The 57,671-nt window shown below is 41.3% G+C and carries 70 protein-coding genes (2 of these 70 cut by a window edge); 4 read left to right on the top strand and 66 right to left on the bottom strand.

Going from position 1 to position 57,671, the window contains the following annotated elements; genetic code table 11:
• Together V6C17_RS15215 and V6C17_RS15220 are read left to right on the top strand one after the other, a co-directional pair.
• Positions 1-182, top strand: partial view of an NAD(P)-dependent malic enzyme gene (locus V6C17_RS15215; protein ID WP_333523437.1) — the 3' portion only. It extends 1,066 nt beyond the left edge of the window; 182 of the gene's 1,248 nt are visible here — the last part of the coding sequence; the start codon falls outside the window, past its left edge; the stop codon is at positions 180-182.
• Positions 183-497: 315 nt separating this feature from the next.
• The gene (locus tag V6C17_RS15220) at positions 498-848 is read left to right on the top strand and encodes a CGGC domain-containing protein (protein WP_333523438.1); all 351 of its coding nucleotides are present in this window, start codon (positions 498-500) and stop codon (positions 846-848) included.
• A 144-nt stretch (positions 849-992) separates the two neighbouring features.
• Here the strand turns inward: V6C17_RS15220 and V6C17_RS15225 are convergent, their stop codons facing one another.
• The 15 genes from V6C17_RS15225 to argC all read right to left on the bottom strand — a co-directional run bounded on the left by V6C17_RS15225 (position 993) and on the right by argC (position 19,986).
• Entirely contained in the window at positions 993-1,184 is a 192-nt protein-coding gene (locus V6C17_RS15225) for a YwbE family protein (protein ID WP_333523439.1), read from the bottom strand.
• 45 nt (positions 1,185-1,229) lie between these two features.
• The gene (locus V6C17_RS15230) at positions 1,230-2,789 is read right to left on the bottom strand and encodes a DUF4127 family protein (RefSeq protein WP_333523440.1); all 1,560 of its coding nucleotides are present in this window, start codon (positions 2,787-2,789) and stop codon (positions 1,230-1,232) included.
• A gap of 542 nt (positions 2,790-3,331) precedes the next feature.
• Positions 3,332-5,161, bottom strand: coding sequence for a glutamine--fructose-6-phosphate transaminase (isomerizing) (gene glmS, locus V6C17_RS15235; protein ID WP_333523441.1), 1,830 nt, complete (start codon positions 5,159-5,161; stop codon positions 3,332-3,334).
• 479 nt (positions 5,162-5,640) lie between these two features.
• Positions 5,641-6,984: a phosphoglucosamine mutase gene (gene glmM / locus V6C17_RS15240; protein ID WP_333523442.1), complete on the bottom strand. Its 1,344-nt coding sequence runs from the start codon at positions 6,982-6,984 to the stop codon at positions 5,641-5,643.
• A gap of 37 nt (positions 6,985-7,021) precedes the next feature.
• Positions 7,022-8,617 carry an NAD(P)/FAD-dependent oxidoreductase gene (locus V6C17_RS15245; RefSeq protein WP_333523443.1) on the bottom strand — a complete coding sequence of 532 codons (1,596 nt, stop codon included), beginning with the start codon at positions 8,615-8,617 and terminating at the stop codon, positions 7,022-7,024.
• 24 nt (positions 8,618-8,641) lie between these two features.
• Positions 8,642-9,562 carry a CdaR family protein gene (locus tag V6C17_RS15250; protein ID WP_333523444.1) on the bottom strand — a complete coding sequence of 307 codons (921 nt, stop codon included), beginning with the start codon at positions 9,560-9,562 and terminating at the stop codon, positions 8,642-8,644.
• Entirely contained in the window at positions 9,562-10,380 is an 819-nt protein-coding gene (cdaA, locus tag V6C17_RS15255; RefSeq protein WP_333523445.1) for a diadenylate cyclase CdaA, read from the bottom strand. The genes V6C17_RS15250 and cdaA overlap by 1 nt, the downstream gene beginning before the upstream one ends.
• 221 nt (positions 10,381-10,601) lie before the next feature.
• The gene (locus tag V6C17_RS15260; RefSeq protein WP_333523446.1) at positions 10,602-11,675 is read right to left on the bottom strand and encodes a branched-chain amino acid aminotransferase; all 1,074 of its coding nucleotides are present in this window, start codon (positions 11,673-11,675) and stop codon (positions 10,602-10,604) included.
• A gap of 100 nt (positions 11,676-11,775) precedes the next feature.
• A complete protein-coding gene (gene argH / locus V6C17_RS15265) occupies positions 11,776-13,191 on the bottom strand; it encodes an argininosuccinate lyase (protein ID WP_333523447.1) in 1,416 nt (471 codons plus the stop codon).
• Complete coding sequence (locus tag V6C17_RS15270) at positions 13,184-14,404, bottom strand: argininosuccinate synthase (RefSeq protein ID WP_333523448.1); 1,221 nt, start codon at positions 14,402-14,404, stop codon at positions 13,184-13,186. The genes argH and V6C17_RS15270 overlap by 8 nt, the downstream gene beginning before the upstream one ends.
• Before the next feature lie 66 nt (positions 14,405-14,470).
• Entirely contained in the window at positions 14,471-15,403 is a 933-nt protein-coding gene (argF, locus tag V6C17_RS15275; protein ID WP_333523449.1) for an ornithine carbamoyltransferase, read from the bottom strand.
• An 88-nt stretch (positions 15,404-15,491) separates the two neighbouring features.
• Complete coding sequence (locus V6C17_RS15280) at positions 15,492-16,682, bottom strand: acetylornithine transaminase (RefSeq protein ID WP_333523450.1); 1,191 nt, start codon at positions 16,680-16,682, stop codon at positions 15,492-15,494.
• Positions 16,683-16,695: 13 nt separating this feature from the next.
• The gene (gene argB, locus V6C17_RS15285) at positions 16,696-17,583 is read right to left on the bottom strand and encodes an acetylglutamate kinase (RefSeq protein WP_442891514.1); all 888 of its coding nucleotides are present in this window, start codon (positions 17,581-17,583) and stop codon (positions 16,696-16,698) included.
• A gap of 114 nt (positions 17,584-17,697) precedes the next feature.
• Entirely contained in the window at positions 17,698-18,903 is a 1,206-nt protein-coding gene (gene argJ, locus V6C17_RS15290; protein ID WP_333523451.1) for a bifunctional glutamate N-acetyltransferase/amino-acid acetyltransferase ArgJ, read from the bottom strand.
• A 48-nt stretch (positions 18,904-18,951) separates the two neighbouring features.
• Positions 18,952-19,986 (bottom strand): N-acetyl-gamma-glutamyl-phosphate reductase, encoded by a 1,035-nt coding sequence (gene argC / locus V6C17_RS15295; protein WP_333523452.1) that lies wholly within the window; start codon positions 19,984-19,986, stop codon positions 18,952-18,954.
• Positions 19,987-20,091: 105 nt separating this feature from the next.
• On the opposite strand from argC, the gene V6C17_RS15300 reads away from it, so the two are divergent.
• Positions 20,092-20,697: a DedA family protein gene (locus V6C17_RS15300; protein ID WP_333523453.1), complete on the top strand. Its 606-nt coding sequence runs from the start codon at positions 20,092-20,094 to the stop codon at positions 20,695-20,697.
• A gap of 25 nt (positions 20,698-20,722) precedes the next feature.
• Here V6C17_RS15300 and amrS read toward each other — a convergent pair whose 3' ends face one another.
• The 4 genes from amrS to V6C17_RS15320 form a co-directional block, all read right to left on the bottom strand.
• A complete protein-coding gene (amrS, locus tag V6C17_RS15305; protein WP_333523454.1) occupies positions 20,723-21,712 on the bottom strand; it encodes an AmmeMemoRadiSam system radical SAM enzyme in 990 nt (329 codons plus the stop codon).
• Between the two features lie 27 nt (positions 21,713-21,739).
• Positions 21,740-22,255: an AmmeMemoRadiSam system protein A gene (gene amrA / locus V6C17_RS15310; protein ID WP_333523455.1), complete on the bottom strand. Its 516-nt coding sequence runs from the start codon at positions 22,253-22,255 to the stop codon at positions 21,740-21,742.
• Positions 22,245-23,102 carry an AmmeMemoRadiSam system protein B gene (gene amrB, locus V6C17_RS15315; protein ID WP_333523456.1) on the bottom strand — a complete coding sequence of 286 codons (858 nt, stop codon included), beginning with the start codon at positions 23,100-23,102 and terminating at the stop codon, positions 22,245-22,247. The genes amrA and amrB overlap by 11 nt, the downstream gene beginning before the upstream one ends.
• A gap of 164 nt (positions 23,103-23,266) precedes the next feature.
• Positions 23,267-23,983 carry an N-acetylmuramoyl-L-alanine amidase gene (locus V6C17_RS15320; protein WP_333523457.1) on the bottom strand — a complete coding sequence of 239 codons (717 nt, stop codon included), beginning with the start codon at positions 23,981-23,983 and terminating at the stop codon, positions 23,267-23,269.
• A gap of 134 nt (positions 23,984-24,117) precedes the next feature.
• On the opposite strand from V6C17_RS15320, the gene V6C17_RS15325 reads away from it, so the two are divergent.
• Entirely contained in the window at positions 24,118-24,882 is a 765-nt protein-coding gene (locus tag V6C17_RS15325) for a transglycosylase domain-containing protein (protein WP_333523458.1), read from the top strand.
• Positions 24,883-24,935: 53 nt separating this feature from the next.
• Here V6C17_RS15325 and V6C17_RS15330 read toward each other — a convergent pair whose 3' ends face one another.
• The 47 genes from V6C17_RS15330 to rpoB form a co-directional block, all read right to left on the bottom strand.
• Positions 24,936-25,316, bottom strand: coding sequence for a hypothetical protein (locus V6C17_RS15330; RefSeq protein WP_333523459.1), 381 nt, complete (start codon positions 25,314-25,316; stop codon positions 24,936-24,938).
• Between the two features lie 54 nt (positions 25,317-25,370).
• Positions 25,371-26,015 carry a hypothetical protein gene (locus V6C17_RS15335; protein ID WP_333523460.1) on the bottom strand — a complete coding sequence of 215 codons (645 nt, stop codon included), beginning with the start codon at positions 26,013-26,015 and terminating at the stop codon, positions 25,371-25,373.
• A gap of 279 nt (positions 26,016-26,294) precedes the next feature.
• Positions 26,295-26,687, bottom strand: a complete 393-nt coding sequence (rpsI, locus tag V6C17_RS15340) for a 30S ribosomal protein S9 (RefSeq protein WP_333523461.1) — start codon at positions 26,685-26,687, stop codon at positions 26,295-26,297.
• 21 nt (positions 26,688-26,708) lie between these two features.
• Positions 26,709-27,149, bottom strand: a complete 441-nt coding sequence (gene rplM / locus V6C17_RS15345) for a 50S ribosomal protein L13 (protein ID WP_333523462.1) — start codon at positions 27,147-27,149, stop codon at positions 26,709-26,711.
• A gap of 200 nt (positions 27,150-27,349) precedes the next feature.
• Positions 27,350-28,123 carry a tRNA pseudouridine(38-40) synthase TruA gene (gene truA / locus V6C17_RS15350; protein ID WP_333523463.1) on the bottom strand — a complete coding sequence of 258 codons (774 nt, stop codon included), beginning with the start codon at positions 28,121-28,123 and terminating at the stop codon, positions 27,350-27,352.
• A gap of 4 nt (positions 28,124-28,127) precedes the next feature.
• Positions 28,128-28,934: an energy-coupling factor transporter transmembrane component T family protein gene (locus V6C17_RS15355; protein WP_333523464.1), complete on the bottom strand. Its 807-nt coding sequence runs from the start codon at positions 28,932-28,934 to the stop codon at positions 28,128-28,130.
• Positions 28,927-29,787 carry an energy-coupling factor transporter ATPase gene (locus V6C17_RS15360; RefSeq protein ID WP_333523465.1) on the bottom strand — a complete coding sequence of 287 codons (861 nt, stop codon included), beginning with the start codon at positions 29,785-29,787 and terminating at the stop codon, positions 28,927-28,929. The genes V6C17_RS15355 and V6C17_RS15360 overlap by 8 nt, the downstream gene beginning before the upstream one ends.
• Positions 29,778-30,611, bottom strand: coding sequence for an energy-coupling factor transporter ATPase (locus V6C17_RS15365; RefSeq protein ID WP_333523466.1), 834 nt, complete (start codon positions 30,609-30,611; stop codon positions 29,778-29,780). The genes V6C17_RS15360 and V6C17_RS15365 overlap by 10 nt, the downstream gene beginning before the upstream one ends.
• Positions 30,612-30,808: 197 nt before the next feature.
• Complete coding sequence (gene rplQ, locus V6C17_RS15370; RefSeq protein WP_333523467.1) at positions 30,809-31,147, bottom strand: 50S ribosomal protein L17; 339 nt, start codon at positions 31,145-31,147, stop codon at positions 30,809-30,811.
• Positions 31,148-31,161: 14 nt separating this feature from the next.
• Positions 31,162-32,121: a DNA-directed RNA polymerase subunit alpha gene (locus V6C17_RS15375; RefSeq protein WP_333523468.1), complete on the bottom strand. Its 960-nt coding sequence runs from the start codon at positions 32,119-32,121 to the stop codon at positions 31,162-31,164.
• A gap of 66 nt (positions 32,122-32,187) precedes the next feature.
• A complete protein-coding gene (gene rpsD, locus V6C17_RS15380; RefSeq protein ID WP_333523469.1) occupies positions 32,188-32,814 on the bottom strand; it encodes a 30S ribosomal protein S4 in 627 nt (208 codons plus the stop codon).
• A 25-nt stretch (positions 32,815-32,839) separates the two neighbouring features.
• Complete coding sequence (rpsK, locus tag V6C17_RS15385) at positions 32,840-33,232, bottom strand: 30S ribosomal protein S11 (RefSeq protein WP_333523470.1); 393 nt, start codon at positions 33,230-33,232, stop codon at positions 32,840-32,842.
• Between the two features lie 14 nt (positions 33,233-33,246).
• On the bottom strand, positions 33,247-33,618 hold the full coding sequence (gene rpsM / locus V6C17_RS15390) for a 30S ribosomal protein S13 (RefSeq protein ID WP_333523471.1): 372 nt from the start codon (positions 33,616-33,618) through the stop codon (positions 33,247-33,249).
• A 14-nt stretch (positions 33,619-33,632) separates the two neighbouring features.
• Positions 33,633-33,746 carry a 50S ribosomal protein L36 gene (rpmJ, locus tag V6C17_RS15395; RefSeq protein WP_054259363.1) on the bottom strand — a complete coding sequence of 38 codons (114 nt, stop codon included), beginning with the start codon at positions 33,744-33,746 and terminating at the stop codon, positions 33,633-33,635.
• 75 nt (positions 33,747-33,821) lie between these two features.
• Positions 33,822-34,040: a translation initiation factor IF-1 gene (gene infA, locus V6C17_RS15400; protein ID WP_333523472.1), complete on the bottom strand. Its 219-nt coding sequence runs from the start codon at positions 34,038-34,040 to the stop codon at positions 33,822-33,824.
• Positions 34,041-34,065: 25 nt separating this feature from the next.
• Complete coding sequence (locus tag V6C17_RS15405) at positions 34,066-34,344, bottom strand: KOW domain-containing RNA-binding protein (protein ID WP_333523473.1); 279 nt, start codon at positions 34,342-34,344, stop codon at positions 34,066-34,068.
• 12 nt (positions 34,345-34,356) lie between these two features.
• A complete protein-coding gene (gene map / locus V6C17_RS15410) occupies positions 34,357-35,103 on the bottom strand; it encodes a type I methionyl aminopeptidase (RefSeq protein WP_333523474.1) in 747 nt (248 codons plus the stop codon).
• 1 nt (position 35,104) lies between these two features.
• On the bottom strand, positions 35,105-35,752 hold the full coding sequence (locus V6C17_RS15415) for an adenylate kinase (protein ID WP_333523475.1): 648 nt from the start codon (positions 35,750-35,752) through the stop codon (positions 35,105-35,107).
• Between the two features lie 13 nt (positions 35,753-35,765).
• Entirely contained in the window at positions 35,766-37,022 is a 1,257-nt protein-coding gene (secY, locus tag V6C17_RS15420; RefSeq protein WP_333523476.1) for a preprotein translocase subunit SecY, read from the bottom strand.
• 1 nt (position 37,023) lies between these two features.
• Positions 37,024-37,464, bottom strand: a complete 441-nt coding sequence (gene rplO, locus V6C17_RS15425; RefSeq protein ID WP_333523477.1) for a 50S ribosomal protein L15 — start codon at positions 37,462-37,464, stop codon at positions 37,024-37,026.
• A gap of 18 nt (positions 37,465-37,482) precedes the next feature.
• On the bottom strand, positions 37,483-37,668 hold the full coding sequence (gene rpmD, locus V6C17_RS15430; protein ID WP_333523478.1) for a 50S ribosomal protein L30: 186 nt from the start codon (positions 37,666-37,668) through the stop codon (positions 37,483-37,485).
• Between the two features lie 12 nt (positions 37,669-37,680).
• Positions 37,681-38,181 (bottom strand): 30S ribosomal protein S5, encoded by a 501-nt coding sequence (gene rpsE, locus V6C17_RS15435; RefSeq protein WP_333523479.1) that lies wholly within the window; start codon positions 38,179-38,181, stop codon positions 37,681-37,683.
• Between the two features lie 25 nt (positions 38,182-38,206).
• Positions 38,207-38,575: a 50S ribosomal protein L18 gene (gene rplR / locus V6C17_RS15440; protein ID WP_333523480.1), complete on the bottom strand. Its 369-nt coding sequence runs from the start codon at positions 38,573-38,575 to the stop codon at positions 38,207-38,209.
• Between the two features lie 27 nt (positions 38,576-38,602).
• Positions 38,603-39,151: a 50S ribosomal protein L6 gene (gene rplF, locus V6C17_RS15445; RefSeq protein WP_333523481.1), complete on the bottom strand. Its 549-nt coding sequence runs from the start codon at positions 39,149-39,151 to the stop codon at positions 38,603-38,605.
• Positions 39,152-39,181: 30 nt separating this feature from the next.
• On the bottom strand, positions 39,182-39,580 hold the full coding sequence (rpsH, locus tag V6C17_RS15450; protein WP_333523482.1) for a 30S ribosomal protein S8: 399 nt from the start codon (positions 39,578-39,580) through the stop codon (positions 39,182-39,184).
• A gap of 26 nt (positions 39,581-39,606) precedes the next feature.
• Complete coding sequence (locus V6C17_RS15455) at positions 39,607-39,792, bottom strand: type Z 30S ribosomal protein S14 (RefSeq protein WP_333523483.1); 186 nt, start codon at positions 39,790-39,792, stop codon at positions 39,607-39,609.
• 13 nt (positions 39,793-39,805) lie between these two features.
• Complete coding sequence (gene rplE, locus V6C17_RS15460) at positions 39,806-40,345, bottom strand: 50S ribosomal protein L5 (RefSeq protein ID WP_333523484.1); 540 nt, start codon at positions 40,343-40,345, stop codon at positions 39,806-39,808.
• Positions 40,346-40,370: 25 nt separating this feature from the next.
• Positions 40,371-40,706: a 50S ribosomal protein L24 gene (gene rplX / locus V6C17_RS15465; protein WP_333523485.1), complete on the bottom strand. Its 336-nt coding sequence runs from the start codon at positions 40,704-40,706 to the stop codon at positions 40,371-40,373.
• A 17-nt stretch (positions 40,707-40,723) separates the two neighbouring features.
• Positions 40,724-41,092 (bottom strand): 50S ribosomal protein L14, encoded by a 369-nt coding sequence (gene rplN, locus V6C17_RS15470; RefSeq protein WP_333523486.1) that lies wholly within the window; start codon positions 41,090-41,092, stop codon positions 40,724-40,726.
• Positions 41,093-41,156: 64 nt separating this feature from the next.
• Positions 41,157-41,414 carry a 30S ribosomal protein S17 gene (rpsQ, locus tag V6C17_RS15475; RefSeq protein WP_092073819.1) on the bottom strand — a complete coding sequence of 86 codons (258 nt, stop codon included), beginning with the start codon at positions 41,412-41,414 and terminating at the stop codon, positions 41,157-41,159.
• Between the two features lie 59 nt (positions 41,415-41,473).
• On the bottom strand, positions 41,474-41,677 hold the full coding sequence (gene rpmC, locus V6C17_RS15480; RefSeq protein ID WP_333523487.1) for a 50S ribosomal protein L29: 204 nt from the start codon (positions 41,675-41,677) through the stop codon (positions 41,474-41,476).
• On the bottom strand, positions 41,667-42,113 hold the full coding sequence (rplP, locus tag V6C17_RS15485; RefSeq protein ID WP_333523488.1) for a 50S ribosomal protein L16: 447 nt from the start codon (positions 42,111-42,113) through the stop codon (positions 41,667-41,669). Before rplP ends, rpmC begins: the two co-directional genes overlap by 11 nt.
• Positions 42,113-42,781: a 30S ribosomal protein S3 gene (gene rpsC, locus V6C17_RS15490; RefSeq protein ID WP_333523489.1), complete on the bottom strand. Its 669-nt coding sequence runs from the start codon at positions 42,779-42,781 to the stop codon at positions 42,113-42,115. Before rpsC ends, rplP begins: the two co-directional genes overlap by 1 nt.
• 20 nt (positions 42,782-42,801) lie before the next feature.
• Positions 42,802-43,134: a 50S ribosomal protein L22 gene (rplV, locus tag V6C17_RS15495; protein WP_333523490.1), complete on the bottom strand. Its 333-nt coding sequence runs from the start codon at positions 43,132-43,134 to the stop codon at positions 42,802-42,804.
• A gap of 22 nt (positions 43,135-43,156) precedes the next feature.
• Positions 43,157-43,438: a 30S ribosomal protein S19 gene (gene rpsS, locus V6C17_RS15500; protein WP_333523491.1), complete on the bottom strand. Its 282-nt coding sequence runs from the start codon at positions 43,436-43,438 to the stop codon at positions 43,157-43,159.
• An 81-nt stretch (positions 43,439-43,519) separates the two neighbouring features.
• Positions 43,520-44,347, bottom strand: coding sequence for a 50S ribosomal protein L2 (rplB, locus tag V6C17_RS15505; RefSeq protein WP_333523492.1), 828 nt, complete (start codon positions 44,345-44,347; stop codon positions 43,520-43,522).
• Positions 44,348-44,377: 30 nt separating this feature from the next.
• Positions 44,378-44,665: a 50S ribosomal protein L23 gene (rplW, locus tag V6C17_RS15510; RefSeq protein ID WP_333523493.1), complete on the bottom strand. Its 288-nt coding sequence runs from the start codon at positions 44,663-44,665 to the stop codon at positions 44,378-44,380.
• Positions 44,665-45,291 carry a 50S ribosomal protein L4 gene (gene rplD, locus V6C17_RS15515; RefSeq protein WP_333523494.1) on the bottom strand — a complete coding sequence of 209 codons (627 nt, stop codon included), beginning with the start codon at positions 45,289-45,291 and terminating at the stop codon, positions 44,665-44,667. Before rplD ends, rplW begins: the two co-directional genes overlap by 1 nt.
• Before the next feature lie 38 nt (positions 45,292-45,329).
• A complete protein-coding gene (gene rplC, locus V6C17_RS15520) occupies positions 45,330-45,971 on the bottom strand; it encodes a 50S ribosomal protein L3 (RefSeq protein WP_333523495.1) in 642 nt (213 codons plus the stop codon).
• Between the two features lie 15 nt (positions 45,972-45,986).
• Positions 45,987-46,298, bottom strand: coding sequence for a 30S ribosomal protein S10 (rpsJ, locus tag V6C17_RS15525; RefSeq protein ID WP_333523496.1), 312 nt, complete (start codon positions 46,296-46,298; stop codon positions 45,987-45,989).
• A 155-nt stretch (positions 46,299-46,453) separates the two neighbouring features.
• Complete coding sequence (gene tuf / locus V6C17_RS15530; protein ID WP_333523497.1) at positions 46,454-47,641, bottom strand: elongation factor Tu; 1,188 nt, start codon at positions 47,639-47,641, stop codon at positions 46,454-46,456.
• Positions 47,642-47,670: 29 nt separating this feature from the next.
• Complete coding sequence (gene fusA / locus V6C17_RS15535; protein ID WP_333523498.1) at positions 47,671-49,749, bottom strand: elongation factor G; 2,079 nt, start codon at positions 49,747-49,749, stop codon at positions 47,671-47,673.
• A 42-nt stretch (positions 49,750-49,791) separates the two neighbouring features.
• Complete coding sequence (gene rpsG, locus V6C17_RS15540; protein WP_333523499.1) at positions 49,792-50,262, bottom strand: 30S ribosomal protein S7; 471 nt, start codon at positions 50,260-50,262, stop codon at positions 49,792-49,794.
• 35 nt (positions 50,263-50,297) lie between these two features.
• Positions 50,298-50,678 carry a 30S ribosomal protein S12 gene (gene rpsL / locus V6C17_RS15545; protein ID WP_333523500.1) on the bottom strand — a complete coding sequence of 127 codons (381 nt, stop codon included), beginning with the start codon at positions 50,676-50,678 and terminating at the stop codon, positions 50,298-50,300.
• Positions 50,679-50,761: 83 nt separating this feature from the next.
• On the bottom strand, positions 50,762-51,013 hold the full coding sequence (locus tag V6C17_RS15550) for a L7Ae/L30e/S12e/Gadd45 family ribosomal protein (RefSeq protein WP_333523501.1): 252 nt from the start codon (positions 51,011-51,013) through the stop codon (positions 50,762-50,764).
• A 371-nt stretch (positions 51,014-51,384) separates the two neighbouring features.
• Positions 51,385-55,335 carry a DNA-directed RNA polymerase subunit beta' gene (gene rpoC / locus V6C17_RS15555; protein WP_333523502.1) on the bottom strand — a complete coding sequence of 1,317 codons (3,951 nt, stop codon included), beginning with the start codon at positions 55,333-55,335 and terminating at the stop codon, positions 51,385-51,387.
• Between the two features lie 20 nt (positions 55,336-55,355).
• Positions 55,356-57,671: the 3' portion of a DNA-directed RNA polymerase subunit beta gene (rpoB, locus tag V6C17_RS15560; RefSeq protein WP_333523503.1), read on the bottom strand. It continues 1,500 nt past the right edge of the window; the window shows 2,316 of its 3,816 coding nt (coding positions 1,501-3,816); the start codon falls outside the window, past its right edge; the stop codon is at positions 55,356-55,358.

Consider the following 57,671-nt stretch of genomic DNA (forward strand, 5'->3'; position numbering starts at 1 on the left):
ATTCCGAACTGCGCGAAGATTACATTGTTCCTAATGCCATGGATCAGAGGCTGGCCCCAAGTGTTGCCGCAGCAGTGGCAAAAGCGGCAATTGATACCGGAGTTGCAAGGGTTATCGTCGATCCTGAGCTTGTCAAGAAACGTTGTTTAGAACGAACTGAAGGTAGAAATTTCTTAAACTAAATACAATAACCTTCTGAAATATAGAAGAATTAAAAATACCCCTTATCTGATGATTTTCAGTATAAGGGATATTTTTGTGTTACTAGAAGAGCTTTCAAGCCAATAGTTCTCTTCTCTATACACTTAAAAGACTGCCATGTTTCATTGATGCAATAAGCCTTATATCTGTAATATAAATCACAGACATATTTTTTAATATGCTTTATAGTAATTACAAGTAAGTTCATGGTAATGATGATTAAACCATGATATATTATGCGAACTGGTATACAAGACATATATTAACAAAATATACTAAATAATCTGAGGTGAGTTATGAAAATTGCTATTATAGTTAGGGAAGAAACAATGCAGCGCTGTACATGCAAAGGATGTCTTAATGCATTTTTTCAGAAAAAGGATGCTTTCTCGAGATATGAAGACGATCTAACACTCGTAACTTTTACACATGATGGCGGAGATATTGATCGTAAAATTGAAATGATGATTAAAAACGGCGTGGATGCTGTGCATCTATCTTCATGTATGCGAGGAAAATCAGCTAATTATGAGCCTTTGGCAAAACAGCTAAGCGAATACTTCGATGTAGTTGGATATACCCATGGGCCAGAGGAAGGCAAAGAACCAAAAACATTAATCATTAATAAAGCCGATAAAATGTTCTAGATTATCGTCGAATGTAAAAAGGAATTTAACCTTAGTGCTATGGACACTGCGTTATTCTAAAAAGATATTCTTTACAAAAATACAAAGCCACAAATAAAAAGTAAAACAGCACATGATTTTTATGTGCTGTTTTACTTTTTATTTCTATAGAACTTCTTGAACCCTGCCAATAATCCCATTATCAAGCCGAACCTTGATACCTCTGTGATGAACTGCACTACTTGTTAGAATGTCTTTTACAATTCCTTCTGTAAGCTGCCCTGTTCGCTGATGCTGTTTCTGTACAATTTTGACTTTTACTCCAGGTCGTATATTCTTACGTTCTGTTCCGTTCATTGTTTTCCTCTACTTTCTAGCTTCCTTTTGCGCGACCTATGTATCTCAGCGTGCAATATTTACTCTGACTTCAAACATTCGGTTCCATGGAAATTCCACTGTAAGCTGTTCCGGTGGAAACCAGAGATGTTCGGCAACAAACTGCCTTGCTTTCTTTTCAGCTTCCACGGTTAGAACAGACCTTAGTTCGTTTAAATATACCAGGCTTCCCTTATTTGGATAAAGTATCTCTTTTTCTAGAGCCTGCCGGATATTAGCTTGGTAAGCCCAGTCATCCAGATAACGCACTGCTAATAAACGCTTACGTTCTTGCTCATCTGTGTGTTTGGCTAGCATTCCTTGACCAATTGTAAAGCCTATGGTATTGCCGGCAGTATTCCAGCCGGAATAAGAGTTCATTCTATCTAGTAAATTAAGACGTGATAATTCGGTAATCAACGCATTATCAGAACCATTTGCAAAAGAGATATCAGCCAAAGATACCGATTGCCCTGCTTCAACGCTTAATTTAATATCATCGACAAACTGTCTTAAAGTTGGAGTTAGCTTTGTTGTATTATTTGGAGATGCTGCTTCAAAAGTTTTCCCCGTAAATGAAGTATTTATATAAAGAAGCAAATCAGGCTTCCGGGGGTTATTCAATACAACGCCTCCAGCTGCTGTTACATGTCCAACAATTGACTTACCGACTTTTTGATCCTCGTAGCTTGGGATACTGTTTTCACCCGCTCCTGGTGCATATTGCACCTTTACAATAGGAATATAATAATTTAGATCATTATAGGCCCTAGCCAGCATAACCATTGCTAATTGATCGGCACCTGGAAAAGTTTGAAACCTAGCCTTTGGCAAGTCAACTGCCAAAGCACTAATTTCGCGACCTTCCTTGTGACTCTGAGAATATGGCGCAGTATCATCCCGCCCTAACAGAAAAAACCGAAATATCTCCTGTCTATTCAGATCAAGTAACCCAGCATTAATGGCAAAATTCTTTTGGCGGCGTTGTTGCCAATCCGCTAATGCGTCTGGAGGGATGGTCCCCAAGTTATAGTCAATTAACTTTTTTTCTTGTTTTGTTAACCCTTCAATCTCTGCTTTATCTCTTAACGCTGTTAGCTGAAAAATATTCCAACCATATTGCTCATAATAAGCAGGTTCAACCCCGCCGGCACTGCCTTGCGGCGTTCGCAAAATAGTCGAATACACATAAATTGGTATAGCAGGATTAGCTTCGTGCAATTCTTTAAAGCGGTTCAAACGCTTTTGTAAAATTACTTCACCAAAGTCATGAGTGCGTGAATCTACCAATCCACCATATATAAGTGAATCACCCGATAAGACTAAAGCATCAGCCTTATAAGCATTTTCCTTAACCCATTGCCACAGCTTCTCCGGATCACCTTTTTTATCACGACTAGCGATAATATCCATTGGCGGAACCAACACTGATATTTTAGCCGCTTCAGCCGTATCAACTATATTTTCTAAGCTCACCGGCCTGTCATCTTGCGGAACATACAAAATAGTTGCAGCCTGAACTGGTAAAATTGTAAATAAACATGCCATTACTAGAATAAAAGTAAAAAGCATTTTGTTAATATTCATTGCTACTGATACCCCCATATTAGCGTGCGCAAGGACAATATTGTAACTGTATGTTTGGTACATATTGGCATTTGCGTTATTCATATTGAGCTATTAGTAAAAGCATTCTATGTAAATAGTTCATATTCCTCCAAAACTTGCTATAGTGTTTCATTCGTAATATTGTTACAAAATAATACCAATTTTCAGCTAGCTCCCATAGAAGCATAAAAAAAGAAGTAAGCATCTTAATCGGCGCAATAATAGGAGCACGGTTTTGGGCTGAAGGTGACGCTAAGCTTCGTATCGTCGCCGCTATAGTTACTTTAGCCGGGCTAACATGTCTGGCACTTGGCTGATTTTGAGCTATTTTAAGCTCCGCTCAAAAATCAAAGAATACGTTGGTTAGACTGCAGACGCCTACCATATCTAAAAAAATCTTGAACTTGCCGATCCAATACAGAAAGTCCCTACCGCTCAGCAGCGGTAGGGACTATTAACCTTATTAAATCCATTTGTAACTTGATTTTGCAAAACACATCTAATAAGATGGTGGTTTTAGATTACTCTACAGTTACGCTCTTAGCGAGGTTACGCGGCTTATCAACATCGCAGCCGCGGGTTACTGCAGCGTAGTATGACAATAGCTGAAGTGGAATTACAGCCAAAATTGGTGCTAAAATTTTATCAGTGTGAGGTATAAAGATGGTGTGATCTACATATTTATCGATTTGGGTATCGCCTTTTAGGGCAACGCCGATAACTACAGCATCACGTGCTTTAACCTCTTTGATATTGCTTAGAGTTTTTTCGTATACATCGTTCTGAGTAGCAAGCGCTATCACTGGTACACCTTCAATAATAAGAGCTAGTGTGCCATGCTTTAGTTCGCCTGCTGCATATGCTTCAGCATGAATATAGGAAATCTCTTTAAGCTTGAGTGATCCTTCAAGCGCTACCGCATAGTCAAGTGAACGTCCAATAAAGAATACGTCTTCATTAAAGCCGTATTTTTGAGCAAATGTTTTAATCGGCTCAACATCTTCTAATAATTCATGAATTTGGCTTGGCACATTGCGCAATCCTTGAATAAGCTCTTTAATACGTTCTGGTGCAACAGTTTCCTTAATACCAGCCATATAGGCAGCAAGCAAGAACATTGTAACAAGCTGAGTTGTATAAGCCTTGGTAGACGCAACAGCAATTTCAGGGCCCGCCCAGGTATAGATAACCTGATCTGCCTCACGAGCTATAGATGAACCGACAACGTTTGTCACAGCTAACGTTCTAGCACCAAGACGTTTTGCTTCTTTTAGAGCAGCAAGTGTATCGCTGGTTTCACCTGATTGGCTTACAACGATTGTCAAAGTGTTTTCATCAACTAATGGGGAACGGTAGCGGAATTCAGAAGCTATGTCTACCTCAACTGGAATGCGGGCTAACTTTTCGATATAGTATTTACCTACAACACCAGCATGATAAGCTGTACCGCAAGCTACGATAAAGATCTTTTTAATTGCGGCAAGATCGTGTTTATTCCATTTCAATTCGTCGAGAATTACTGCACTATCATCTTTTGCAAGACGGGCAGACATTGTCTCTCTAACTGCTTTCGGCTGCTCGTAGATTTCTTTAATCATAAAGTGCTCGTAGCCGCCTTTTTCCGCAGCTTCGGCATCCCAATGAACTTCAAAAACCTTCTTAGTTACAGGTACACCTTGGCGGTTCATTACCCACACTGAATCTTTAGTAACTATCGCCATTTCGCCATCACTTAAGATATAGGTCTTACGAGTGCGGCTGATAATAGCAGGTATGTCTGACGCAATGAAGTTCTCGCCTTCGCCAAGACCGATTACCAGTGGATTATCTTGTTTAGTACAAATAATTTTATCTGGTTCATATTCGGACATGAACACGAGGGCATAAGATCCTTCAATAACATTTAAAACTTTCTTAACAGTTGATTCAAGATCACCGTCATAATAGTCCTCAACAAGATGCGCCACTACTTCAGTGTCGGTTTCGGATGTGAAAACATGCCCTTTAGCAATAAGCTGCTCTTTAAGATGCAAGTAGTTTTCAATTATGCCGTTGTGAACAACTACAAACTTGCCGCTGCAGTCTGTGTGAGGATGGGAATTTACATCAGATGGTCTTCCGTGGGTAGCCCACCGAGTATGACCTATACCAATATGACCTTGCGGACTTTTTCCTTCGACCTTTTTCTCTAAATTGCCGAGACGTCCTACGCTTTTTTCAACATTTATTCTATTACCATCAAATACTGCAATACCGGCTGAATCATAGCCGCGGTATTCCAGTTTGGTTAAGCCTTCGATTAGAAAAGGAGCCGCTTCATTGGGCCCAATATAACCAACAATACCACACATTGGGTAATCCTCCAAAAAGTAAGATTTGTTTCTGCTTAAGCCGCTTTGTTCCGAAAGTCGCCTTTCGGGTTTGTCGGCTGTTTTACGACCACAGTGGCCGAGAGGCATCCGCTGACAGTTTCGATAAACCTCTTCCTCGTCAACTTGCAAATTAGAAGCAAGTACCAGCGCTTTAATTATTTTTGGTAAAAATTCATATATCTATCCATATCTCACCGCCCTTCTTTAGTTTTATCCGAGGACTAACCCGCTCTAATACTCCCATACTCTATAAAGGGAGTAAAGCGGCTAAGTCCCTGGATAAATTCGACTATAAATTCAGATGGAGTACAAACTCCACATGAATTAAGTCTCATTTGATACATATATACGCAAAGGAGCACATTTGTGCTCCTTTACTCTAATATTTTAATACAATAATCATATTTGGTCAACTTATGTTTATTGTGCAGCTAACAAGGAAAGTACCTTATTTTTTACTATCCTTGCTGCTGTTTAATTGTGTCGGCAATGCCATGAACAATCTTTTCTAACTGAGGTAAAGTTGGACCTTCGGCCATCACGCGAATAAGCTGTTCTGTTCCAGAAGGCCGCACAAGAATACGCCCGCTGTCCCCTAGCTCATCTTCCCCAGCTTTAATAGCCTCACTTATGACGTTATTATCTTGCCAACCATCTTTAGTCATAACCCGGACATTTACCAATAGCTGCGGAAAACGTGTCATTAATGCTGCAAGCTCTGAAAGTTTTTTGCCGCTTTTTCGGATTGAACAAACCAGTTTAAGAGCGGTAATAAGACCGTCACCGGTTGTACTGAACTCATTAAATATTATATGGCCCGATTGTTCGCCGCCGAGTGAATAGCCGTTTTCTCGCATGTTTTCTAGCACATAACGATCACCCACTGGAGTGATTTCGACCTTACCGCCCGCTTTCTTGATCGCTTGATGCAAACCAATATTACTCATGACTGTAGCTACTAAAGTATTATCTTTCAGCTTATTCTGCTTCATTAGTTCAAGCGCACATATTACCATAATCTGATCGCCATCAACAAGCGCCCCTGTCTCATCAACTGCTAAACAGCGGTCAGCATCTCCATCGTGAGCTATTCCTAAGTCGGCTTTATGTTCAAGAACAGCTTTTTGCAGGGCCTCCATATGAGTAGAGCCACAATTCTTATTAATGTTAATGCCATTTGGGCTGTCATTTATGATTATAACGTCAGCTCCCAAACGTTTAAAAACTGCAGGCGCTACCTCGAATGCCGCTCCATTAGAGCAATCGACTACGATTTTTAATCCAGCAAAGTCGCCTTCAACAGCAGTTATCGCATAGTCGATATACTCATTAATTAAATCATGGCGACATTCGATAGTTCCCACACCGTCAGCCGTAGGGCGTGATAGCTCATCATTACTTGATAAGACTAAGTCTTCAAGTTTATCCTCTACAGCATCAGGAAGCTTGTAGCCTGTTCCAGCAAAGAATTTAATGCCATTATCCGGAAATGGATTGTGCGAAGCTGAAATAACTACTCCAGCCTGAGCATTTAGTTTACGTGTTAGATAAGCTACTGCTGGGGTTGGAACTACACCAGCTAAAATAGCCTTTCCACCAGCTGAGCAAATTCCGGCTGCTAAGGCCGCCTCAAGCATCTGCCCAGAAATACGAGTATCTCTTCCAATTACAACAATAGGCTGACAATGTGATTCCTCTCCAAAGAAAGCAGTTGCTGCTCTACCTAAACGAAAAGCCAATTCTGGCGTTAACTCTTTATTTGCTAAACCTCTTACTCCATCTGTCCCAAAAAGTCTACCCATACTATTAAGTAATCTCCCTTCTATTACGTTATGTTTTTTAATATCTATATTTTCCAATTAAAGCCAGAGCTGCATTAAGACCATCCAAAGCGGCGCTCATAATTCCGCCCGCATAACCTGCACCTTCACCTATCGGATAAAGGCCCTCAGTGTTTTCAGAAACAAAATCACTATTTCTGATAATTCTTACGGGTGCAGAGGTTCTTGTTTCCACACCAGTCATTACGGCATCATTATGATCAAAGCCTCGTATTTTACGGCCAAAGTCGGGAAGAGCTTCGGCTAATGTATCAGTAACAAATCTTGGCAGACACTGGCGAAGATCTACTGCCGCGATACCAGGATTGTAGCTAGGATTTACTAAAAATGACTCACTTCCAGATTTGCCGGCTAAAAAATCCCCTACTGTTTGTACTGGCGCAAAATAATTTCTCCCAGCAGCCTGATAAGCAAGTGACTCGTACTTGCGTTGGAATTCAATACCGTCAAGTATACTATTGCCGTAGTCAGAAGGATTAACATTAACAACTAATGCGCTATTGGCTATACCTGAAGCTCTATTATAATAACTCATACCGTTTGTAACTACTTGACCTTGTTCGGAGGCAGCAGCAACTACAATCCCACCCGGACACATACAGAAGGAATAGGCTGTACGTCCAGTATCTTTGGTATGATATACTAGCGCATAGTCTGCCGCTGATAAATTCGGATGACCAGCAGTTATCCCATATTGAGCCCTATCAATAAGCTCTTGAGGATGCTCAATTCTTACTCCAATAGCAAAAGGCTTTGCTTGCATAGCAACCTGATTTTTATGAAGCATATAATAAGTATCGCGCGCACTATGCCCAATGCCGAACAGCGCTGTTGTACAAGGAATATATCTTCCATCCTCTAGCATTAGGCCTTTGAGTTTGCCCTCTTTGACATCTATATCAGTAACCATTGTTTCAAATTCAACCTGGCCGCCAAATTCTATGATACTTTTGCGGATGTATTTTACTACCTCTCGCAGTTTATCTGTTCCTATATGCGGTTTATGCAAATATTTAATTTCTGGCGGGGCACCAGCCTCGACTAATAGATCTAAAACATCACGCATTCTTGGGTCATTCACCCTTGTTGTAAGCTTACCATCAGAAAAAGTTCCTGCTCCACCTTCACCAAATTGAACGTTTGAAACTTCATCAAACTTTCCTGTCCGCCAAAAATTAGTTATATCCTGAGTTCTTCTATCAACATCTCTACCACGTTCTAGTACCAGTGGCTTATAGCCATAGTTTGCTAAAGTTAGGCCAGCGAGCATTCCTGCAGGCCCTAGCCCTACAACAACTGGTCTATGCTCAAGCGGTCTATTACCATAAGCAACAGGCTGACCTACTGCTTGAGATACCATTGTTACTTCTTTATCGCCACGCAGTCGTGCAAGAGCTTGGCCTTCAGGTGATGCAATCTTAACATCAAGAGTATATACAAAGTTTATGTTGTTCTTGCGTCTGGCATCAAGTGCTTTACGTACAAGGACCACCTCAAGCACAGCCTGAGGTGGCAAATTTAGACGTTTAGCAGCTAACTTAGCCATTGCCGTATTATCATCAATTGGCACACGGAAGTTAGTTATCCTTAACAATTAATTCTCTCCTAACGTGATTCTTTACTTCTTCTTTTCAACACTAATATGTGCAGTTATTGTTTTTTTAGCAGTTGTTATACCATCTTTTATTTCAAGTTTTACTTCTTTTGTAATGTCTTTATCTATACCTATCATACTAATTGGTTCTGTATATAAAAATTCCACTTGATCTATTAGCTTCTTTTCACCATATATTTCAACTTTTGCTGGTTCAATTGCAATGTTTTTTAAGACCACTCCAGCAGGCAGCTCGCCTGCAATCAGCGCACGTATATCAACAGTTTTCTTGTTAGGTCCTGGCACTAAAGATGTTGTAATACTTATATGAGTCGGACTAACTTTTATCCCTTCCACTTCTTTCCCGTCATTATTAAGCGGAACTAGCGGAATATTTGCGCTAAAATCACCTGTTTTCCCTGTAAGATCTACATGAGCAACCACTCTTGCGACCGTGTCAATCAGAGTACGAGGACCCTCTATAACAACTGTGTTAGCTTCTGGAAAAACCTTACTGATATTTGCTCCATCAGTTGTGGTTCCTGAAAACGTAACATCAATAGGAAACGAACGAGAAACATTTTTATCAAGCTGTAATGTTATTCTGTCCGGATTTATGTCGACTATGTCTAGTCCGTTCGGTATAGCAGTACGAACTTTCACTGTTTGCCGTCCCTCACTGACCCCTGATAAATCTATATATGCTTTAACATCCTGATTATTCAATACCGCTATTACACTGCGCGGCCCACGGATTTTCACTCGTACTGAATCTGCAGCGTCACGCACAGTATGACCAGCAACTACATTCCTAACTTCCAAAGGAACCTGCATGCTAATATCAATTGGCGGATTTTGTTCGTTCATTACGTAAACCCATAATATTATTGCAAAAATAAGAGCCAGTATCTTAGCAGTAAGATTTTTCTGCGGGAAGTTATCCATTATTGAGACTGCCTCCAATTTAGAAAGTCACTTAGTGGTGATGGTCTATTAGTAAATAACGGACGCAGAGTTTGAATCAATTCTTCTGTATCAAGGTATCTTACTAGCCGTCCGCTCTTCGCTACCGAAATAATCCCAGTTTCTTCACTTACTACTATTACAATTGCATCCGTTTGTTCGGTAACCCCAATCGCTGCTCTATGTCTTGTCCCAAGTTCTTTGTTTAGGCTATGATCGTCAGTGAGCGGCAGCAGACATCCCGCAGCTAAAACTCGATTTCCGCGAATAATTGCAGCACCATCATGTAAGGGAGTATTAGGGATAAACATATTAATGAGAAACTCTTGAGACACTAAACCGTCTACCTGAATTCCTGAGTCACTATAATCATTCAGTCCAGTACCTCTTTCAAGTACAATAAGCGCCCCAATTTTATTTTTAGCAAGTACAGCTGCAGCATTTGCAATTTCAGTTATAAGAGATTCCGTCTCTTCCTGATTTAACAAGGCGTTCTTACCAAATAGCTTTCCACGCCCCAAATGTTCCAGCGTTCGCCGTAATTCTGGCTGAAATACGACCGGAAGCGCTACCAGTACAACTGTCATTGTCTTTTGCATTAGCCAATAGATAACATTAAGACCAAGCCATCTGCTTACTAGGGTGATAATTAAAAGGACAATCAGCCCTTTAAGCAACGCCAATGCTCTTGTATCTTTTATCATAACGTAAAGCTTATAAAGCACAACCGCTACGATGAGAATATCTAAAATATCCAACAAGCTAATTGTTGAAATTAATCCTTGGATCTGTGCAAGCATAGAAAAACTCCTCAAATATTCTTCATTATGCTATTCTCCCCAATATCAGGAAATACCTTTATTGTTATGCGCAATTTTTTCTATTTAAATACCTTCTTCTCCAATTAAGAAGGAGTAATTACTCTAATTAGTTATTATCCTATATCTTTACTCCGACATGAAAATGAAAGTCGATCATTACAAAAAGACCTCCCGCATTTTAGCGAGAGGTCGATTACTTTTTAGGCTTTTGTTACCGTTTCAACCCAATTGAACTTATCTTCAACTTCACCATATTGTAAACCTGTTACATAATCGTAAAGCTTTTGGGCAAATTCCCCGGTTTTGTTATCGTTGATTATTAATTTTTCGCCTTTCCAGGATAATTCGCCGACAGGAGAGATTACTGCAGCTGTGCCAGTACCAAAAACTTCTTCAAGCTGCCCTTTAGCGTGAGCTTCAAATACTTCATCAATTGATATTCTACGTTCAGTCGCTTTAAATCCCCACTCTTTTGCTATTTCAAGCACAGTTTTTCTAGTTATTCCGCCTAAAATACTGCCTGTAAGAGCAGGGGTAATAATTTCACCATTTATTTTGAAGAAGATATTCATAGCGCCTACTTCTTCAATATATTTTCTTTCAATACCATCCAGCCAAAGAGTTTGTGCATAGCCAACTTTTTTAGCATCCACGGCTGCTCTGAGGCTCGCAGCATAATTACCGAGTGTCTTAGCTTCACCTAAGCCACCGGGAACTGCACGAACATACTTATCTTCAACTCTGATTTTAACAGGATTAAAACCAGCGGCGTAATAAGCACCAACAGGAGATAGTATTATAGCCATTTTATAGTTCTCAGCTACTCTAAGTCCAAGGTATGGATCAGTTGCAAAGATAAAGGGCCGTATATAAAGACTCGTCCCCTGCTTCGCCGGAACCCAGTTTTTTTCTATTTCAATAAGTTTTAAGAGCGCCTTATGTACTAAGTCTACGTCTACTCTTGGAATGCACAGCACATCAGCCGACCTGTTCAGACGGTTTAAATATTCTAGTGGTCTAAATAATACCACACGATCGTCAACTGTTCTAAAGGCTTTCATACCCTCGAAAATTCCTTGACCATAATGAAGTGTGGTGTTAGCCGGGCTTACACTAAACTCATGATACGGAACTATTCGCGGATTATGCCAACCATCCTGAGGGTTATAATCCATTTCAAACAGGTGATCTGTAAAATAATTGCCAAAACCGAGTGAGTTTTCATCAGGTAAGGTTCCTGGATTATCAGTCTTAATGATAGTTATATCTGACATATACAAAGCCCCTCCTTGCCCTTAAAAGTATTGTTTCCAAAACCTGCTCAAAAAATTTAAAAGCAGGTTTTGGAAACTATCACGAGCTAAATTAAATTTATTATATCTTGGCTTTTGTATACATGTCAAGCACGGCTTGCTGTTTAGCAATAGTTTTATGAGCAGTTTCCACTGCTTGTCCTACTTGAGTGTACGATGTTCCACCAAATGAATTGCGGTTAGCTACACAAGTTTCAACCTTAATTGCTTCTAAGATGTCCTCTTCAAATAGATCGGAGAACTGTTTAAACTCAGTTAAGGATAAATCCATGAGCCATTTATCTTGTTCAATACAGTAGCGCACACTTTTGCCTACAACTTCATGTGCCTGACGGAAAGGCAGACCTTTCTTTACTAGGTAATCGGCCATATCGGTGGCATTTGAGAAGTCATTGCGCACAACTGAAAGCATGCGATCTTTATTGACACGCATTGCCCGAATCATTGAGGCATAGACAGTAAGGCTAAATTTGACTGTGTCAATAGTGTCAAATAAACCTTCCTTATCCTCTTGCAAGTCTTTATTATAAGCCAGCGGTAAGCCCTTAGCTACTGTAAGCATAGCCATTAGGTGACCAAAAACACGCCCAGTCTTCCCTCTTACCAATTCTGCTACATCAGGGTTCTTCTTTTGCGGCATAATGCTTGAGCCAGTACAATGAGCATCATCAAGCTCAATAAACGAAAACTCTGAGGAGCACCATAAAATAATCTCTTCACTAATTCTGCTCAGATGCATCATTAGAATTGAGGCAAATGATAAGAACTCCAGAATATAATCACGATCGCTTACTGCATCTAAACTATTTTGATAAATTTGGCTAAATTTTAACTGGTCTGCAACAAAATGACGATCAATTGGGAAAGTAGTACCAGCTAATGCTCCAGCACCAAGCGGCAGAATGTCAGTACGCTCATAAACACCTTGAAGGCGTGAGAAGTCACGAGAGAGCATAAAGAAGTATGCCATCATGTGATGGGAATATAATATCGGCTGAGCCCGTTGCAAGTGTGTATATCCAGGCATTATAACATCCGAATTTTTTTCTGCTGTTTCCACAAAAGCTTTTTGCAAATCCAAAAGTAATTCTGCGATTGCAGCAAGTTCTTTTCGAACATAAAGGTGGGTATCAACAGCTACTTGGTCATTACGGCTGCGAGCTGTATGAAGCTTGCCGCCAACCGCACCGATGCGCTCAGTCAAACGCTTTTCAATATTCATATGGATATCTTCAAGGGCAATTTCAAAACTGAAGTTACCAGCTTCTATGTCTGCTAGGATTTCTTCTAAGCCCTTAATGATTAATTCTGCTTCATCTCCTGAGATGATACCGCACTTAGCAAGCATTCGTGCATGTGCGATACTGCCGGCAACATCTTCCCGATACATCCGGCTGTCAAAAGAAATGGAGGAGGTAAACTCCTCCACCATTACATCGGTATTTTTGGCAAACCTGCCGCCCCAAAGCTTACTCATTAGTTTTCTTCGCCTCTTTCTGCATTAGAGCTCTAACCTTAAGCGGAAGACCGAACAGGTTGATGAAGCCTTCTGCATCAGCCTGATTATAAACTTCATCACGGCCGAAAGTAACAAAACCTTCATGATACAGCGAGTATGGTGATTTTGAGCCTGCGCTCATGATATTACCTTTATATAGTTTTAAACGTACAGACCCTGTTACATTTTGCTGTGTGGAATCAACAAAAGCATCTAAAGCTTCACGAAGCGGTGAGAACCACATTCCGTCATACACTAACTCAGCATAACGAACGGCAACTTGTTCTTTATAATGCATAGTTGCGCGGTCAAGCGTTAGATATTCTAACTCGCGGTGTGCATAATATAGAATTGATCCACCTGGGTTCTCGTATACACCGCGTGATTTCATGCCAACTAGGCGGTTTTCAACAATATCGGTAATTCCAATACCATTTTGTGCGCCTAATTCATTTAACCTAGTTAATAGAGCGACTGAATCCATACGCTCTCCGTCAACCGCTACTGGAATTCCTTTTTCAAATTCAACTTCAACATATGTAGCTTTATCTGGAGCCTTTTCCGGAGTGGTTGTAACCATATAAACGTCTTCTAGCGGTTCATTAGATGGAAACTCAAGATCTGCCCCTTCATGGCTTAAATGCCAGATATTGCGGTCCATACTATAAGGACGTTTTTTAGTTACAGGAACAGGTATGCCATGCTTTTCAGCGTAATCAATAGCATCTTCACGGGAGCGGATATCCCATAAGCGCCATGGAGCAATAATTTTAAGGTGTGGTGCTAAGGCTTTAACAGTAAGTTCAAAACGCACTTGGTCGTTTCCTTTACCAGTTGCACCGTGGGCAATAGCATCTGCACCTTCTTTTTCGGCAATTTCAACAAGTGCTTTAGCTATAATCGGACGAGCAAAGGAAGTACCTAAAAGATATTTTCCTTCATATACAGCGCCAGCTTTTAAAGTTGGCCATACATATTCTTCAAGAAATGGTTTAGTAAGATCTTCAATGTAGATTTTACTTGCACCAGATTTAAGTGCTTTTTCTCTAACTGGTTCTAATTCATCACCTTGACCTACATCGGCACACATCGCAATTACTTCACAATTATAGGTTTCTTTAAGCCAAGGAATAATTACTGAAGTATCAAGTCCTCCAGAGTAAGCAAGTACTACCTTTTTTATGTCGCTCATATCTCCAACAACTCCTTCGTAAAGTTCGGCTGATTCAGAAATCTGAATAGCTTAAATTTAACTAAATTAATTACCCATAAGTAAAGCCATGATAGCTTTTTGTACATGTAAGCGGTTTTCAGCTTCATCGAAAACTACTGATTGTGAGCACTCAATTACCTCATCGGTAATCTCTTCGCCACGATGAGCTGGCAAGCAGTGAAGTACAATAGCATCAGGTTTAGCTGCACTTAAAAGTTCTTTGTTAACTTGGAAACCATGGAAAACCTTCATTCGTTCTGCTAGTTCTTTTTCCTGCCCCATACTAGCCCAAACATCAGTATAAATAACGTCAGCATTTTTAACTGCCTCTGTCGGGTCATTACTAATAGTTATTTTACTGCCGGAAAGAGCAGCATCTTCTTGGGCCTCGGCAAGAGCTTGAGTATTAGGCGAGTATCCAACTGGTGTCGCTACTGCTATATCCATGCCGACTTTAGCACAAGCATGTAAAAGCGCATTCACCATATTGTTGCCATCACCAACATAGGCCATCTTAAGACCTTTCAGTTCACCTTTATGTTCCATAACAGTGAAGATATCTGTAAGGGCCTGACAGGGGTGTAGTAAGTCAGTTAAACCGTTAATTACAGGTATATCTGAATACTGCGCCAGTTCGATAACTTCATCATGAGAAAAGGTTCTGATCATGATCCCGTCAACATAGCGAGACAAAACCCTGGCTGTATCTTTAACAGGTTCTCCGCGTCCTATTTGCAAATCATTTGCTGATAAAAATAGTGCCATTCCACCAAGCTGGTACATACCAACTTCAAACGATACTCTCGTTCTAGTAGAAGACTTTTGAAATATCATTCCAAGTGTTTTGCCTTTTAAAAGATGATGCTCCTCACCATTCTTTTGCTTGGCTTTAAGCTCTTTTGATAAGTTTAGAATCTGATAAACTTCATCTACCGACAGGTCATGAATAGATAGTAAATCTTTCCCCTTCATGCTCATGACTTAAAACCCCCATAAAATTAATTATATCATGCAAAAAGTATTTTATTAATAAAATTTGCCATAAATGAAACTTTTAATAAAAAATCTATGCTATTGCCATTACTTTATCTAAAATTGTTATTACTTCGTCTACATGAGCCTTAGTTATATTTAATGGCGGAACAAATCTTAGGACATCGCCTGCTGTACAGTTTATGATAGCCCCTTGCTCCATGCATGCATTTACTATGTCTCGGCCTGGTTTAGTAAGTTTCACTCCAAGCATAAGTCCTTTACCACGTACTTGACTGATGATCTGCGGATACTTATTCTGCAGTTTAGTCAGCTCATCAAGCATATACTTTGCAACAGTTTCAACATTTTGAAGCAGATTCTGCTCAGCGATAACACCTAACACTGCATTAGCAGCGGCACACGCTAGCGGGTTGCCCCCGAACGTTGAGCCGTGGTCCCCAGGCGCAAAAGCTTGAGCCACTTTATTGCTGGCGATAAATGCGCCAATTGGTACACCGCCGCCCAATCCTTTAGCTAACGTAACTATATCAGGTTTAGTGTTTGAATGCTGATAAGCAAACATCTTTCCTGTTCTGCCTATTCCAGTCTGAATCTCATCAAATATTAGCAGTGCACCATATTTGTCGCACAACGCACGCACTTGATCAATATAATTATCATCTGGAGTATTGACGCCGCCCTCGCCTTGAATTGGCTCAAGAATGACAGCACAGGTTTTTTCCGAAACTTGTTCAGTAAGAGCATTAATATCATTGTAGGGTACATATTTAAATCCACCTGGAAGTGGTTCATAGCCTTGCTGATATTTCGGCTGAGCTGTAGCAGTAAGTGTAGCCATTGTTCGTCCGTGAAAACCGTGTTCGGCTGTAATTATTTCATATTTATCCGCGCTGACTGTTTTACCATACTTCCTGGCAAGCTTTATTGCCCCTTCATTGGCTTCTGCACCGCTGTTGGCTAAAAAAACTTTATCTAGGCCACTAAGTTCGGCCAATGATTTAGCAAGCTTTGCCTGTTCTTCAGTATAATATAGGTTTGAACAGTGAATAAGTTTTCCAGCCTGCTGAGCTACTGCCGCAGTTAGAGCTGGATGAGCATGCCCTAGTACGTTAACAGCAATTCCTGCTAAAAAGTCAATGTATTTCTTACCGTCTATATCATAAACATACGGACCTTCGCCATGTGACAGTACTATTTGATATCTGGCGAATACCGGCATATAGTATTCTTTATCTGTTTGAAAAATTTGTTCTTTATTCATGCACGAACCCCTCCTATTTGACTACCTCGGTACCAATACCTTCGGCTGTAAATACTTCTAGGATTAATGAGTGAGACTGGCGGCCATCGATAATATGCGTTTTATTCGTCCCGCCCTTTAAAGCTCTTACACAAGCATCAACCTTTGGAATCATACCGCCATCGATTGTTCCTTCAAGTATCATCTCGTGAGCCTCAGAAAGTGTTAACGTGGAAATAAAAGTGCTCTTATCATGATAATCGCGATAAATTCCTTCTACATCTGTAAGTAATAACAGCTTCTCTGCCCCAAGTGCGCCAGCTATTTCACCAGCGACATAATCAGCATTGATATTGTAACTCTCGTTATTATCACCTACACCAATTGGCGCAATAACTGGAATATAGTCCTTCTCTAAAAGTGTCTTAAGAATATCGGTGTTAATTTGTTTGACATCACCAACATAACCAATATCAACTTTACGAACTTCACCATTTTCATAGACTTCTGCGAAATGCTTCTCAGCTTTAATCAGATTCGCATCTTTGCCGCTTAAGCCCACCGCTTTAACACCGCCGCTATTTAAAAGACTTACTATTTCGCTGTTTATCTTACCAACTAAAACCATCTCAGCAACTGCTACTGTCTCAGCGTCAGTAACTCTGAGCCCGCTTACAAATTCGGACTGCTTACCGATTTGCTTTAGAAAACTGGTTATCTCGGGTCCGCCGCCATGTACTACAACAGGACGCATACCCACATATTTCATTAGTATTATATCTTTTATAACTTTACTTTTTAATTCATCATTTATCATGGCATTACCACCATACTTTATTACAACGGTTTTGCCATAGAAACTTTGCATGTATGGCAATGCTTCGATCAGCACTGCGGCTTTTTGCTCCGGCATAAAACTCATTTATATCACCTCAAATAATAGGTTTATGTAAATTATTTCTTCAACGGCGCAGACACAGGGAGTGACCCTGTGTCTGGTTTCCAATATTTTGATAAACACTCTGGTTTAATTTAATCAGGTATGATACTCGCCATTTATCTTTACGTATTCATAAGAGAAATCACAACTCCAAACAGTTGCTTCCGCTGATCCAAGACCTAGATCAACTGTCACTGTTATATCATGTTCAGCCATTATAGCCCGCAGCGCTTGCTCATCATAGCTTGTTCCCATACCTTGTTTTACTATTGTTATATTTCCGATTGCCATAGTTGTTTTCTCTGGTACTACCTGTGCCCCTGAATAACCTACTGCACAGATTATACGACCCCAGTTAGGGTCCTGACCAAAGAACGCTGTTTTAACCAGCGGGGACTTTGCTATCGTCATAGCTGCTTGCTTTGCATCTGCGAAACTTACTGCCCCACTTACTTTGATTTCAAGGAACTTTGAAGCACCTTCTCCATCACGTGCAACTAACTTTGCAAGTTCAGTACAAACTTGGTTAAGTGCTTGCACAAATAAGTCATAATCTTCCCCAGTACTCTCAATTACCGGATTACCTGCTGCCCCATTAGCAAGCACAGTTACCATGTCATTTGTACTGGTATCTCCATCAACTGATATCATATTGAAGGAAACATTAACAACATCAGTAAGAGCCTTTTTCAAGAGTGACGCTGAAATTGCCGCATCTGTTGTAACAAAACCGAGCATTGTAGCCATATTGGGATGAATCATTCCTGAACCTTTAGCAATTCCGGCGATTTTTACAGGTACTCCGCCAAGATTGAACTGATACGCACAAGTTTTAGGGAAGGTATCAGTTGTTAAGATTGCTTGACTTGCCTTAGTACCGCCTTCTTCAGATAGCTCAGCCACTGCTTTCTTAATGCCTGCTTCAAGTTTAGCCATTGGCAAATTAACACCAATTATACCTGTAGAAGCAACAAATACTTCATCATTTTTTAAACCAAGAAGCTCTGCTGTGAGCGTTGCCATCTTCTCGGCATCATTTATTCCTTGTTCGCCAGTACAAGCATTAGCACAACCAGCGTTAACTACTATTGCCGACGCTTGCCCTTTAGCATCCACTTTTCGGGATACAATTACTGGGGCGGCAGCCATGGCGTTTGTTGTAAATACTCCAGCCGCAGTTGCTGGTACCGTACTATATATAATCGCTACATCTTCTTTACCGCTCTTTTTAATACCAGCTTTTACACCGGCAGCTTTAAAACCTTTAGGTGAAGTAATTGTACCATTTATTTTCTCTAACATAGTTACCTCCAACATTATTCTAAGATTCAAATTCATAATATATAAACTTTACGGATAAAGCGGTGCCTGCATAAGTCCTAAACGCTCATCCATTCCAAACATTACATTAAAATTCTGTATTGCTTGACCCGCTGCACCTTTAACCAAATTGTCAATGGCAGACACTACGATGACTCTTCCGGTACGCTCATCAATATGCCAGCCTAGATCGCAGAAGTTCGAGCCGCGCGTATTCTTTGTCGCTGGATAACCGCCGCGTCCTAACAGCCTAACAAAGTATTCATCCTCATAAAGAGAATTATAGGCGTCATCAATGTCTTGTGAGCTAACGCCTGGCTTTAAGGCAGCATAACAAGTGCTTAATATGCCTCGAGCCATTGGCACTAAATGCGGGGTAAAGCTAATTATTACCGGCCCCTCAGCAAATTCAGTAAGTGCCTGTTCTATCTCCGGCGTATGACGATGGCCTGCAATGTTATACGCTTTGAAGTTTTCAAACATCTCGGTGAAGTGACTATTTAAACTAAGACTGCGTCCGGCACCTGATACACCTGATTTTGCATCAACAATAATACTTTTAAAATCAATAAGATTATTTTTAGCAAGAGGTGCTAGTGCCAATATAGTAGCGGTAGTATAGCAACCAGGGTTACCTATGATTTGAGCAGCTTTTACTTGTTCACGATAAAGCTCAGTTAAGCCGTAAACAGCTTCAGCCTCAGGATGAGTATGCTCAACTTTATACCACTTTTCATAAACGCTAATATCGCGGAAACGATAATCAGCACCTAAATCGATAACTTTTGTACCATACTGAGACAGTACTTTGCCAGCCGCCATAGCATGACCATGAGGCAGGCCTATAAATACAGCATCGCTAGCCTTAGCTATTTTTTCAAGCTCTTTCATGCTGTCTAGTTTTTTTTCATAGAATCCATTAAAATGTGTATATACGCTTTCAATGGAAGTTCCTGTTTGACTTTCGGATGTTATATGTATAATTTCCGCTTGCGGATGATTAGCTAGTATGCGCAGCAACTCTTCTCCGGTGTATCCAGTTGCTCCTATAATGCTGACTTTCATATGTAGTACCTCCTTAGGCCACTGCTTTTACAATCTACTCATAATTATACAATATCTATGTATAATATTGCAACCATTTTGTATACAATTTTCATGAGGTTAATAATGGACTTTTTAAATTATCTTGGATTCCTTGAACAACCCGGATATATTGCTGTTTTTTTCGGTATGCTTCTAGAAGGAGCCTGCTTGCCCGTCCCGGCTGAATTAGTATTAGGTTATGCCGGCTTATTAGTCTCACAAGGTAAATTATCTTTATGCAGTACAATTACTGCCGCTTGGCTTGGCACTATTACTGGCTCGGTTAGTGCTTATTGGGCGGCTAGGACACTTGGACGTAAATTACTTTGCAAGTACAGCGGTTTTTTTTGCTTAACTGACGAGAGAATTGACATGGCTTCACGTTTTTTTTGTAAATACGGTGCCATTATAATAATTCCCTGGCGTCAATTGCCGGTTGTTCGCAATAAAATTAGTATTGCCGCCGGTGTGATAAAGCTGCCCTTTTGGCACTTTCTTGCCTATACCTCAATTGCAGCAATGCTCTTATGCCTACTAGGCGTATACTTAGGATACTCTTTAGGCTCTAACTGGCACATACTAATTGAAATGGCAGCAAGTTTTAGTAAATTTATTATAATTACTGTAACCATCTGCGTTTCTATTGGATGTATAGCACTATTAAAACATTATCGGAAAACTAGAGTTTAGACTAAATTACAAAAGAAGAGGTCAGCTAAAAATCGACCTCTCCGATGATCTTTATACAGCTCCCACAGTGGGGGCATTTTTTTTCGTCTTTAAGATAACTTACTCTTTTTAATCGATCAATTATCAGTTCGCTACACACAGGGCAGCATGTATTAATTCCGTTTGTACCAACATTGCCTAGGTATACATAATTTAGGTATTCTTTCGCGATTTCATATGCTCTCTGCATTGTAGTTATTGGTGTGGCCGGTTTGTCCATCTTATAGTTAGGGAAATACCGTGAGAAATGCAGTGGAATATCTGGACTAATTGAGCCTAACCACTCTGCTAAGTCGTTTAACTCCTGCTCAGCATCATTTAAATCTGGTACTACTAAAGTTGTGATTTCAACATGACAACGGCTGGCAGACAGCTCAACAGTGCGCTTTACATCATCTAGAAACCCGGAACAAATCTTGTAATAGAATTCATTGTTAAAGGCTTTTACATCAATGTTCAAAGCATCAATGTGTGGTAAAAGCTCTTCGAGTGGTTTCTGATTTATAAAACCATTGGTAACTAAAACATTTTTTAATCCTGCCGCCTTACTGGCAATAGCGGTATCAAGAATATATTCATACCATACACTCGGTTCTGAATAAGTGAAAGCAATACCAACATTTCGCAGTCCTTGTTCTTTTGCAATATGTACAAGTCGATCTGGTGGAAGTTCCACAACCTGCGGACTTTCCTGAGCTATTTGCCAATTCTGGCAGAATTGGCATGAGAAGTTACAACCCCAGGTACCAACAGATAAAATATATTTTCCAGGGTAAAAGTGAAACAATGGTTTTTTTTCTATAGGATCTAGAGCTGATGAAGAACAGGCAGCATAATTCTGTGCATACAGTTTACCACTTATATTTTTACGGACACGGCAAAAGCCCGTTTTCCCTTCAGAAACAATGCAGTTTTTAGGACAAAGATTACATATAACTCCAGAATGATGAGGCTGATAATGGAGCGCTTCGCGCATTGTATTCACATCCTGATCTTCGTGATACTAAGTATACCTAGTGACCGTAAATCGGAATAGTTCAATTTCTTCTCCTGGTCGAATTCCAGCTTTCTGCATAGCAATTTCTACTTGTTCGTTTGCTGTATCTACACCTTCGAGCATCGGCAGCAGTAAGCCGCTTCTACGACCGCAGCGAACTATTACACCATACTTTTGCGGGTCAAGCTCGGAAATACTATTTATATGTTCAGGACTTTCCAATAAATCTACCGAAATGTTAAGTTTCGGTATTTCCTCAACCTCGATCGGCCAAAATCGAGGATCTTGTGTACCAGCCGCTACTGCATTATTAATTATTTCTTCCGCAACACTTGGCTGAGTTGGCTGAAAAGTACCAATACAGCCTCTTAATTCCCCGTTACTCTTAAAAGAAACAAACACTCCTGCTTGACGTTTAAGTTCCTCTGATAAATTATCAGGTGTTGGCATTAGTTTATTTTTTTCGAGATAATATGTAAGGCTTTTACGAGCCAGCTCGACAGGAGTACTTTCATTTTTCATTTCCTTCGCCCCCTTTAAGCTTATCTTTTACTAAAAACAACCCAACAGCATATCCAACACCAAAAGGACCTTCATATGATAAAACTTCAGATACAGCTTCAATGCCGCCAAGAGTTCCCATTAAGAAAAATATTGGCCGAAGACCACACTCGCCAGCTTCTTCAATAAGCTCTCGATCTATATTTAATAATGTTTTTACATTAAGATTTTTTAATGCATCAATTACAATTTCATCAAATTCTTTACCGCGCGGGCTGTACCCAGCTGGAGCATCAGGAGTCAATCGATGAGATAAATCACCTGAAGCAATAACTACAACTCGCTTGTCCACTATATTTACAGCGGCTTGAACGGCCTTACCAAAAGTATACATTTCTTCATAAGGCAGCATTCCCATAGAAAGGTGTACAATCTGCCCCTTAAAGCCTGCTTTATTGAGATAATAAAGAGGGACGATGGCTCCATGGTCTAATGCAAGCGACATCCTGTAGTTTTTAGCAGCATCATCTGTAAGTTCAATTAAATTTACGCCAAGGCGCTGCGATTGCTTTAAAATGTGACGAACAAGCTGTCCGTCCGTTTCAAAGCCTAAAGATACTTCTGGAACGCCGAAAGCGCTTAAATTACCTCTAAGTCTAGGATGAACGCTAATACACGCCGCGTCTTCAAAGACTGGACCATGTGGCGTTATAATAATTATTGTCTGCGGATTAAATTCTTTAATAGTTTTGGCTACCTTTTCGGTAGCATCAACAGTTGCTTGTATTTTGCTTAATTCACTTTTGCCAACTTCCGGTATCATTATCGGAGGATGAGGCATTAGGGCACAACCTATAAGTTTACTCACAATGTCACTCCTTTGATGATCTAGGCTGATGCTTAGCCATGATTAGCTTATAATCGATAGATTCAGCTTAACTTAAGTTTTTAGTATAAACATGCTAACACAATTCAGATATATAAATAGGGATTTGTGTCTCTCGTTCTTTCTGACCATGTTGAAATCTAAGGTTATCGTCCCTCATTATTGCTGAAATGATACGCTAACGCCTTTGCAATCTGTTCTGCCAGTTTCTGCTGGTAATTTTCATCTGCAAGAAACTTAGCTTCGCGCTGGTTTGATAAGTAACCTGTTTCAACTAACACACCAGGAATATTTATAGAATTTAGCAAAAAAATTTGTGTATCCTGCTTGGCTTGTCGCTTGTTACCAGGTGAATATTCCTTTAAAGCAAGTTGCACTACTTCTGCTAGCTTTTTATTTTGCTCATTCTTATTATTGTAAAACACCTGCGAGCCAAACCATCTTTCACCTTTTATTGCGTTGCAGTGAATACTAATAAAAACCTCAGCACCTGAACTCTCAATCAATTGTACTCGCTTTGTTAGGTCGTTTCTTTTACCGCCTTTGCCTTTGGTGTAATAGTCCATATCACTATCACGCGTATATGTAACCGTCGCCCCATTATTCTGCAGTATTGTCCCAAGCTTAGCCGAAATTGATAAAGTGACATCTTTTTCTGATAGTCCATTGTAAGCAGCACCACCGTCTATTCCGCCGTGTCCAGGATCAATAATTACAGCACGCCCAGTGAGATGTCCAAGATCAATATTATCGATGTCATTAGATACCAGGTAACGTAATGTCAGCATATTAAGAACAACAATCGCAATACTTAATATTACCATTCTATGAAGAAATTTTCTACGCATCGATAGTATCCGCATATTTTTCCCTCCTGACACTGCTTTCTATAATTTATGCCTACTCTTACTACTGTATGTCGAATTAAATAGACTATAGTCAAAGCTGCATACCTAGAGTAGAATAATAGTAGCTGGTTCATCTCAAGGAGGTCGCAATGCGAAAAAGTCGATTTTTGCTTTTATTACTAGTATTATTTATTGCATGTTTCTGGTGGGCTGGTGGCAGCATTTTTGTCGAAAAATATGTGCCTGCATCTACAAAACCTCAGAACGTGACATCTACTCTATCTAGCCTATGGGATAGAACTTATCGGATTATCGCACTCAAAAGCGCTGTAAATGCAAAATTAAACAAAAAAAGTTATATATCTATTAAGGATATTCCTTTAACAACGCAGCAAGCGATTATTGCCGTAGAGGATAACAGATTTTACCGTCACTTTGGGTTCGACGTTGAGGGTATTCTCCGCGCTACTCTTGTAAATATACAGACTGGTGAAATACAGGAAGGCGGAAGCACTATAACCCAACAGCTTGTTAAAAACTTATTCTTAACGCAAGAACGGTCTATCAGCCGAAAAATAGAAGAATTCGTGCTTTCAATTGATATGGAATTACGCTATTCGAAGGAGGACATCCTCGAAATGTACCTCAACACTATTTATTTCGGGTCAGGAATGTATGGAATTGATGAAGCTGCTAAAGGCTATTTTGGTAAAGCCCCCAGTAAACTTACACTCTCCGAATCCGCAATGTTAGCAGGGTTACCAAACGCACCGTCGTTAACTTCCCCATATGTAGATTACATGGCTGCAAAACAGCGGCAGACAATTGTACTAAACGCTATGGTTCGAGGCGGTTATATTGGGCCAGCAATGGCTGAAGAAGCAAAAACAGAACCTTTAAAATTAGCTAGATAACTAATAAAAATGACCTTCTATTGCGCACGTTCAATAGAAGGTCATTTTTATATTTATGACTGAACCTGTATATCTCTTTCAGTTAAGAACCCGGCACCGTATTTAAGAGTCCCCAATGCAGTCAAGACAATATTAATAGCACAAAACTCATCATGGTCATCTAGCGGGCAATTATCGCATATAAGCCTAATGCCGTCATAGGCAGCTGATATTTGAGCTTTATTCATAGACTTATCGCTAATAGGCAGGCTGCGAACGATAGTTAAGATATTATCCGGAAATCCCTCGAAAAACTTGCTCCCAGATTGCGTCATAAAATATAGTGTGTCTTTAGCAATATGTATATGACATGTACTTTGGCATTCAGGGCAATGCCGGCAGATTTTGCTTGTATATTCATAGGCCTCTCCGACGGCCTCCTTTGAAAAACTCATTAGTTCTTACACCTCAATATTGCAATTATCTATTTTAAATGTGACCATATACTTTTAGAAAAAGTTCTTTATAAGCTGCCAGTCACCTGAGTCAAGGGCATTACTAGCTGAAGATCTAAAAACACGCTCAATTGTAAATTCTCTTATGGAAGTATCTTCAGTTATGAACTTACCATCCTTGACCAAACGCCCGTCATCTTGAATATTAAAAACTAAGAGTGAGTAATATGCGCCCTTGATGCCTTGAGGCATTTCTTTAACTATAACTCCCATAGTAACGGGAGATTGGCTTTCCTGAAATTGATTAGTAACTGTCTTGTAGCTAGCGAAAGCCTCAGCTTTTGGTGATTTGATAAGAGTATATACTTCAGGGTAGTATTTTTTAAAGTCCTTTATTTTAATGGCCATATCCGGTGTAAAGCGCTGGGCTCTAACCATACCGTCCTTTGCAAAAGTTACTTCCATTTGAGTTCTCATATCTGCTCTTGTAAATGAATGCATATAAGAAGCTGGTTTAGCTCGCTGAGCTCCTTTAGTCTCCCATTCCGCTTTTGCCCAAATCTGGTTATCTGTATCGACAATCAGACGATACTCTCCATACTTTGCATCTATGGTTTCTTTGTTGTCATCTAAATTAGCAAAAGCCACACTGCTCGTCAGCATTAACGCAGCCAAAGTTCCGGTAATAATTTTTCTCACTATTTAAACCTCCACGATTTTACTCGATTTTAATGTATATAATTAGACCACTTCCCGGATTTTTCCTGCTGCTTATTTTAGTAAAGATTAAGTGTCGATTAACCACAGAGTACACAGAGGTCACAGAGGAAGAGATTTTATTAAAATTTTTTCGCGATAATATCGCGATAATCCACCGGTAGCCCTCCGCGTACTCTGCGTACTCTGCGGTTCAATCATATCAGTCCAACAAAAACAAAAACCTGGAAAGCAAGCTTTCCAGGTTGATTGTATCTGATATTAACGTTTGGAGAACTGTGATGCTTTACGAGCTTTTTTGAGGCCGTATTTACGACGCTCTTTCTCGCGTGGGTCACGAGTAAGGAAGCCAGCTTTTTTCAGAGATGGACGATATTCAGCGTCTACTCTGAGAAGAGCGCGGGCAATACCATGACGGATTGCACCAGCTTGTCCGGAAGGACCGCCTCCCTCAACTTTTGCCAGGACATCATATTTACCAAGAGTATCAGTCAGGTTAAGAGGTTGCTTAACAATTAGCTCAAGAGTTTTGAGACCAAAATAGTCGTTAAGCTGACGATCATTAATGATGATATTTCCTTCACCCGGAACCAGACGAACTCTGGCAACCGATGTTTTTCTGCGGCCTGTGCCGTAGTGATTAACTAATGCCATTTAATGTTCCTCCTTTCCGGTTTATCTTACGTCGATTTCTAATACTTCAGGCATTTGCGCAGCATGTGGATGCGCAGCGCCACTATAAACTTTTAACTTACGGTACATTTGACGACCGAGTGTATTCTTCGGCAACATACCTTTAATAGCTAATTCCAATACTCTTTCCGGTCTTGTTGCTAGCATTTTACCAGCAGTAGTGAAGGTTGTTCCACCTGGATAACCGGAATGACGGAAATAAGTTTTTTGAGCTAGTTTTTTACCAGTAAATACAACTTTATCTGCATTAACGATGATAACATGATCACCAGTATCAACATGCGGAGTGAAAGTTGGTTTATGTTTGCCACGAAGAACTTTCGCAACTTCAGCGGCTAATCTACCTACAGTTTTACCTTCGGCATCAACAACGAACCATTTGCGTTCAACATTGGCTTCGTTTGCCATGAAAGTTGTTTTCATTCGATATCCCTCCCTTGTCCAAGCAATTCCAAACATTTGATTTTTAAATCCAGAATTCCGGGGCTAATGGAAGTCATGGCAAAAATCTCATAAAATCATTGTAATAAATGGACCACCTAATGTCAAGGATTTTACCTTGTTATCGATAAAATTTATTTTCTAATTTTCATATTTACTAACAGCTTGTCCACAAAAACTTGTTAATAAAAGACTTGTTTTAAGTACAATCCCTGCGGTGGAGCAGTAGCACCGGCATTTTTGCGGTCTCTGCTTGCTAATATGTTAATAAACTGCTCTTCAGTCAATCTGCTTCGACCGACATTTACTAACGTTCCAACAAGATTACGTACCATGTGATATAAAAATCCATTACCCCAAAATGTAAATTCAATAATGCCTGCATTCAGAGTGCAGCTAGCCTCAAAGATAGTTCTTACAGGATTAATAGGTGCGCTTCCCGCGGCCCTAAAAGCTGAAAAATCATGTGTTCCAACTATATGCTGTGCCGCCTTGTGGATAAGTGCAACATCCAAGGTCTGTGCGACATGCCAAGCATAATTGCGCAAAAATGGATCAGCAACTGAGTGTGGATAAATACGATAAATATAAATTTTGCTTTTAGCGGAGTAGCGAGCATGAAAATCTGGCGCTACATCTTCAGCATCGTTAATAACAATATCGTCAGGCAATAACCCCCTTGACGCTCGCGCTATACGATCGGCTGGGATAACACCAGTTGTATAAAAATTCACGACCTGACCATATGCATGAACTCCTGAATCTGTACGCCCTGCTCCTGCCATCTTCAGTGAATGCCCAAATAAGCTGGCTAACTTATTCTCTAATACTTCCTGCACTGAAAGTGCGTTATTCTGCCTTTGAAAGCCATGATAACCAGTGCCATCATAAGCTATCGTTAGCTTTATATTTCTTCTGCATAATTTATCATCGTTTAATAAGTATTCACTTCTCATTATATTATTTACCCATTGATATTCGTAAAAAAACCAATACTAGTATCAGCAGAATCATAATTCCGTATGCTATCCAGTCTTTTGTGCTGAATTGAAGTACTTTCATTCTGGATCGGTTCTCTCCGCCACGATAGCATCTTGCCTCCATTGCCACTGCCAATTCGTCAGCACGGCGAAAAGCACTAATAAAAAGCGGCACTAAAAGAGGTATCATGCTTTTGGCTCGACGCAAAATACTGCCTGATGCAAAATCAGCACCACGCGCTATTTGTGCTTTCATGATTCTGTCTGTTTCTTCAAGCAATGTTGGAATAAACCTAAGAGCTATTGTCATCATCATAGCCAGCTCGTGTGCTGGTAAACCAAATTTAGCAAATGGCTTTAGCAATCTTTCAATTGCGTCTGTTAAAGCAATTGGTGAAGTTGTGTAAGTCAATAACGACGAAACAACAATCAATAGTACAAGCCTTGATGACATGAGAAATCCCTGGCGAAGTCCTTCTTGAGTTATGGACAAGGGGCCGATCGTATATATGGTAATACCAGGAGTTGTAAATACGTGAATACCTACTGTAAGCAGTATAATTATCCACAGTGGCTTAATTGACTTAAGCATCATCGACGGTGGTATAGCCGAAATAATCAGAACTATAATTGCAAACGCTGCCATTAAGGAGTATGCTGCATAGCTTTCGCCGATAAAGATGCTTGAGATAAATAACAGTACTGAGATTACTTTAGTTCGAGGATCAAGCAAATGTATGAGTGAGTTTCCCGGAAAATATTGACCTAATGTTATATCCTTAAGCATTTTTATCCCCCAAGGCTGTAATAATGGTTGTAACAGCTTCTTCTACCGATAGAACATTATTATCTACAGCTAATCCTCGGTCTTTTAGCTTACCTAAGAGCGCAGTAACAGGCGGTACATCTACTCCTGCCGCTTTTAGCTTTTCAGGATTTTTAAATACTTCCTGCGGGCTGCCATCCATTAGTACTTTTCCGCCATTCATCACTATAAGCCTAGTTGCCATTTTAGCGACATCTTCCATGTTATGCGAAACTAAAATTACCGTGATTCCTGATGATTTATATAACTGTATTATTTCGCCGAATATTTCATCACGTCCCCTTGGATCTAATCCGGCGGACGGCTCATCCAAAATGAGATACTGTGGCTCAAGTGCAATAACCCCAGCAATCGCTACACGGCGCATTTGTCCGCCGCTTAAATGAAACGGAGAACGCTTAGCATATGTTTCAAAGTCTAAACCGACAAAATTCATTGCTCGGCGAATTCGCGAGTCAACCTCTTCTTCACTCAGTCCAAGGTTTCGCGGTCCAAAGGCTATATCTTCGTATATAGTCTCTTCAAACAGCTGGTGCTCTGGGTATTGAAATACCATACCAACTTTTCTTCTTGCGATCTTTGCATCTGATTTTTTGGCGTGTAAATTTATTTCGTCGACAGTTACTGTACCTGTTGTCGGCTTGAGAAGTCCATTTAAATGCTGGACCAACGTGGACTTACCTGAGCCGGTATGACCGATAATTGCAACAAATTCGCCGCTGTTAATCTCAAGATTAATATTGTGGAGCGCAGTACGCTCGAACGGAGTTTTGGGCATATATGTATAAGTGACATCTTTTAGAACTATTGACATAATGCCACCACCAACTCATCGTCTGTAATAATTTTATCAGGTATAGCAAAATTTGCGTCACGTAACCGCTCTGCTACCTCAGCAGCGATTGGAACATCAAGACCAAGTTCCTTCAGCATTTTGACTTCATTAAAAACTTCATTTGGTTTTCCAGTATGAATAATCTTGCCTTGATTCATAACAACTACCTTATCGGCTGCTGCAGCCTCTTCCATGAAGTGGGTAATATATATTACCGTTATCCCTGATTTAGCATGTAACTCTCTTACAGTCTGAAGTACTTCCTGACGCCCCTGTGGGTCAAGCATGGCGGTAGGCTCATCTAATACCAGACATTTTGACTGCATAGCAAGCACACCTGCAATTGCAATTCGCTGCTTCTGACCGCCAGACAGCAAATGAGGGCCATGGAGGCGATAGTTTGTCATTCCTACCATCTCAAGTGCCTTATCTACACGCTTGGCTATTTCAGTTGGAGCCACGCCTAAGTTTTCGGGACCAAACGCAACATCTTCTTCTACAACTGTCGCTACAAGCTGGTTATCAGGATTCTGAAACACCATCCCAACAATCTGACGTATGTCCCACAAGTTCTTTGAATCATTAGTACTCATACCATTAACTAAACACTCTCCACTTGTCGGTAATAACAAGGCGTTAAAATGCTTAGCTAAAGTAGACTTGCCAGAGCCATTTGTGCCAATAATAGCAACAAACTCCCCGGCCTTAATTGTTAAGTTTATATTATCAAGTGCCAGCGTCTCTCCCTCATTTTGAGTAGTATACGCATGGCACAAATTTTCAACCTTAATAAAATCTCCCATAATCTAGCTCCTCATATTAAAGCTAACGTTTTTTAACACGAAGTACGCAAAGGACTCAAAGGGCTCGCAAAGGAATTACCACGCGATAATTATCGCGTTTTTATTGCGTACCCTTCGCGTACTTCGAGTACTTTGTGTTAAATATTAATTTATTACGTACAACGATAAAGGCGACCCTGATGGTCGCCTTTCATTTATTACACCAATTCTAGTATTGCCATCGGCGCAGCGTCGCCGCGGCGGGGTCCAAGTTTAAGAATACGAGTGTATCCGCCTTGACGATTATTATATTTAGGTGCAATAGTATCGAACAGTTTTTTAGTGACTTCTTCGTCCACGAGCTGTGATAAAACCTGACGGCGAGCATGTAAGTCGCCGCGCTTAGCTAAAGTAATTAATTGTTCAGCAAGACCGCTGATTTCTTTAGCTTTAGCCTCAGTTGTTTCAATACGCTCGTACGAAAAGAAGGAAGTCAAAATACTGCGAAACAGCGCTTTACGTGCGCTTGAGTCACGTCCTAACTTTCTGTAGGCCATAATCTTCCCTCCTCCTACTCTTCAAATTCAACAAGTGATAACCCAAGCTCATCGAGCTTTTTCTTCACTTCTTCAAGTGATTTACGTCCTAGGTTACGCACTTTCATCATGTCTTCTTCGCTCTTTTGGGCTAATTCAGCTACTGTGTTAATGCCAGCCCGTTTCAAGCAGTTATAGGAACGAACTGAAAGATCCAAGTCTTCAATTGTCATTTCCAAGGTTTTGGAAACACTGGATTCTGGTGCCTCAGTGAACGTTCCTTCAGTTCCTTCGTCTTCCGGAGGAGCGCCAGCCATGTTCTGGAACAGTCTGAGATGAGCAATCATAATGCTAGAAGCTTTGCTGACTGCCTCTTCAGGTCTCATGCTGCCATCAGTCCATAACTCCAGCGTAAGTTTGTCGTAATCTGTGACGTTACCGACACGAGTATCAGTTACACTATAGTTAACTCTCTGGATTGGCGAAAAAATGGAATCAATCGGAATAATGCCGATTACATGATCGGTTTTCTTATTCTTGTCTGCTGGTACATAGCCACGACCACGCTCAACGGTGATTTCCATTTTTAGCGAGCCGCTAGCATCTACAGTTGCCAAATGCAATTCCGGGTTAAGTATCTCGACATCAGGGTCCGTGATTATATCGCCGGCTGTAACTGCTTTTTCGCCTTGAACATCAACCCGTAAAATTTTTGGCTCATCACAATGCATTTTTAAGCACAATGATTTGAAATTTAAAATAATGTCAGTAACGTCTTCCCGAACGCCGGGAATTGTAGAAAACTCATGAAGTACGCCTTCAATTTTAACAGATGTTACGGCAGCGCCTTGCAGTGATGAAAGAAGTATTCGGCGCAAGCTATTACCAAGCGTGGTTCCATAACCGCGCTCTAAAGGTTCGCAAACAAATTTGCCATATCGGCTGTCTTCACTTATTTCTACTATCTCGATTTTCGGTTTTTCGATTTCGATCATCTGGAATAACCCTCCTCATTTGTGCGCACTACTTAAGTCACGCCATAACCCACGGCTGAGGGCGTATTATCTGGAGTACAATTCAACGATCAGATGCTCTTGGATAGGAGTATCAATTTCATCTCGGCTAGGGTAGCGTACAACTTTACCGCTCATATCTTCAGCTGAAACTTCTAACCACATTGGAGCAGTCTTGTGACCGATAGCTTCAAAAATTTGTTTAACAAGCGGTGACTCTTTGCTGGCTTCATGTACTTGAATAACATCGCCTGGCTTAATTAGGTAAGATGGAATATCAACACGACGTCCGTTGACAGTGAAATGTCCATGACGTACAAGCTGTCTAGCTTGAGTACGGCTTACGGCAAAACCTAAGCGATACACAACGTTATCCAATCTTCTTTCTAATAATACAAGCAAGTTTTCACCAGTAATACCTTTTTGACGATCAGCCTTTTCAAAATAAGCATGGAATTGGCGTTCTAGAATGCCGTATGAACGACGAGCTTTTTGCTTTTCTCTAAGCTGAATGCCATATTCTGAAACCTTTTTGCGGGCTTGACCATGCTGACCAGGAGCATAGCTGCGTTTTGTGAACGCGCATTTATCGCTATAACATTTATCGCCTTTAAGATACAATTTTGCACCTTCACGACGGCAAAGTCTACAAACAGGACCTATATATCTTGCCATTCTCGTTCAACACCTCCCGAAATTCTTATACTCTTCTGCGCTTCGGCGGACGGCAGCCATTATGAGGAATTGGAGTAACGTCTTTAATTAAGTTAACTTCCAAACCAGCAGCTTGAAGTGATCTAATTGCTGCCTCACGGCCTGATCCAGGACCTTTAACAAATACTTCGACTTGTTTTAGGCCATGCTCCATTGCTGCTTTAGCCGCTGTTTCAGCAGCCATTTGAGCAGCAAAAGGAGTGCTTTTACGGGAACCTCTGAAGCCAAGGCCGCCTGCGCTAGCCCAGGACAACGCATTCCCCTTTGTATCGGTAATTGTAACAATTGTATTGTTGAAAGTTGAGCGAATATGAGCTATGCCATGCTCAATATTTTTACGCTCTTTTCTTTTTGGTCTAACAACTTTTTTAGCTACCAAAGATTATCCCTCCCTTACTTTTTCTTCTTAGCACCAACAGTTCTCTTCGGACCCTTACGAGTACGCGCGTTGGTTTTAGTTCTTTGACCACGAACAGGAAGTCCCATACGATGTCTTTTGCCGCGATATGAACCAATTTCAATTAAACGTTTAATATTAAGTGATTCTTCGCGACGCAAATCGCCTTCAACTCGATAGTTCTTATCGATGGTTTCACGAAGTTTAGAAACTTCTTCTTCTGTTAAATCACGGGTCCGGGTATCGGGATTAATACCAGTAGCAGCCATAATTTGTTTTGAATAAGTCAGGCCAATACCATAAATATATGTTAAAGCAATCTCAATTCTCTTATCGCGTGGTAAATCTACGCCGGCAATACGTGCCATGTATCGTCCACCCCCTAACCTTGTTTTTGTTTATGTTTGGGATTTTCACAAATCACCATTACGTTACCATGACGCTTAATAACTTTGCATTTCTCACAAATGGGCTTGACCGATGGTCTCACTTTCATTTGCCTTGTCCTCCTTTTCCTGCATTGCCTATTTCATGTTGGTGATATCCGTCCATCAGCCAACATCAATAAGTGCTATTTGAAACGGTAGGTAATCCGGCCGCGTTTTAAATCATATGGCGTTAGTTCTACAGTAACCTTATCTCCTGGAAGAATACGAATGAAATTCATTCGAATCTTTCCAGAAACGTGCGCCAATACGACATGCCCATTTTCCAGTTCAACCTGGAACATAGCATTAGGCAGGGCTTCGATAACCTTACCTTCTACCTCAATTACATCTTGTTTGGACATTGAGATATCCCTCCTCGTCCGCTTATCACAGATTATCCGGTGTGCAATTTGCGATAGCCTGGCGGATGTCTTCATCAGTAACCTTTATGTTATTATGAAGTTTTTCCGCCAACGCCTCAGCAACTAGTTTATAAACTTTGACATGCCGAATATTTTTTTTCTTGGGCTTTATGACACTACGTTCTCGGCCATCTGCCAGCAAAACATATTTGTCAGTGATCCCTATGACCAAATAAGGATGACCAGTATCACGCCCCGCATTACTTTTAACTAATTGACCGATTGAAATATGGTGGGCTGACAAGACAGTCGCCTCCTAGAGCTTGGTCAGAATTTCCGGCTTATCATCAGTAATAGCTATGGTATGTTCAAAATGCGCAGAATACTTGCCGTCTGCTGTCACAACTGTCCACCCATCAGCAAGAGTTTTTACCTCATGTGTGCCCAGGTTGATCATCGGCTCTATCGCTAATGTCATACCAGTTTTTAATCGTGGGCCGCGGCCGGGATTGCCGTAATTTGGTACCTGAGGGTCTTCATGCATTTTCCTGCCAATGCCATGCCCAACATAGTCACGTACCACACCATATCCATATCCTTCTGCATATGATTGTATGGCATGAGAAATGTCACCAAGACGGTTACCAGCAATTGCTTTTTCAATGCCTTTATACAAAGACTGTTCAGTAACCTCTAAAAGTTTCTGTACCTCGGCATCTACATCACCTACGGCAACAGTAACTGCGGCATCACCATTATATCCATTTATTACCGCTCCAATGTCAATACTGACATTATCTCCATTTTTTAGCTTATTTAAACCTGGAATTCCATGAACAACTTGTTCATTTATCGAAGAGCAAATATTACCTGGAAAACCGCCATATCCCTTGAAAGCGGGAATAGCACCGCGGCTTTTTATATAGTTTTCGGCGACTGTATCAAGTTCGAGAGTTGTTACACCAGGCTTCACGGCTTTTTTCACCTCAGCATGGGCCCCGGCCACTACCCGGCCAGCATCTCGCATATACGAGATTTCTCGATCTGATTTGAGGATAATCATCCTATTCGCCCCTCAAGCTGGCAACAATATCAGTTAAAACTTTATCGATTTTCTGCCTGCCGTCAATTTCTGTATATAAGCCCTTATCCTGGTAGTATTCAATGAGTGGCTGTGTCTGAGCGCTGTAAACAGATAAACGCTTAGTCATCGTTTCCTCACTGTCGTCTTCACGCTGATACAATTCCCCACTGCATTTATCGCAAGTGCCAGCAACACTGGTAGGATTAAATGTTATGTGATAAGTTGCACCGCAACTCTTGCAGATACGTCGGCCTGTGGCCCGGCTGATTAATTCATCAGCCGGAACACTTATATTTATTACGCGATTAAGTTTTATTCCTAGCTCACCCAGCGTACTGTCAAGGGCATTAGCCTGCTCAATAGTACGAGGAAATCCGTCCAGAATAAAGCCTTTCTTGCAGTCTGATTTAGCCAAACGTTCTTTAACAATACCGATTGTTACACTGTCAGGAACCAGTTGACCAGCATCCATACATGCTTTTGCTTGCTTGCCAAGTTCAGTTCCTTCTTTTACTGCTGCCCGAAACATATCTCCAGTAGAGATATGAGGAATATCGAACTTCTCGACTAGCATTGCCGCCTGGGTACCTTTACCGGCCCCTGGCGGTCCCATTAAAAGGATATACATCGCGAGCTACCTCCTACTTCATGAAGCCTTGATAGTGGCGCATTAAGACCATAGCCTCGATTTGCTTCATTGTGTCAAGAGCTACGCCAACCACAATCAAGAGGGCGGTGCCGCCAAAATACACCCCTTGGATATTAGTCACTGCTGCCACAAAGTTCGGCAGAATGGCAATAAAAGCAAGAAACATTGCTCCGGCAAGTGTAATTCTGGTCATAACGCGGTCCAAATAGTCTGCAGTTGGTTTACCCGGGCGTAGTCCTGGAATAAAACCACCGTATTTTTTCATGTTCTCTGCCATATCCGATATGTTCATAGTAACCGCAGTATAGAAATAAGTGAAGAATACAATTAAGAGCGCGTACAGAGTTGTCTGCAGCGGTGTCCCCCACTCAAACCATCCAGCTACAGTTTTTACCCAGGCAACATCAATAAACTGGGCAATGGTTACTGGGAACATCAGCACGGATGACGCAAAGATTATTGGTATAACACCCGCTTGACATACTTTAAGCGGAATGTGTGTAGATTGACCGCCATACATTTTGCGACCAACTACGCGTTTTGCATATTGTACAGGTATTCTTCGCTGACCTTGCTGTACTAGTATAACGAATACAATCATGGCCAAAGCAATAATTACATACAACAGTACATTAAAATAATTTATAGTACCTGCTTGCAGATACTTAAACATTGTACTAATACTACCAGGCAATTGAGATACGATACCTGCAAAAATAATTAGCGAAATACCATTACCAATACCTTTTTCAGTAATTTGCTCTCCTAACCACATTAGAAATGCAGTTCCGGCAGTGAGCGTTAATGCTATGAGCAAAATTGAGCCAATCCCCGGGTTAATTATGGCCGCTTTCAATCCGAAAGCCATTCCAATGGCCTGAACAAAACCCAGCAGCACTGTACCGTAACGAGTGATCTGGGTAATTTTCTTTCGCCCTTCATCGCCTTCCTTAGCCCATTGCTCAAACTTAGGTACAACAACTGTTAGAAGCTGCATAATAATCGAAGCATTGATATAAGGCGTAATACTCATCGCAAACACTGAGAACTTACTTAATGCACCACCTGAGAACATATCGAGCAATCCAAATAAGTTTCCACTAGTAAATAGCTGCTCGATAACGGCGGGATTGACGCCCGGAACGGGTATATGCGTGCCGGCACGAAACACTAAGAACATTGCCAGCGTAAATACAATCTTTTGTCTGAGCTCAGTTATCTTGAGTATATTGGACAGGGCTGAAAGCACCTTAGATCACCTCGACTTTTCCGCCAGCCGCTGTAATTTTTTCTGCAGCTGACTTGGTAAAGCCGTTGGCTACTACAGTAAGTGATTTCTCAAGCTCGCCATTACCTAAAATGCGAACGCCATCGCGTACATTTTTAAGTATGCCAGCTTCTATTAAAGCAACTGGATCTACAACAGCACCGTTATCAAAACGATTTAACTCGAAAACGTTAACCTCAGCAAATTCTTTAGCAAATTTGTTGGTGAAACCGCGTTTCGGAAGTCTGCGGTAAATCGGCATCTGGCCGCCTTCAAATCCAGTACGAACACCACCGCCAGCACGGGCGTTTTGCCCTTTATGACCTTTACCGGCTGTTTTACCAAGACCGGAACCAAGACCACGACCGACGCGAGTACGTACTTTTTTAGATCCAGGGGCTGGAGCTAATTCGTGTAATTTCATGCATAGCACCTCCTTGAACTAGTCTTGCACTTCTTCAACACTAACAAGATGTTCTACTTTGCGGACCATACCTCTGATAACCGCATTGTCATCTTGCACTACGAAACTATTTGTTTTACCTAAACCCAAAGCCCGAACAGTAGCACGTTGATCTTCAGGTCTGCCAATCAGGCTTCTGGTAAGAGTAATTTTCAGCTTTGCCATTAAACTTCCTCCTTAACCCAAAAGTTCCTGAACCGTTTTACCGCGAAGTTCAGCTACTTTTTCTGCACGCTTAAGCTGCTCTAAACCTTTTAAAGTAGCTTTAACCATGTTACTAGGGTTTGATGAACCAAGCGATTTGGTTAATATGTCATGAACACCAGCTAATTCAAGTACGGCACGAGCCGGACCGCCAGCGATAACACCAGTACCTTCAGAAGCAGGCTTCATTAGAACACGCCCTGCACCGAATTCGCCAACGATTTGATGGGGAATTGTGGTACCTACTAGTGGAACTTTTATTAGATTTTTCTTAGCATCTTCAATACCTTTTCTGATTGCCTCAGGAACTTCGCCTGCTTTACCTAGTCCAGCGCCTACATGTCCGTTCTCGTCGCCGACAACAACAAGCGCACTGAAGGAGAAACGACGTCCGCCCTTAACAACCTTGGCAACTCTGTTGATAAACACAACTTTCTCTTTAAGTTCAAGAGTAGTGTGGTCAATTCTGGCCATTAATGTACCTCCTTTTTGCTAAAAATTAGAATTCTAGCCCTGCCTCACGTGCTGCTTCTGCTAAAGCCGCTATTCTACCGTGATAGATATAACCGCCGCGGTCAAACACAACTTGCTTAATGCCTTGACCTAAAGCGCGCTTTGCTACAGCCGCTCCAACCGCTTTAGCGGCTTCTACGTTACCGCCATAGTTAACTGCCTGACCTACTTCTTTATCCATAGTGCTTGCAGATACCAACGTTGTGCCAGTTTCATCATTGATGATTTGTGCATAAATGTGATTCAAGCTGCGAAACACATTTAAACGTGGTCTTTCTGCAGTACCAATAATATTCTTACGAACTCTAAGATGGCGCTTTTGACGAGCGTCATTTTTGTTCTGTTTACGAAGCAAGGTGTTCACTCCTTTCACTTAGAAATCTTACTTCTTACCTTTACCGCCAGCTTTACCAACTTTACGACGAACAACTTCGCCTTCGTATCTGATACCTTTGCCTTTGTATGGCTCTGGTTCTCTATATCCACGAATTTTAGCTGCCATTGCTCCAACGTGCTCTTTATTTATACCTGAAACAATAATTCTATTAGGAGCAGGTACATCAAGAGTGATACCCGTAGGTGGTTCAACTTCTAATGGGTGAGATAAACCTAGAGACAAAGCTACTTTATTGCCAGACTTCGCCGCTCTGTAACCAACACCATGAATTTCTAATGTTCTGCTGAAGCCTGTAGTTACACCTGTTACCATATTAGCAATCAGAGTGCGAGTAAGACCGTGCAGTGCTTTATGTTGTTTATTATCTGTAGGGCGTTTAACGGTTAGAGTATTACCCTCGATTTCCACGATCATATCTTTTTGGAATTCGCGAGAAAGCTCTCCTTTAGGACCCTTAACTGACACCACGCTGCCGTTCACTGTAACTGTAACGTTTTCAGGGATGGCTATTGGCGCTCTTCCTATTCTTGACATCTGTACACCTCCTAGCTACAAAAAATCTAATTACCAAACGTAAGCGATTACTTCGCCGCCAAGACCATTACGACGAGCTTGCTTATCGCTCATAATGCCTTGGGATGTCGAAACGATAGCAATTCCAAGACCACCTAAAACGCGAGGCAGTTGATCTTTCTTTGCATATACGCGTAAGCCCGGCTTAGAAATACGCTTAATACCGGTGATTACTTTTTCGCGGTTAGGACCGTATTTCAAGCTAACACGCAACATTCCTTGCTTGCTATCTTGAGCCATTTCAAAGTCCTTAATAAAACCTTCTTCTTTCAAAATCACAGCAATTGCTTGCTTAATTTTAGAAGCTGGTATTTCTACTTTATCATGATATACCGAGTTAGCATTACGCAAACGTGTAAGCATATCGGCAATTGGATCGGTCATTACCATAGGGACATACCTCCTTCCGTTATTGTCTACCAGCTAGCTTTGGTTACCCCAGGGATGGCACCTTTGTAGCTTTGTTCTCTGAAACAAATACGGCACATTTCAAATTTACGCAGATACCCGTGCGGACGGCCGCAAATTTTACATCTATTGTACTTACGAACTTTAAACTTAGGTTCAAGTTTCCATTTTTCTATTAACGCCTTTTTGGCCACAAATGTCCCTCCTTTACGCGCTGAATGGCATACCCATCAGTCTTAAAAGCTCTCTTGCTTCTTCGTCTGATTTGGCAGTGGTAACAATGATGATATCCATCCCACGGATTTTATCAACTTTATCGTACTCAATCTCCGGGAATATAAGCTGTTCTTTTACACCCATTGTGTAGTTGCCGCGACCATCAAAAGATTTTGGGCTTACGCCACGGAAGTCGCGTACACGAGGCAACGCTACATTAAACAATTTATCTAAAAATTGGAACATGCGCTCGCCACGCAGGGTAACTTTTGCACCGATTGGCATTCCTTCACGAATCTTGAAAGCTGCCAAGGATTTCTTAGCACGAGTTACAACAGGTTTTTGACCAGCGATTTGCGTCATATCATTGACTGCTGCGTCAAGAACTTTCGGATTGCCTACGGCTTCACCGACACCCATGTTGAGAACTACTTTCTCGATTTTAGGAATTTCCATAATATTTTTATATCCGAACTTCTCCATCATAACTGGAGCTACTTCACTAAGGTATTTCTCTTTCAGTCTGAGCACTGATAGTTACCTCCTTTCTGCGTGATTATTTGTCTTTATCAACAATTTCGCCGCACTTTTTGCAAGCACGAGCCATTGAACCATTAGCTAACGCTTTTTTTGCAATCCGGGTTGGTTTTTGGCAAGCTGGGCATACAAGCATAACTTTCGCAGTATGCATAGGCGCTTCTTTAACCACAATACCACCTTGCGGAGCACTTTGCGTTGGTTTAGTATGACGCTTTACAGTGTTAACACCTTCAACGACAACTTTACCTTTTTTAGGCAATGCTTCAACAATCTTTGCTGTCTTACCTTTATCTTTACCGGACAATACAAGAACTGTATCGCCTTTTTTAACGTGAAGTTTAGTTTGTGACATTCCGGACACCTCCTAACTTAGATTACTTCCGGAGCCAGCGAGATAATTTTCATAAAATCTTTATCGCGCAGTTCTCTCGCTACTGGTCCGAATATACGAGTACCTCTAGGGCTTTTATCGTCTTTAATGACAACTGCGGAATTTTCATCAAAACGGATATAAGAACCATCTGGACGACGCAGGCCTTTTTTGGAACGAACTACTACAGCCTTAATTACGTCACCTTTTTTTACCACACCACCAGGTGACGCAGCTTTAACTGAAGCAACAATTACATCACCGATATTAGCATATCTACGAAATGAACCGCCCAATACACGGATACACATAATTTCTTTCGCGCCGGTATTGTCAGCAACATTCAGAATTGACTGCTGTTGAATCATTATTATCCCTCCTTCTCGAAATGTCTGGTACAATTCAACGAGCAAATTGACTCTTCGAGATCAACTACTTCGCTCTTTCAAGCACTTCTATAACTCTCCAGCGCTTATCCTTGGAAAGCGGACGAGTTTCCATGATTTCAACAGTGTCACCAATATGGCTGTCATTGTTTTCGTCATGAGCTTTAAATTTAACAGTCTTTTTCATAGACTTTTTGTACAACGGATGCTGTACTAAACGTTCTATTGCAACAACAACTGTTTTATCCATTTTATCACTAACCACTTTACCAATCCTGGTTTTACGCTCATTTCTTTCAGTCACGCAATATAGCCTCCTTCCGTTCTTAGCATACATATTTTATATTCCAGTAAGAACGTCCGTTACGCTTGCTGGGCTTTAAGCTCCTGCGCACGCTGGATTGTCTTAACACGAGCAATTGTTTTCTTTACCTCTTTAATCCGCATTGGATTTTCAAGTTGCCCGGTAGCGAGTTGAAATCTGAGGTTAAATAGCTCGTCTTTGAGGGAAGCAAGCTTTTGGTTGAGTTCGCTTGCATTCATTTCACGGATCTCATTAACCTTCATTTACTTCACCGCCCTCTACGTCTTGAGTCTCTTCACGTTTAACGAACTTAGTTTTTATAGGAAGTTTATGAGCTGCAAGACGCATAGCTTCTCTAGCTAATTCTTCACTTACGCCGTCCATTTCAAACATGATGCGACCAGGTTTTACTACTGCTACCCAGTACTCTGGTGATCCTTTACCACTACCCATGCGTGTTTCAGCAGGTTTTGCAGTAATAGGTTTGTCTGGGAATATTTTAATCCATACTTTACCGCCACGTTTGATATAACGTGTCATTGCAATACGGGCAGCTTCGATTTGACGGTTAGTAATCCAAGATGGCTCTAACGCTTGTAAACCGAATTCACCATGGCTAACTGTGTTACCTTTGTTAGCTTTACCCTTCATGCGACCACGGAATTGTTTACGATGTTTTACTCTTTTAGGTACTAACATTATGCTTCGCTCCCTTCAACAACGGCAGCGGGCTTTTTGGCCTCCGGCAGAACTTCGCCTTTATAGATCCACACTTTAACGCCAATTCGGCCGTATGTTGTGTGAGCCTCGGCAGTTCCGTAGTCGATATCAGCTCTTAGAGTATGAAGTGGAATACTTCCCTCACGATATCCTTCACTACGAGCAATCTCAGCGCCGCCAAGACGTCCGCCAACCATTACTTTGATACCTTTAGCTCCCATACGCATAGTACGGCTAACCGATTGTTTCATAGCACGACGGAAAGCTATACGGCGTTCTAATTGTGAAGCAATATTTTCTGCAACTAAAGTAGCATCAAGATCAGCTTGCTTAACTTCAGCAATGTTTACATCAACATTTTTGTCAGTCATTTTTCTAAGATCTGCTTTAATTTGTTCGATGCCTGAACCACCGCGACCAATAACCATACCAGGTTTAGCTGTATGAATGGTTATTTTAAGACGGTTAGCAGCGCGTTCTGTTTCGATCTTGGAGATACCCGCAGTATATAATTTAGCTTTCAAATACTTACGGATTTTTATATCTTCATGCAAATTCTTTGCATAATCCTTATCAGCATACCACTTTGCATCCCAAGTTTTGATTATACCTAGACGCAAGCCATGTGGATTAACTTTTTGACCCAATGCATTTCCCTCCTTCGCTATTATCTCTCTTTAACTACTACTGTTACGTGACTTGAACGTTTTAAAATTTTAAACGCTTGACCACGTGAACGTGGATGAATGCGCTTAAGAGTTGGACCTTGATCAACAAACGCAGTAGCTACGTATAGTTTATCAACATTCATATCGTTATTGTGCTCAGCATTAGCTACTGCCGACTTAAGCACTTTTTCAATAACTTCGGCTCCAACTTTAGGAGTATATTTCAAAATCGCAAATGCTTCGCCGATATTTTTACCGCGAATCAAATCCATAACGATTCGAATTTTGCGAGGTGCAATGCGAACATATTTAGCAACTGCCTTAGCTTCCACAGCTTAGCCCCCTTTCGGCAAACTATCTCAATGATGTACGTCTTTCTTCGCCGCTATGTCCTTTAAAAGTACGAGTCGGCGCGAATTCGCCAAGTTTATGGCCTACCATATCTTCGGTTACATATACTGGTACATGTTTACGTCCGTCATGAACCGCAATGGTGTGTCCAACAAAACTAGGCAGTATGGTGGAACTACGCGACCAGGTCTTGATAACCTTCTTTTCACTTTTCTCATTCATGGCATCAATTTTTTTCATAACGCTCTCATGAACGAAAGGTCCTTTTTTAATCGATCTGGACACTTGTTAAGCCTCCCTTCAACTTCCTGTCATCTGCTAAGCCGCATTCGCACAGCGGCTTAGCCTATAAGAATTACAGAGAATTTATTTTGTACGACGTTTAACGATGAGTTTATCAGAAGCTTTGGAACGACGAGTTTTCGCACCCATTGCATGTTTACCCCAAGGAGTAACAGGATGTTTGCGTCCAACTGGTGAACGTCCCTCACCACCACCATGTGGATGGTCAATTGGGTTCATAGCCACACCACGGTTTGCTGGGCGAATGCCCAACCAACGTGAACGACCGGCTTTACCAATAGTGATATTCTCATGCTCAAGGTTACCAACTTGACCAATAGTGGCTTTACAGTTAACGTGAACTTTTCTTAACTCACCGGAAGGTAAGCGAAGCAGTGCATGTTCGCCTTCTTTAGCCATCAATTGAGCGCCAACTCCAGCAGAACGAACCATTTGGCCGCCTTTGCCGATTTTTAGCTCAATATTGTGAAGCATGGTACCTACTGGGATATTTTTCAGCGCTAAAGCGTTTCCAACTTTAATGTCTGCTTCTGGACCGCTCATAATATTATCACCGACTTTTAAGCCGTTAGGTGCTAAAATATAGCGTTTCTCACCATCTGCATAATTAAGAAGTGCGATACGAGCTGAACGGTTTGGATCATACTCGATTGAAGCTACTTTTGCTGGAATTCCATCTTTATTACGCTTGAAATCAATAATTCTGTAAAGGCGCTTGTGTCCGCCGCCTTGATGTCTTACTGTCATACGTCCTTGTTGATTACGACCGCCATGCTTTTGCAGGCGTTCAACAAGAGATTTTTCGGGCTTATCAGTAGTAATTTCATCGAAACTAGCTACTGTCATGAATCTTCTGCCCGGAGCATAAGGTTTAAAACCTTTTACTGCCATTGGTGCCCCTCCTTTTCAAAAAATTTCTGGTTATACACCTTCAAAAATTTCGATACGCTCGCCTGGAGCAAGCTTAACAATTGCTTTTTTATAATCCGAACGCTTACCTTGTGTACGTCCCATGCGCTTAGTTTTTCCTAAAACGCGAACAGTGTTTACATCAAGTACCTTTACTTTGAAAAGTTCTTCAACAGCTTTACGGATTTCGATTTTGTTGGCTGAAGGAGCTACAACAAAAGTATATTTATCATCTTGCATCATGCTGGTTGTTTTTTCAGTAACCATAGGACGAAGCAAAATATCGCGTGCATTTGTCATTACGCAAGCACCTCCTCAATGCGGGTGACTGCATCTTTAGTGATGAAAACTTTTTTATGATATAGAATATCGTAAACATTAAGTCCCATCGAACCAATTGCCTTAACACCAGGAATGTTGCGTGCTGATTTTTCTACTGTATCGATTATATCAGCAGTGATAAAAAGAGCCTTTTCGTTAGCCGCTTTAAAATCATTCAGCATTTTAATAACACTTTTAGTTTTAGGCTGTTCGAAGTTAATGTTATCAACAACCACTAATTCGCCTTCATTTAACTTTGCGGACAAAGCGGATTTAAGCGCTAAGCGGCGTTGTTTACGAGGCATTCTGAATGCATATGAGCGAGGTTGTGGGCCAAATACAACGCCACCACCTACCCAAATTGGTGAACGAGTGCTACCAGCACGAGCACGGCCGGTACCTTTTTGTTTCCAAGGTTTACGTCCGCCACCACGCACTAAACCTCTTGTTTTAGTGGAGTGAGTACCAAGACGTTGACTTGCCAGCTGCATTACAACAGCTTGATGCAATACCGCCTCATTTACTTCTACACCAAATACGTTTTCATTTAATTCCATATCACCAGTCTGATTACCAGTGATATCATATACTGCTACTTTCGGCATATAGCACATCCTCCTTTCGATGTTCGGGAACCCCGAACTTATTTCTTAGGCTTTACAGTATTTTTTATAAAAACAAAGCTACCTTTAGGTCCTGGGATAGCTCCTTTGATCAATATCAAATTGCGCTCCGCATCAACTCTCACAACACTTAAGCGTTGAACAGTAACTTTTTGACCACCCATACGGCCAGGAAGTTTTTTGCCTTTAAATACTTTACCGCCGCCGCCGCTCATACGAGCGCCCATTGAACCTGGTTCACGATGTGATTTGGAACCGTGAGCCATTGGTCCGCGTGCAAAGTTATGACGTTTAATACCGCCGGCAAAACCTTTACCTTTTGCAGTACCAGTCACATCTACTAATTCACCGGCACTGAATATATCTACGCCTATTACGTCGCCTTGATTATATTCAGAAGCGCTGGGCAGGCGCATTTCGCAAATGAATTTCACTGGCGCAGCGCCAGCCTTAGCAAAATGACCTTTCATCGGTTTGGTAACCTTTTTATCTTTAACAGTGCCGAAGCCCAATTGCACCGCATTATATCCATCGTTCTCAACAGTTTTGTTTTGAATTACAACGGTTTTGCCAGACTCTAGGACTGTAACCGGAACTACTTTGCCTTCTTCAGTAAAGATTTGGGTCATACCAAGTTTTTTACCTAAGATTCCTTTAGTCATTATTGCCACCTCCTCCTACAGCTTAATCTCGATATCCACACCAGCCGGAAGATCTAGACGCATAAGTGCATCTACGGTCTTTGAAGTCGGCTCAAGAATGTCAATTAGACGTTTATGTGTGCGCATTTCAAACTGCTCACGAGAGTCTTTATTGACATGTGGAGAACGAAGAATTGTAAATATATTTTTCTCAGTAGGAAGTGGAATAGGACCCGATACTAAAGCACCAGTTCTTTTTGCTGTCTCAACAATTTTAACTGCACTTGCATCAAGTGCCTTATGATCATATGCTTTTAGGCGGATTCTGATTTTTTGTTGTTTAGCCATTTTATTTCCTCCTTATCGCCCGGTTTCTTTTGAACGGACATTCTCCGCGGAAATTCACCCCGCTACCACGCGGGCAACCTTCCACGTCATCGCATTAGGGTAACATCCATATATCTTTTATATAGGGGCGACCTGCGGCCGCCCCTACAGAAAAATTAAGCTTCGATAGAAGCAACTACACCAGCGCCTACAGTACGGCCGCCTTCGCGAATCGCGAAACGAAGACCAGGCTCAATTGCAATCGGAGTGATAAGTTCGATTGACATTTGAATGTTATCGCCAGGCATAACCATTTCTACACCTTCAGGAAGGTTTACAACACCAGTAACGTCTGTTGTACGGAAGTAGAATTGTGGACGGTAGTTAGTGAAGAAAGGAGTGTGACGTCCGCCCTCTTCCTTTGAAAGTACGTATACTTCTGCTTTGAATTTAGTGTGTGGCTTAATGGAACCAGGCTTGGCCAATACTTGACCGCGCTCGATATCTTTACGCTCAACACCACGAAGCAGAGCACCGATATTGTCACCAGCAACTGCAGAATCAAGCAGTTTGCGGAACATTTCAACACCAGTGATAACAGTGGATTTAGGTTTTTCAGTCATACCAACGATTTCGATGGTATCGCCAACTTTAATTGCTCCACGCTCAACACGGCCAGTAGCAACAGTACCACGACCAGTGATTGTGAAAACGTCCTCAACTGGCATTAAGAAAGTTTTATCAGTATCACGAACAGGAGTTGGGATGTATTCATCAACTGCATCCATAAGTTCGATGATTTTTGCTTCATAAGCTTCGTCGCCTTCAAGAGCTTTCAAAGCAGAGCCGGAGATTACAGGGATGTCATCGCCAGGGAAATCGTAGCTGGAAAGAAGTTCACGAACTTCCATCTCTACAAGTTCCATAAGCTCAGCATCGTCAACCATGTCAGCTTTGTTTAGGAATACTACCATTGCTGGTACGCCTACTTGGCGAGAAAGAAGGATATGCTCGCGAGTTTGCGGCATAGGGCCGTCAGCTGCGCTACAAACAAGAATAGCACCATCCATTTGTGCAGCACCAGTGATCATGTTTTTAACATAGTCAGCATGGCCTGGGCAGTCAACGTGAGCATAGTGACGCTTTGCAGTCTCATACTCAACGTGTGCAGTATTGATTGTGATACCGCGCTCTCTTTCTTCTGGAGCCTTATCGATCATGTCGTAAGCTAAGAATTCAGCGCCGCCTGATTTAGCTAATACTTTAGTAATAGCTGCTGTTAAAGTAGTTTTACCATGGTCAACGTGACCGATTGTACCAATGTTTACGTGTGGTTTGTTTCTTTCAAACTTTTTCTTTGCCATTGTTTTTGTCCTCCTTTATTTTTCCCGCTTTACGCGCCTTTTACTTTGGCGATAATAGCTTCAGAAATATTTTTTGGAACATCATCATAGTAAGAGATTTCCATTGAGTAGTTACCACGACCTTGAGTCTTTGAACGTAAGTCAGTTGCGTATCCGAACATTTCAGCAAGCGGCACAAAAGATTTGATTACTTGTGCGCCAGCGCGTGCTTCCATACCTTCAATGCGACCACGGCGAGAGTTCAAGTCACCGATAACGTCACCCATATATTCTTCTGGAACTGTTACTTCAACTTTCATGTATGGTTCTAACAATACTGGGTTTGCTTTAGCACAACCAGCTTTGAAGCCCATCGATCCAGCAATTTTGAACGCCATTTCCGAGGAGTCAACATCATGATAAGAACCGTCAACAACGGTTACTTTGATGTCTACCATCGGATAACCGGCTACTACGCCGTTTTCCATAGCTTCTTTAATACCGGCTTCGATTGGGTTGATGTATTCTCTAGGTATTGCTCCACCGACAACTTTGTTAACAAATTCAAAGCCTTTGCCAACTTCTTGCGGCTCAATTTCCAACCAGCAGTGACCATATTGACCACGACCGCCGGACTGACGAACAAATTTACCTTCGGATTTAACTGCTTTGCGAATTGTTTCGCGATAAGCAACTTGCGGCTTACCAACATTACAATCCACTTTAAATTCACGGAGCATACGGTCAACGATGATCTCCAAGTGAAGTTCACCCATACCAGCAATAATTGTTTGACCAGTTTCTTGGTCAGTCCAAATACGGAAAGTTGGATCTTCCTCAGCAAGACGTTGCAGTGCAACACCCATTTTTTCTTGGTCAGCCTTAGTTTTCGGTTCAACGGCTACACTGATAACCGGCTCAGGGAACACCATGGATTCCAAGATTATTGGGTTTTTATCATCACAAAGAGTATCGCCAGTAACTGTATCTTTCAGACCTACTGCTGCTGCGATATCTCCGCTGTAAACCTCTTCGATTTCTTCACGGCGATTAGCATGCATCTGCAGGATACGACCAATACGTTCTTTCTTACCCTTAGTAGAGTTGAAAACATATGATCCAGAAGTTAATTTACCAGAGTAAACGCGGAAGAAAGCTAACTTTCCAACATACGGGTCAGCCATAATTTTGAAGGCTAACGCGGAGAAAGGAAGGCTGTCATTAGACTCACGCACATCTTCTTCGCCTGTGTCTGGATTTACACCTTTGATTGCTGGAATATCAAGCGGTGATGGCATATATTCAATAACAGCATCTAACATTGGCTGAACGCCTTTGTTTTTGTAAGATGATCCACAAAGAACAGGAGTCATTTTACAAGCGATTGTTGCCTTGCGAATACCAGCTTTGATTTCTTCAACCGTAAGCTCTTCACCCTCAAGATATTTCATCATCAGTTCATCGTCGCCTTCAGCTACTGCATCAAGCATATTCTGACGATAAAGTTCTGCTTGTTCTTTTAATTCTTCAGGAATCTCGGTAGCTTCACTAGTTTTGCCAAGATCATCAGTATAGATCATAGCTTTCATTTCAATCAGATCGATAATGCCTTTAAAAACATCTTCTGAACCGATTGGAAGCTGAATTGGCACCGCATTGGCACCTAAACGGGTTTTCATCATGTCAACAACATTATAAAAATCCGCACCCAAGATATCCATTTTATTAACATACGCCATACGCGGTACGCCATATTTATCTGCTTGACGCCATACAGTCTCTGATTGAGGCTCTACGCCGCCTTTCGCACAAAACACAGCAACCGAGCCATCAAGTACTCTGAGCGACCGTTCTACCTCAACAGTAAAGTCCACGTGCCCTGGTGTGTCAATGATGTTTATACGATGTCCCAACCATTCACAAGTAGTAGCAGCAGAAGTGATAGTTATACCTCTCTCTTGTTCCTGCACCATCCAGTCCATAGTCGCAGCGCCATCATGAACCTCACCAATTTTGTGTACTCTACCGGTATAAAACAGTATACGTTCAGTTGTAGTGGTCTTTCCGGCGTCAATATGTGCCATGATGCCTATATTCCGCGTCTTTAAGAGAGGAAACTTTCTAGCCACTATCATCACTCCTTACTGTTTACATTAAACACCAGTTATTTATTACCAGCGATAGTGAGCAAACGCCTTGTTGGCTTCTGCCATTTTATGAGTATCATCTTTTTTCTTAATTGTAGCACCAGTATTGTTTGCTGCATCAAGAAGCTCATTCGCTAATCTTTCATTCATGGTTTTTTCACCACGAAGTCTTGCATAGTTTACCATCCAACGAATTCCTAGAGTTAAACGACGCTCTGGACGAACTTCAACCGGAACTTGATAGTTAGCACCACCTACACGGCGAGCACGAACTTCTAGAACTGGCATTACGTTCTTCATAGCAGTTTCGAATACTTCTAATGGATCTTTACCTGTTTTTGCTCTTATATTTTCAAAAGCATCATATACTACTTTTTCAGCAACACCTTTTTTACCAGAAAGCATTACTTTATTAATAAATCTAGTAACAATTTTAGAATTGTATACCGGATCTGGCAGCACATCACGCTTAGGTACAGGACCTTTTCTTGGCATATTATCCCTCCTTCATCCAAATCTTACTTGCAAAATTACTTCTTAGCTTTAGCGCGCTTCGTACCATATTTTGATCTGCCTTGGTTACGGTTTTGAACACCAGCAGTATCAAGCGCACCGCGGATGATGTGGTAACGAACACCTGGTAAGTCTTTTACCCTGCCACCTCTGATAAGAACAACACTGTGTTCTTGCAGATTGTGACCGATACCAGGAATATACGCAGTCACCTCAATACCATTTGTGAGCTTTACCCTTGCAACTTTTCTAAGCGCTGAGTTTGGCTTCTTTGGAGTGGTTGTATATACTCTTGTGCACACACCACGCTTTTGCGGACACTCCTTCAAAGCAGGTGCAGTAGATTTTTTAAGTATTTCTTCTCTACTTTTACGTACTAATTGGTTTATTGTTGGCATACATACACCTCCTTCCTCAAATTAGAATTTATTATTTAATAATTTCGCTTTTCAACTTTGTGATAAGCGAAATATTTAACACATTAACCTGGTCTAACTATTGCCGCTGCCGCAGATCCGACTTCTATCGAACAAGACTGTCCCAACTCGTACATTGTAGGTACTTCCTCAACAACAACATTCTGACGGCTACATAAATCAACAAGCGGCTGAATCACTCTCTTGTCAGCATCGGCTGCAACAAACACTTTTTCGGCTAAACCTTTAGAAACCATTTTAGTAACTTGTTTTATTCCGATTACCTTTTTCGCAGTTTTCAATGCGTCGAGCGACATTCTGTTCACTCCTAATTTACAAACAAATCCAATTTGTCTAACAGACACTCTAATATATTAACACTACGCCATACCAATGTCAATAAAATTAGTGATATAAAATGCAGGTTTTCTCTAGTTTTATCAACAATTTTTATGCACACGGTTCGCCGTGTGTCATGGTATATATATTGCACTAATTTTAGTGGAATATGTGGTATTTAGTACAATTAAAAGGGACAATTACGATAAAATATACAAGCAATCTGTATTAAAATTAATAGTTGCAATTTTCTTTCTATAACTTAACTATTAAAAGGGACAGTTACTGTTGAAAAAACTATATATATCCTAAAAAAATAAGAGGCGATTCTAGATCGCCTCTATTGTTACTATTCTTTAGCCGTCGTCTCGGTTAGAGCGCTGCTAATTTTTATATTGCGATAGCGGCTCATTCCAGTTCCGGCAGGAACAAGCTTACCTATAATTACGTTTTCCTTAAGTCCTAAGAGCGGGTCAACCTTACCTTTTATTGCAGCATCAGTTAAAACACGAGTTGTTTCCTGGAAAGATGCCGCTGATAAGAAGGAGTCAGTTGCCAGGGATGCCTTAGTAATACCTAGTAGTATTGGTCTTGCTACTGATGGCTCACCACCAGCTTCAATCGCTTTTGCGTTTTCTTCCTCAAAGGTATTAACGTCAATATACTCACCTGGTAGCAAATCAGTATCTCCTGATTCCTCTACCTTAACTTTATGAAGCATCTGACGTACCATAACCTCAATATGCTTGTCGTTAATTTCAACACCTTGAGACTTATAAACCTTTTGAACCTCGTAAACAAGGTAACGCTGGGTATCTTTGAGTCCGCGGACCCTTAAAATATCATGTGGATTAACCGCACCTTCAGTCAATCTATCTCCGGCCTCTACCACATGACCGTCTGGAACTATAATGCGAGCGCCATAAGGTATTGGGTAAACGCGTTCCTCACCAGTTCCTGGGAAAATAGTGACTTTACGCAAGCCTTTGATTTCTTTAACTTCTACACGGCCTTCAATCTCAGTAATAATCGCCTGACGCTTCGGTTTGCGAGCTTCAAATAATTCTTCTACCCTTGGCAAACCTTGCGTAATATCGTCCCCGGCAATACCGCCAGTATGGAACGTACGCATTGTAAGCTGTGTACCAGGCTCACCTATAGATTGAGCTGCTATAATACCAACAGCTTCACCGACATCAACAGCATGACCTGTTGCAAGATTGCGACCGTAGCATTTAATACATACTCCGTATAACGACTTACATGTAAGAACAGAGCGGATAGAAACTTGCTTACGTACCTTAACCACTTTTTCCGCAATTTCTTCATTAATTTCGTCATTTAGATTAACAATTGTTTCTCCAGATTCAGGATCAACAATATTCTCGGCTGCAATACGCCCAATTATACGATCCTTAAGATGCTCAATAACAGCTGCACCTTCTGTAATAGCTTCAACCTCAATACCTTTTATGTTGTTGTTACGAACTTTAACTTCTTTAACATCGCTGCCAAGAATAGCTTCAATGTGTTCTTCATTCAACATGGTATTAGCAGGAACTACTTCCTCACCAGCAATGTTGGTTATTTGAGTTATCGTATTTTTGCCAAGCATTTCACGGACCATTGCTTGTTTAAGAGTATTGCGAACATGCTCTTCTGGAGCGCCTAAAACTATTGTTTCAGTTGACGCCGAATTGCTGACATCTTCCTCTGTTTGAGCCGAAGTTCCGCGAATAGTTATTTCCGGTACTCCATGTTCACCAATTAGATTTAAGTTTTCATCATTAAGTACAGTATCTACCGGTACTAAAATATCCGCTGTTTTAGGATCAAATACGTCTTGAGCCAGTAAACGCCCTAAAAGTGTATCACGCAAGAAAGCAATAGCACTGGTACTTGATTTGGCAAGCTTAGCCCGCTCGCGAATCAAATTAATACCTACCACGTCGCAATCATCTTCACGGACAATTACATCTTGCGCAACGTCTACAAGACGACGAGTAAGGTAACCTGAGTCTGCTGTTCTGAGAGCTGTATCGGCCAAACCTTTACGCGCACCGTGAGTAGAAATAAAGTACTCTAATACTGTCAGTCCTTCACGGAAGTTTGCTTTAATCGGTAAGTCGATAATCCGACCGGATGGGTCAGCCATCAGACCACGCATACCTGCAAGCTGACGAATCTGTTGAATGTTACCGCGCGCACCAGAATTAGCCATCATATAGATCGGGTTAAATCGATCAAGATTATTCATCATAGCCCCTGTTACATCATCGGTAGCTTTAGTCCATAAATCAATTACTTTTTTATAACGCTCGTCATCGGTAATTAAACCACGACGATATTGTTTATCAATTGTATCAACTTGTTGCTCAGCTTTAGCCAGGATCTCCTTCTTTTCAGGCGGAACAATGATATCAGAAATAGCAACGGTAACACCGGCACGACAAGCATATGAATAACCAAGAGTTTTCACTTTGTCAAGCATAACAGCAGTTTTAGCATTACCAAACTTTCTGTAACAGTTGTCGACAAGCTTACCTAGCTGTTTCTTATCCATTAAGATACCAAGATACCATTCACCGTTTTCTTGGTAGTAATAGCGAATTTCTTCAGGAAGACTTTCATTGAAGATCATACGTCCAAGTGTTGTATTAACAAGTCCATATCCTGGAAAACGAACCTTAATCCTAGCTTGAAGAGAAAGTTCCTTATGTTGGTAAGCCAAGAGCGCTTCATTGATGTTGGTCATTATTTTGCCTTCACCTAAAGCGTTTGGCCTCTCGATAGTTAAGTAGTAAGTACCCAAAACCATGTCCTGAGTTGGAACTGCAACAGGCTTACCATCTTTAGTAGACAGTATGTTATGTGCAGATAACATTAAAAGACGTGCTTCCGCTTGAGCCTCTGCCGAGAGCGGAACGTGAATAGCCATTTGGTCACCGTCGAAGTCAGCATTATATGCTGTACATACAAGCGGATGAATTTTAAGCGCACGGCCCTCAGTCAGGATTGGTTCGAACGCCTGTATACCAAGTCTATGCAAGGTAGGAGCACGGTTTAGAAGGACCGGATGTTCTTTAATTACTTCTTCAAGAACGTCCCATACTTCAGGTCTTACTCTTTCCACCATACGCTTTGCACTCTTAATATTATGAGCATGGCCGGCATTTACCAGCTTTTTCATAACAAAAGGCTTAAACAACTCTAGCGCCATTTCTTTTGGCAGACCACACTGATGCAGTTTTAATTCTGGACCTACAACGATAACAGAACGACCAGAATAGTCAACACGTTTACCAAGCAAGTTTTGACGGAAACGACCTTGCTTACCTTTTAGCATATCGCTTAAGGATTTAAGCGGTCGATTTCCTGGACCTGTGACTGGACGTCCCCGGCGGCCATTGTCAATAAGAGCATCGACTGCCTCTTGAAGCATCCGCTTTTCATTTCGCACAATTATGTCTGGTGCACCAAGGTCCAATAATCTTTTCAAACGATTGTTACGATTGATAACACGACGGTATAGATCGTTTAAGTCGGATGTTGCAAAGCGTCCGCCATCTAATTGAACCATCGGACGAAGCTCCGGCGGAATTACCGGAACCACATCCATAATCATCCATGATGGCATATTGCCAGACTTTCTAAAAGCCTCAACAACTTCCAATCGACGAATAGCTCTGATTTTTCTTTGTCCGCTGACCTCTTTAAGCTCTTGGCGTAATTCTTTACCAAGTTTATCAAGATCAAGATCTTCAAGCAGTCTTTTTATCGCTTCAGCGCCCATGCCAACCTTAAACGAGTTACCATATTTATCGCGGTAATCACGATATTCGTTCTCACTTAACAGCTGCTTTTTCATTAAAGGGGTATCGCCAGGATCTAGTACTATATACGATGCGAAATAAAGCACCTTTTCCAAAGATCGAGGTGAAATATCAAGTATTAAGCCCATACGGCTAGGTATGCCTTTAAAATACCAGATATGTGATACTGGTGCTGCAAGTTCGATGTGTCCCATACGATCACGACGTACTTTCGAACGGGTTACCTCAACTCCGCAACGATCACAGACAATACCTTTATAGCGGATTCGCTTGTATTTACCGCAATGACACTCCCAGTCCCTCTGTGGTCCAAAAATCTTTTCACAGAATAAACCTTCGCGCTCTGGTTTTAGAGTACGGTAGTTGATTGTTTCGGGCTTTCTAACCTCGCCATGTGACCATTTACGAATCTGCTCCGGTGAAGCTAACCCTATGCGCATTGAATCAAAATTATTTACATCCAACAAGGGGTTCTCACTCCCTTCTATTATTCGATTTCATCCTCGAACTCGTCTAAGAAATCGCGTGGGTTTATCTTTTTAGTTTTTTCTTTCATCTTTTTTGAACCTGGCTTACGAGTCGGAAACTCATCGTCATCTTCATTCGATGCTGGTATGCTGAAGTTCTCTTCACCAATGTCTCCAAGCTCAGCAATTATATCGAGTTCTTCCTCGAGTGGTTCAATATCGTCATTTGCTTCAATCTCATCAATAACATCTGGCTCAAAATCAGATTTTTTGCGTTCCAGCGGTGCTGAAGCTTTTGCATCGCCGCCTATATTCAAATCAAGTTCTTTAGCCGTCTCGTTAATATCCTCATCAGAATCACGTATTAAAATCTCTTGAGCATCCTCAGTCAGTATTTTAACATCCAATCCGATACTTTGAAGTTCTTTTATAAGTACTTTAAAGGATTCAGGCACACCAGGTTCTGGAACATTTTCACCTTTTACAATTGCCTCATAAGTTTTTACACGTCCAACAACGTCATCAGACTTAACTGTTAAGAGCTCTTGCAAGGTGTAAGCCGCGCCATATGCTTCCAGTGCCCAAACCTCCATCTCACCGAAACGCTGACCACCGAATTGAGCTTTACCACCCAGCGGCTGTTGAGTTACAAGCGAGTATGGTCCAGTGGAGCGCGCATGGATTTTATCGTCAACTAAGTGAGCCAGTTTCAGCATATATACAAAGCCGACAGTTACATGATTGTCAAACGGCTCTCCTGTACGTCCATCATACAACGCAGTTTTACCATCAGAAGATAAGCCCGCTGCTCTTAATGCGCTGAATACTTCTGCCTCTTTTGCTCCGTCAAATACCGGTGTAGCAAGATGTATTCCAGCAATATCGGGTTTTGGCAGACCGTGCTTTTCAACATCATAACCTACTGCTTTAAGCTTTTCAGCCACGTTTTCATCGCCGCGCTTAATTTGCATGCCCAAAAAGGCAGCAGCCATACCTAGGTGTGTTTCTAATACCTGTCCGATATTCATACGAGACGGTACGCCCAGTGGATTAAGTACTATTTGAACAGGTGTGCCATCTGGTAAGAAAGGCATGTCTTCTTCACGCATTATGCGGGAAACAACACCTTTGTTACCATGACGTCCGGCCATTTTATCGCCTTCAGATATTTTACGCTTCTGAGCGATATATACACGAACTAAATGATTTACGCCTGGAGGCAATTCATCACCGTTTTCACGGCTGAAAACCTTAACGTCAACTATTTTACCAGCCTCACCATGAGGTACTCTAAGAGAGGTATCACGCACTTCACGAGCCTTTTCACCGAATATAGCTCTTAAAAGGCGTTCCTCAGCTGTAAGCTCAGTTTCACCTTTTGGTGTAACTTTACCAACCAAAATATCCCCAGGACGAACTTCTGCACCTATGCGGATAATGCCGCGGTCATCAAGATCGCGAAGTGCTTCCTCGGCCACATTCGGAATATCACGAGTGATTTCTTCTGGACCTAATTTAGTATCCCTAGCATCACACTCGTATTCTTCAATATGGATTGAGGTAAAGACATCTTCCTTAACGAGTTTTTCGCTAAGTAGTATAGCATCCTCATAGTTATAGCCTTCCCAAGGCATAAAGGCAACAAGCACGTTAAATCCTAGCGCCAACTCACCATTATCGGTAGATGGCCCATCCGCTAGTACTTGACCTTTTTCAATACGCTCACCTTTAAATACTATAGGTTTTTGGTTTATGCAAGTTCCTTGGTTAGAACGCAAATATTTTAAAAGTTTATAGCTATCTAATGAGCCTTTGTCGGTACGTATTTTAATCTCAAGTGCGGTTACTTTTTCAACTACACCTGCATTCTTCGCTAATATAACAACGCCAGAATCACGGGCAGCTTTATATTCCATACCTGTACCAACAATTGGAGCCTGCGTCCTTAAAAGAGGTACTGCCTGCCGCTGCATGTTCGCACCCATAAGAGCACGGTTAGCATCATCGTTTTCCAAGAAAGGAATCATTGCAGTCGCAATTGATACAACCTGTTTAGGCGATACGTCCATATAATCTACGCGCTCAGCAGGAACAACGATAGTTTCATCTTTGTAACGTACAGTTACGCGCGATTCTTTAAACCAGCCATCATCAGTTAATGCCTCATTAGCCTGTGCTATAACTACTTCATCTTCCTCATCAGCTGTAAGATAGCGGATATCTTCCGTTACCTTGTGACTGTATCTGTCAACTTTACGATAAGGAGTTTCCATAAATCCGAATTCGTTTATGCGTCCATATGTAGAAAGAGAACCAATCAAGCCGATATTTGGACC

Origin of the sequence: Dendrosporobacter sp. 1207_IL3150 (assembly GCF_036763085.1) — a bacterium.
Classification (GTDB): Bacteria; Bacillota; Negativicutes; order DSM-1736; family Dendrosporobacteraceae; genus JBAIYU01.

Coding starts and splice junctions, on each gene's coding strand:
- V6C17_RS15220 (WP_333523438.1), top strand. CDS start 498: ATGAAAATTGCTATTATAGTTAGGGAAGAAACAATGCAGCGCTGTACA.
- V6C17_RS15225 (WP_333523439.1), bottom strand. CDS start 1,184: ATGAACGGAACAGAACGTAAGAATATACGACCTGGAGTAAAAGTCAAA.
- V6C17_RS15230 (WP_333523440.1), bottom strand. CDS start 2,789: ATGAATATTAACAAAATGCTTTTTACTTTTATTCTAGTAATGGCATGT.
- glmS (WP_333523441.1), bottom strand. CDS start 5,161: ATGTGTGGTATTGTTGGTTATATTGGGCCCAATGAAGCGGCTCCTTTT.
- glmM (WP_333523442.1), bottom strand. CDS start 6,984: ATGGGTAGACTTTTTGGGACAGATGGAGTAAGAGGTTTAGCAAATAAA.
- V6C17_RS15250 (WP_333523444.1), bottom strand. CDS start 9,562: ATGGATAACTTCCCGCAGAAAAATCTTACTGCTAAGATACTGGCTCTT.
- cdaA (WP_333523445.1), bottom strand. CDS start 10,380: ATGCTTGCACAGATCCAAGGATTAATTTCAACAATTAGCTTGTTGGAT.
- V6C17_RS15260 (WP_333523446.1), bottom strand. CDS start 11,675: ATGTCAGATATAACTATCATTAAGACTGATAATCCAGGAACCTTACCT.
- argH (WP_333523447.1), bottom strand. CDS start 13,191: ATGAGTAAGCTTTGGGGCGGCAGGTTTGCCAAAAATACCGATGTAATG.
- V6C17_RS15270 (WP_333523448.1), bottom strand. CDS start 14,404: ATGAGCGACATAAAAAAGGTAGTACTTGCTTACTCTGGAGGACTTGAT.
- argF (WP_333523449.1), bottom strand. CDS start 15,403: ATGAGCATGAAGGGGAAAGATTTACTATCTATTCATGACCTGTCGGTA.
- V6C17_RS15280 (WP_333523450.1), bottom strand. CDS start 16,682: ATGAATAAAGAACAAATTTTTCAAACAGATAAAGAATACTATATGCCG.
- argB (WP_442891514.1), bottom strand. CDS start 17,583: ATGAGTTTTATGCCGGAGCAAAAAGCCGCAGTGCTGATCGAAGCATTG.
- argJ (WP_333523451.1), bottom strand. CDS start 18,903: ATGTTAGAGAAAATAAATGGTACAATTACTTCACCTAAAGGTTTTAAA.
- argC (WP_333523452.1), bottom strand. CDS start 19,986: ATGAAAGTCAGCATTATAGGAGCAACTGGATACACCGGAGAAGAGTTG.
- V6C17_RS15300 (WP_333523453.1), top strand. CDS start 20,092: ATGGACTTTTTAAATTATCTTGGATTCCTTGAACAACCCGGATATATT.
- amrS (WP_333523454.1), bottom strand. CDS start 21,712: ATGCGCGAAGCGCTCCATTATCAGCCTCATCATTCTGGAGTTATATGT.
- amrA (WP_333523455.1), bottom strand. CDS start 22,255: ATGAAAAATGAAAGTACTCCTGTCGAGCTGGCTCGTAAAAGCCTTACA.
- V6C17_RS15320 (WP_333523457.1), bottom strand. CDS start 23,983: ATGCGGATACTATCGATGCGTAGAAAATTTCTTCATAGAATGGTAATA.
- V6C17_RS15325 (WP_333523458.1), top strand. CDS start 24,118: ATGCGAAAAAGTCGATTTTTGCTTTTATTACTAGTATTATTTATTGCA.
- V6C17_RS15330 (WP_333523459.1), bottom strand. CDS start 25,316: ATGAGTTTTTCAAAGGAGGCCGTCGGAGAGGCCTATGAATATACAAGC.
- rpsI (WP_333523461.1), bottom strand. CDS start 26,687: ATGGCATTAGTTAATCACTACGGCACAGGCCGCAGAAAAACATCGGTT.
- rplM (WP_333523462.1), bottom strand. CDS start 27,149: ATGAAAACAACTTTCATGGCAAACGAAGCCAATGTTGAACGCAAATGG.
- truA (WP_333523463.1), bottom strand. CDS start 28,123: ATGAGAAGTGAATACTTATTAAACGATGATAAATTATGCAGAAGAAAT.
- V6C17_RS15355 (WP_333523464.1), bottom strand. CDS start 28,934: ATGCTTAAGGATATAACATTAGGTCAATATTTTCCGGGAAACTCACTC.
- V6C17_RS15360 (WP_333523465.1), bottom strand. CDS start 29,787: ATGTCAATAGTTCTAAAAGATGTCACTTATACATATATGCCCAAAACT.
- V6C17_RS15365 (WP_333523466.1), bottom strand. CDS start 30,611: ATGGGAGATTTTATTAAGGTTGAAAATTTGTGCCATGCGTATACTACT.
- rplQ (WP_333523467.1), bottom strand. CDS start 31,147: ATGGCCTACAGAAAGTTAGGACGTGACTCAAGCGCACGTAAAGCGCTG.
- V6C17_RS15375 (WP_333523468.1), bottom strand. CDS start 32,121: ATGATCGAAATCGAAAAACCGAAAATCGAGATAGTAGAAATAAGTGAA.
- rpsD (WP_333523469.1), bottom strand. CDS start 32,814: ATGGCAAGATATATAGGTCCTGTTTGTAGACTTTGCCGTCGTGAAGGT.
- rpsM (WP_333523471.1), bottom strand. CDS start 33,618: ATGGCACGTATTGCCGGCGTAGATTTACCACGCGATAAGAGAATTGAG.
- rpmJ (WP_054259363.1), bottom strand. CDS start 33,746: ATGAAAGTGAGACCATCGGTCAAGCCCATTTGTGAGAAATGCAAAGTT.
- infA (WP_333523472.1), bottom strand. CDS start 34,040: ATGTCCAAACAAGATGTAATTGAGGTAGAAGGTAAGGTTATCGAAGCC.
- map (WP_333523474.1), bottom strand. CDS start 35,103: ATGATTATCCTCAAATCAGATCGAGAAATCTCGTATATGCGAGATGCT.
- V6C17_RS15415 (WP_333523475.1), bottom strand. CDS start 35,752: ATGTATATCCTTTTAATGGGACCGCCAGGGGCCGGTAAAGGTACCCAG.
- rplO (WP_333523477.1), bottom strand. CDS start 37,464: ATGAAATTACACGAATTAGCTCCAGCCCCTGGATCTAAAAAAGTACGT.
- rpmD (WP_333523478.1), bottom strand. CDS start 37,668: ATGGCAAAGCTGAAAATTACTCTTACCAGAAGCCTGATTGGCAGACCT.
- rpsE (WP_333523479.1), bottom strand. CDS start 38,181: ATGGCCAGAATTGACCACACTACTCTTGAACTTAAAGAGAAAGTTGTG.
- rplF (WP_333523481.1), bottom strand. CDS start 39,151: ATGTCAAGAATAGGAAGAGCGCCAATAGCCATCCCTGAAAACGTTACA.
- rpsH (WP_333523482.1), bottom strand. CDS start 39,580: ATGGTAATGACCGATCCAATTGCCGATATGCTTACACGTTTGCGTAAT.
- rplX (WP_333523485.1), bottom strand. CDS start 40,706: ATGTCACAAACTAAACTTCACGTTAAAAAAGGCGATACAGTTCTTGTA.
- rplN (WP_333523486.1), bottom strand. CDS start 41,092: ATGATTCAACAGCAGTCAATTCTGAATGTTGCTGACAATACCGGCGCG.
- rpmC (WP_333523487.1), bottom strand. CDS start 41,677: ATGAAGGTTAATGAGATCCGTGAAATGAATGCAAGCGAACTCAACCAA.
- rplP (WP_333523488.1), bottom strand. CDS start 42,113: ATGTTAGTACCTAAAAGAGTAAAACATCGTAAACAATTCCGTGGTCGC.
- rplB (WP_333523492.1), bottom strand. CDS start 44,347: ATGGCAGTAAAAGGTTTTAAACCTTATGCTCCGGGCAGAAGATTCATG.
- rplW (WP_333523493.1), bottom strand. CDS start 44,665: ATGACAAATGCACGCGATATTTTGCTTCGTCCTATGGTTACTGAAAAA.
- rplD (WP_333523494.1), bottom strand. CDS start 45,291: ATGCCGAAAGTAGCAGTATATGATATCACTGGTAATCAGACTGGTGAT.
- rplC (WP_333523495.1), bottom strand. CDS start 45,971: ATGACTAAAGGAATCTTAGGTAAAAAACTTGGTATGACCCAAATCTTT.
- rpsJ (WP_333523496.1), bottom strand. CDS start 46,298: ATGGCTAAACAACAAAAAATCAGAATCCGCCTAAAAGCATATGATCAT.
- tuf (WP_333523497.1), bottom strand. CDS start 47,641: ATGGCAAAGAAAAAGTTTGAAAGAAACAAACCACACGTAAACATTGGT.
- rpsG (WP_333523499.1), bottom strand. CDS start 50,262: ATGCCAAGAAAAGGTCCTGTACCTAAGCGTGATGTGCTGCCAGATCCG.
- rpsL (WP_333523500.1), bottom strand. CDS start 50,678: ATGCCAACAATAAACCAATTAGTACGTAAAAGTAGAGAAGAAATACTT.
- V6C17_RS15550 (WP_333523501.1), bottom strand. CDS start 51,013: ATGTCGCTCGACGCATTGAAAACTGCGAAAAAGGTAATCGGAATAAAA.